This window comes from Apilactobacillus sp. EABW-1NA (assembly GCF_030398685.1).
Taxonomy (GTDB): Bacteria; Bacillota; Bacilli; order Lactobacillales; family Lactobacillaceae; genus Apilactobacillus; species Apilactobacillus waqarii.
On the sequence record NZ_JAPDKO010000002.1, the window covers coordinates 1 to 57,671 of the forward strand.

59 protein-coding genes, 1 tRNA gene and 1 other annotated feature (1 of these 61 running past the window's edge) are annotated in these 57,671 nt (G+C 35.4%); of the genes, 52 read left to right on the forward strand and 8 right to left on the reverse strand.

Translation table 11 applies throughout. The features are described from left to right. The first annotated feature begins 9 nt into the window (after positions 1 to 9). From OEZ61_RS08125 to OEZ61_RS00520, 26 genes are all read left to right on the forward strand, one after another. Positions 10 to 102, forward strand: a complete 93-nt coding sequence (locus OEZ61_RS08125) for an IS3 family transposase (RefSeq protein WP_080719905.1) — start codon at positions 10 to 12, stop codon at positions 100 to 102. A 91-nt stretch (positions 103 to 193) separates the two neighbouring features. Then, entirely contained in the window at positions 194 to 706 is a 513-nt protein-coding gene (locus OEZ61_RS00400; RefSeq protein WP_034531056.1) for a hypothetical protein, read from the forward strand. Between the two features lie 75 nt (positions 707 to 781). After that, a tRNA-Arg gene (locus OEZ61_RS00405) sits at positions 782 to 855 on the forward strand. Between the two features lie 98 nt (positions 856 to 953). Next, positions 954 to 1,030 (forward strand) — a sequence feature (ribosomal protein L21 leader region). A gap of 18 nt (positions 1,031 to 1,048) precedes the next feature. After that, positions 1,049 to 1,357, forward strand: coding sequence for a 50S ribosomal protein L21 (gene rplU, locus OEZ61_RS00410; protein ID WP_034531057.1), 309 nt, complete (start codon positions 1,049 to 1,051; stop codon positions 1,355 to 1,357). 14 nt (positions 1,358 to 1,371) lie between these two features. Next, a complete protein-coding gene (locus tag OEZ61_RS00415) occupies positions 1,372 to 1,716 on the forward strand; it encodes a ribosomal-processing cysteine protease Prp (protein ID WP_034531058.1) in 345 nt (114 codons plus the stop codon). Positions 1,717 to 1,737: 21 nt separating this feature from the next. Further along, positions 1,738 to 2,034, forward strand: coding sequence for a 50S ribosomal protein L27 (rpmA, locus tag OEZ61_RS00420; RefSeq protein ID WP_034531059.1), 297 nt, complete (start codon positions 1,738 to 1,740; stop codon positions 2,032 to 2,034). 172 nt (positions 2,035 to 2,206) lie between these two features. Next, positions 2,207 to 2,770, forward strand: a complete 564-nt coding sequence (gene efp, locus OEZ61_RS00425; protein WP_034531060.1) for an elongation factor P — start codon at positions 2,207 to 2,209, stop codon at positions 2,768 to 2,770. A 45-nt stretch (positions 2,771 to 2,815) separates the two neighbouring features. Further along, positions 2,816 to 3,253, forward strand: coding sequence for an Asp23/Gls24 family envelope stress response protein (locus OEZ61_RS00430; RefSeq protein WP_034531061.1), 438 nt, complete (start codon positions 2,816 to 2,818; stop codon positions 3,251 to 3,253). Next, on the forward strand, positions 3,253 to 3,654 hold the full coding sequence (nusB, locus tag OEZ61_RS00435; protein ID WP_034531062.1) for a transcription antitermination factor NusB: 402 nt from the start codon (positions 3,253 to 3,255) through the stop codon (positions 3,652 to 3,654). Before OEZ61_RS00430 ends, nusB begins: the two co-directional genes overlap by 1 nt. A 101-nt stretch (positions 3,655 to 3,755) precedes the next feature. Next, entirely contained in the window at positions 3,756 to 4,613 is an 858-nt protein-coding gene (locus tag OEZ61_RS00440) for a tetrahydrofolate dehydrogenase/cyclohydrolase catalytic domain-containing protein (protein ID WP_034531063.1), read from the forward strand. After that, positions 4,606 to 5,946 carry an exodeoxyribonuclease VII large subunit gene (gene xseA, locus OEZ61_RS00445; protein WP_034531064.1) on the forward strand — a complete coding sequence of 447 codons (1,341 nt, stop codon included), beginning with the start codon at positions 4,606 to 4,608 and terminating at the stop codon, positions 5,944 to 5,946. Before OEZ61_RS00440 ends, xseA begins: the two co-directional genes overlap by 8 nt. Then, positions 5,946 to 6,176, forward strand: a complete 231-nt coding sequence (locus OEZ61_RS00450) for an exodeoxyribonuclease VII small subunit (protein WP_034531065.1) — start codon at positions 5,946 to 5,948, stop codon at positions 6,174 to 6,176. The genes xseA and OEZ61_RS00450 overlap by 1 nt, the downstream gene beginning before the upstream one ends. Then, entirely contained in the window at positions 6,176 to 7,069 is an 894-nt protein-coding gene (locus OEZ61_RS00455) for a polyprenyl synthetase family protein (protein ID WP_034531066.1), read from the forward strand. Before OEZ61_RS00450 ends, OEZ61_RS00455 begins: the two co-directional genes overlap by 1 nt. Before the next feature lie 11 nt (positions 7,070 to 7,080). Beyond that, on the forward strand, positions 7,081 to 7,887 hold the full coding sequence (locus OEZ61_RS00460) for a TlyA family RNA methyltransferase (protein WP_141000023.1): 807 nt from the start codon (positions 7,081 to 7,083) through the stop codon (positions 7,885 to 7,887). Positions 7,888 to 7,905: 18 nt separating this feature from the next. Further along, positions 7,906 to 9,597 (forward strand): DNA repair protein RecN, encoded by a 1,692-nt coding sequence (gene recN / locus OEZ61_RS00465; protein ID WP_034531068.1) that lies wholly within the window; start codon positions 7,906 to 7,908, stop codon positions 9,595 to 9,597. Between the two features lie 63 nt (positions 9,598 to 9,660). Beyond that, entirely contained in the window at positions 9,661 to 10,278 is a 618-nt protein-coding gene (gmk, locus tag OEZ61_RS00470; RefSeq protein ID WP_034531069.1) for a guanylate kinase, read from the forward strand. Then, a complete protein-coding gene (rpoZ, locus tag OEZ61_RS00475; RefSeq protein ID WP_034531070.1) occupies positions 10,278 to 10,481 on the forward strand; it encodes a DNA-directed RNA polymerase subunit omega in 204 nt (67 codons plus the stop codon). Before gmk ends, rpoZ begins: the two co-directional genes overlap by 1 nt. Positions 10,482 to 10,578: 97 nt before the next feature. Then, on the forward strand, positions 10,579 to 11,769 hold the full coding sequence (gene coaBC / locus OEZ61_RS00480; RefSeq protein WP_034531071.1) for a bifunctional phosphopantothenoylcysteine decarboxylase/phosphopantothenate--cysteine ligase CoaBC: 1,191 nt from the start codon (positions 10,579 to 10,581) through the stop codon (positions 11,767 to 11,769). 18 nt (positions 11,770 to 11,787) lie between these two features. After that, positions 11,788 to 14,202 (forward strand): primosomal protein N', encoded by a 2,415-nt coding sequence (gene priA, locus OEZ61_RS00485; protein ID WP_290046581.1) that lies wholly within the window; start codon positions 11,788 to 11,790, stop codon positions 14,200 to 14,202. Between the two features lie 13 nt (positions 14,203 to 14,215). Next, entirely contained in the window at positions 14,216 to 15,172 is a 957-nt protein-coding gene (gene fmt / locus OEZ61_RS00490; RefSeq protein WP_057197856.1) for a methionyl-tRNA formyltransferase, read from the forward strand. Next, the gene (rsmB, locus tag OEZ61_RS00495) at positions 15,162 to 16,499 is read left to right on the forward strand and encodes a 16S rRNA (cytosine(967)-C(5))-methyltransferase RsmB (RefSeq protein WP_290046582.1); all 1,338 of its coding nucleotides are present in this window, start codon (positions 15,162 to 15,164) and stop codon (positions 16,497 to 16,499) included. The genes fmt and rsmB overlap by 11 nt, the downstream gene beginning before the upstream one ends. 2 nt (positions 16,500 to 16,501) lie before the next feature. Continuing rightward, on the forward strand, positions 16,502 to 17,233 hold the full coding sequence (locus tag OEZ61_RS00500; RefSeq protein WP_057197853.1) for a Stp1/IreP family PP2C-type Ser/Thr phosphatase: 732 nt from the start codon (positions 16,502 to 16,504) through the stop codon (positions 17,231 to 17,233). A 12-nt stretch (positions 17,234 to 17,245) separates the two neighbouring features. Next, positions 17,246 to 19,141, forward strand: coding sequence for a Stk1 family PASTA domain-containing Ser/Thr kinase (gene pknB / locus OEZ61_RS00505; RefSeq protein ID WP_290046583.1), 1,896 nt, complete (start codon positions 17,246 to 17,248; stop codon positions 19,139 to 19,141). Between the two features lie 45 nt (positions 19,142 to 19,186). Beyond that, positions 19,187 to 20,086, forward strand: a complete 900-nt coding sequence (rsgA, locus tag OEZ61_RS00510) for a ribosome small subunit-dependent GTPase A (protein ID WP_041152290.1) — start codon at positions 19,187 to 19,189, stop codon at positions 20,084 to 20,086. A gap of 10 nt (positions 20,087 to 20,096) precedes the next feature. Then, complete coding sequence (rpe, locus tag OEZ61_RS00515; RefSeq protein ID WP_290046587.1) at positions 20,097 to 20,747, forward strand: ribulose-phosphate 3-epimerase; 651 nt, start codon at positions 20,097 to 20,099, stop codon at positions 20,745 to 20,747. Positions 20,748 to 20,749: 2 nt separating this feature from the next. Next, positions 20,750 to 21,397: a thiamine diphosphokinase gene (locus OEZ61_RS00520; protein ID WP_057197847.1), complete on the forward strand. Its 648-nt coding sequence runs from the start codon at positions 20,750 to 20,752 to the stop codon at positions 21,395 to 21,397. 87 nt (positions 21,398 to 21,484) lie between these two features. On the opposite strand, the gene rpmB is transcribed toward OEZ61_RS00520, so the two are convergent. Further along, positions 21,485 to 21,670 (reverse strand): 50S ribosomal protein L28, encoded by a 186-nt coding sequence (gene rpmB / locus OEZ61_RS00525; RefSeq protein WP_034531080.1) that lies wholly within the window; start codon positions 21,668 to 21,670, stop codon positions 21,485 to 21,487. A 227-nt stretch (positions 21,671 to 21,897) separates the two neighbouring features. On the opposite strand from rpmB, the gene OEZ61_RS00530 reads away from it, so the two are divergent. From OEZ61_RS00530 to rplS, 18 genes are all read left to right on the forward strand, one after another. Then, positions 21,898 to 22,257 (forward strand): Asp23/Gls24 family envelope stress response protein, encoded by a 360-nt coding sequence (locus OEZ61_RS00530; protein ID WP_034531081.1) that lies wholly within the window; start codon positions 21,898 to 21,900, stop codon positions 22,255 to 22,257. 55 nt (positions 22,258 to 22,312) lie between these two features. Continuing rightward, the gene (locus OEZ61_RS00535) at positions 22,313 to 23,950 is read left to right on the forward strand and encodes a DAK2 domain-containing protein (protein WP_080695494.1); all 1,638 of its coding nucleotides are present in this window, start codon (positions 22,313 to 22,315) and stop codon (positions 23,948 to 23,950) included. Between the two features lie 51 nt (positions 23,951 to 24,001). After that, complete coding sequence (gene recG / locus OEZ61_RS00540) at positions 24,002 to 26,035, forward strand: ATP-dependent DNA helicase RecG (protein WP_034533525.1); 2,034 nt, start codon at positions 24,002 to 24,004, stop codon at positions 26,033 to 26,035. Positions 26,036 to 26,048: 13 nt separating this feature from the next. Continuing rightward, positions 26,049 to 27,089, forward strand: coding sequence for a phosphate acyltransferase PlsX (plsX, locus tag OEZ61_RS00545; RefSeq protein ID WP_034533528.1), 1,041 nt, complete (start codon positions 26,049 to 26,051; stop codon positions 27,087 to 27,089). A 49-nt stretch (positions 27,090 to 27,138) separates the two neighbouring features. After that, positions 27,139 to 27,387, forward strand: a complete 249-nt coding sequence (gene acpP, locus OEZ61_RS00550) for an acyl carrier protein (RefSeq protein WP_034531085.1) — start codon at positions 27,139 to 27,141, stop codon at positions 27,385 to 27,387. A gap of 62 nt (positions 27,388 to 27,449) precedes the next feature. After that, the gene (rnc, locus tag OEZ61_RS00555; protein ID WP_034531086.1) at positions 27,450 to 28,142 is read left to right on the forward strand and encodes a ribonuclease III; all 693 of its coding nucleotides are present in this window, start codon (positions 27,450 to 27,452) and stop codon (positions 28,140 to 28,142) included. A gap of 21 nt (positions 28,143 to 28,163) precedes the next feature. Continuing rightward, on the forward strand, positions 28,164 to 31,715 hold the full coding sequence (gene smc / locus OEZ61_RS00560; RefSeq protein ID WP_034533531.1) for a chromosome segregation protein SMC: 3,552 nt from the start codon (positions 28,164 to 28,166) through the stop codon (positions 31,713 to 31,715). 3 nt (positions 31,716 to 31,718) lie between these two features. Beyond that, entirely contained in the window at positions 31,719 to 32,942 is a 1,224-nt protein-coding gene (ftsY, locus tag OEZ61_RS00565; RefSeq protein ID WP_034533534.1) for a signal recognition particle-docking protein FtsY, read from the forward strand. Between the two features lie 25 nt (positions 32,943 to 32,967). Further along, positions 32,968 to 33,309 (forward strand): putative DNA-binding protein, encoded by a 342-nt coding sequence (locus tag OEZ61_RS00570; RefSeq protein ID WP_034533537.1) that lies wholly within the window; start codon positions 32,968 to 32,970, stop codon positions 33,307 to 33,309. A 14-nt stretch (positions 33,310 to 33,323) separates the two neighbouring features. After that, positions 33,324 to 34,802 carry a signal recognition particle protein gene (ffh, locus tag OEZ61_RS00575; RefSeq protein WP_034533538.1) on the forward strand — a complete coding sequence of 493 codons (1,479 nt, stop codon included), beginning with the start codon at positions 33,324 to 33,326 and terminating at the stop codon, positions 34,800 to 34,802. 53 nt (positions 34,803 to 34,855) lie between these two features. Continuing rightward, on the forward strand, positions 34,856 to 35,956 hold the full coding sequence (locus OEZ61_RS00580; protein WP_034533539.1) for a hypothetical protein: 1,101 nt from the start codon (positions 34,856 to 34,858) through the stop codon (positions 35,954 to 35,956). A gap of 5 nt (positions 35,957 to 35,961) precedes the next feature. Further along, on the forward strand, positions 35,962 to 37,191 hold the full coding sequence (locus tag OEZ61_RS00585) for a VWA-like domain-containing protein (RefSeq protein WP_034533541.1): 1,230 nt from the start codon (positions 35,962 to 35,964) through the stop codon (positions 37,189 to 37,191). 4 nt (positions 37,192 to 37,195) lie between these two features. Then, entirely contained in the window at positions 37,196 to 37,483 is a 288-nt protein-coding gene (locus OEZ61_RS00590; protein WP_034533543.1) for a hypothetical protein, read from the forward strand. A gap of 92 nt (positions 37,484 to 37,575) precedes the next feature. After that, positions 37,576 to 37,851: a 30S ribosomal protein S16 gene (gene rpsP / locus OEZ61_RS00595; protein ID WP_034531094.1), complete on the forward strand. Its 276-nt coding sequence runs from the start codon at positions 37,576 to 37,578 to the stop codon at positions 37,849 to 37,851. 13 nt (positions 37,852 to 37,864) lie between these two features. Further along, positions 37,865 to 38,122, forward strand: a complete 258-nt coding sequence (locus OEZ61_RS00600; RefSeq protein WP_034531095.1) for a KH domain-containing protein — start codon at positions 37,865 to 37,867, stop codon at positions 38,120 to 38,122. A 55-nt stretch (positions 38,123 to 38,177) separates the two neighbouring features. Next, complete coding sequence (gene rimM, locus OEZ61_RS00605; protein WP_034533544.1) at positions 38,178 to 38,702, forward strand: ribosome maturation factor RimM; 525 nt, start codon at positions 38,178 to 38,180, stop codon at positions 38,700 to 38,702. After that, positions 38,692 to 39,438 (forward strand): tRNA (guanosine(37)-N1)-methyltransferase TrmD, encoded by a 747-nt coding sequence (trmD, locus tag OEZ61_RS00610; protein WP_034533545.1) that lies wholly within the window; start codon positions 38,692 to 38,694, stop codon positions 39,436 to 39,438. Before rimM ends, trmD begins: the two co-directional genes overlap by 11 nt. 126 nt (positions 39,439 to 39,564) lie before the next feature. Further along, on the forward strand, positions 39,565 to 39,921 hold the full coding sequence (gene rplS / locus OEZ61_RS00615; RefSeq protein ID WP_034531098.1) for a 50S ribosomal protein L19: 357 nt from the start codon (positions 39,565 to 39,567) through the stop codon (positions 39,919 to 39,921). Between the two features lie 91 nt (positions 39,922 to 40,012). On the opposite strand, the gene OEZ61_RS00620 is transcribed toward rplS, so the two are convergent. Further along, positions 40,013 to 41,443 (reverse strand): C69 family dipeptidase, encoded by a 1,431-nt coding sequence (locus tag OEZ61_RS00620; protein ID WP_034533546.1) that lies wholly within the window; start codon positions 41,441 to 41,443, stop codon positions 40,013 to 40,015. 117 nt (positions 41,444 to 41,560) lie between these two features. Between OEZ61_RS00620 and OEZ61_RS00625 the strand changes: the two genes are divergently transcribed. Both OEZ61_RS00625 and glpK read left to right on the forward strand, forming a co-directional pair. Continuing rightward, positions 41,561 to 41,749 (forward strand): 2-hydroxymuconate tautomerase, encoded by a 189-nt coding sequence (locus OEZ61_RS00625; RefSeq protein ID WP_034531102.1) that lies wholly within the window; start codon positions 41,561 to 41,563, stop codon positions 41,747 to 41,749. 16 nt (positions 41,750 to 41,765) lie between these two features. Next, a complete protein-coding gene (gene glpK, locus OEZ61_RS00630; protein ID WP_034533548.1) occupies positions 41,766 to 43,271 on the forward strand; it encodes a glycerol kinase GlpK in 1,506 nt (501 codons plus the stop codon). A gap of 37 nt (positions 43,272 to 43,308) precedes the next feature. On the opposite strand, the gene OEZ61_RS00635 is transcribed toward glpK, so the two are convergent. After that, entirely contained in the window at positions 43,309 to 44,115 is an 807-nt protein-coding gene (locus tag OEZ61_RS00635) for a Cof-type HAD-IIB family hydrolase (RefSeq protein ID WP_290046601.1), read from the reverse strand. A gap of 86 nt (positions 44,116 to 44,201) precedes the next feature. Here OEZ61_RS00635 and OEZ61_RS00640 point away from each other — a divergent pair, with 86 nt between their 5' ends. The 3 genes from OEZ61_RS00640 (at position 44,202) to OEZ61_RS00650 (ending at position 48,034) form a co-directional block, all read left to right on the forward strand. After that, positions 44,202 to 45,545, forward strand: a complete 1,344-nt coding sequence (locus tag OEZ61_RS00640; RefSeq protein WP_290046603.1) for an RsmB/NOP family class I SAM-dependent RNA methyltransferase — start codon at positions 44,202 to 44,204, stop codon at positions 45,543 to 45,545. 150 nt (positions 45,546 to 45,695) lie between these two features. Next, on the forward strand, positions 45,696 to 46,490 hold the full coding sequence (locus OEZ61_RS00645) for a zinc ribbon domain-containing protein (RefSeq protein WP_057197819.1): 795 nt from the start codon (positions 45,696 to 45,698) through the stop codon (positions 46,488 to 46,490). Positions 46,491 to 46,513: 23 nt separating this feature from the next. Next, positions 46,514 to 48,034: a zinc ribbon domain-containing protein gene (locus OEZ61_RS00650; protein ID WP_290046607.1), complete on the forward strand. Its 1,521-nt coding sequence runs from the start codon at positions 46,514 to 46,516 to the stop codon at positions 48,032 to 48,034. Positions 48,035 to 48,181: 147 nt separating this feature from the next. On the opposite strand, the gene fni is transcribed toward OEZ61_RS00650, so the two are convergent. The 4 genes from fni to mvk are packed head-to-tail and all read right to left on the reverse strand — an operon-like array spanning position 48,182 to position 52,228. Then, positions 48,182 to 49,219: a type 2 isopentenyl-diphosphate Delta-isomerase gene (gene fni / locus OEZ61_RS00655; RefSeq protein WP_290046610.1), complete on the reverse strand. Its 1,038-nt coding sequence runs from the start codon at positions 49,217 to 49,219 to the stop codon at positions 48,182 to 48,184. A gap of 3 nt (positions 49,220 to 49,222) precedes the next feature. After that, positions 49,223 to 50,287: a phosphomevalonate kinase gene (locus OEZ61_RS00660; RefSeq protein ID WP_217303902.1), complete on the reverse strand. Its 1,065-nt coding sequence runs from the start codon at positions 50,285 to 50,287 to the stop codon at positions 49,223 to 49,225. A gap of 20 nt (positions 50,288 to 50,307) precedes the next feature. Further along, a complete protein-coding gene (mvaD, locus tag OEZ61_RS00665) occupies positions 50,308 to 51,276 on the reverse strand; it encodes a diphosphomevalonate decarboxylase (RefSeq protein WP_041152268.1) in 969 nt (322 codons plus the stop codon). A gap of 22 nt (positions 51,277 to 51,298) precedes the next feature. Then, positions 51,299 to 52,228, reverse strand: a complete 930-nt coding sequence (gene mvk / locus OEZ61_RS00670) for a mevalonate kinase (RefSeq protein ID WP_041152267.1) — start codon at positions 52,226 to 52,228, stop codon at positions 51,299 to 51,301. 159 nt (positions 52,229 to 52,387) lie between these two features. On the opposite strand from mvk, the gene OEZ61_RS00675 reads away from it, so the two are divergent. From OEZ61_RS00675 to OEZ61_RS00685, 3 genes are read left to right on the forward strand one after another with little or no spacing between them, the layout of a single operon-like run. Continuing rightward, positions 52,388 to 55,096, forward strand: a complete 2,709-nt coding sequence (locus OEZ61_RS00675) for an exonuclease domain-containing protein (protein WP_290046614.1) — start codon at positions 52,388 to 52,390, stop codon at positions 55,094 to 55,096. A 12-nt stretch (positions 55,097 to 55,108) separates the two neighbouring features. Continuing rightward, positions 55,109 to 55,612, forward strand: coding sequence for a DUF5590 domain-containing protein (locus OEZ61_RS00680; RefSeq protein ID WP_290046616.1), 504 nt, complete (start codon positions 55,109 to 55,111; stop codon positions 55,610 to 55,612). 18 nt (positions 55,613 to 55,630) lie between these two features. After that, complete coding sequence (locus OEZ61_RS00685; RefSeq protein ID WP_041152264.1) at positions 55,631 to 56,365, forward strand: DnaD domain protein; 735 nt, start codon at positions 55,631 to 55,633, stop codon at positions 56,363 to 56,365. A 57-nt stretch (positions 56,366 to 56,422) separates the two neighbouring features. Here the strand turns inward: OEZ61_RS00685 and OEZ61_RS00690 are convergent, their stop codons facing one another. Beyond that, on the reverse strand, positions 56,423 to 57,671 hold the 3' portion of the coding sequence (locus OEZ61_RS00690; protein ID WP_290046618.1) for a PBP1A family penicillin-binding protein. It continues 1,070 nt past the right edge of the window; 1,249 of the gene's 2,319 nt are visible here — the last part of the coding sequence; the start codon falls outside the window, past its right edge; it ends in the stop codon at positions 56,423 to 56,425.

The following is a 57,671-nucleotide window of genomic DNA, read 5'->3' on the forward strand; positions in this document are numbered from 1 at the left end:
AAGGAATATATATCTTATTACAACAATTATCGTATAAAACAAAAACTGGGAGGAATGTCACCGGTTGAATACCGGATCAATTCCTCCCAGAAAATAGCATAACCATCTTCCAATTTTAGGGGTTCAGGTCAGGCTCTTTTTTATTTTTCAAACGTTTGTCATAATGATAAAATGGAATGTGAGGTGTTTTAGATTGCTAAAATTTGACGAAATGATTCAACAAGCTGTTGCCAAGTTCAATAACATGGGGCAAAAGCAACAATTGCTCTTAAATGGCAATAATAAGCAACAAAAGCTATTTATCCAATTGGATTTATCTTTAGCTCAATTAGCAGAGGATTCAAAACGTTTCTCTGTTTATAAAAAAGATCAAGAAAATATTGATGTAAAAAACTATAAGGAAATGATTACTAAAGACGTTGCCAACGTGATGAAATATTACTTGTTGTTTGCTAGCGTTCATAACTGGTTAGACGTAATCGTTATTGATGAAGAAGATTACAACAAAATCACAAGCATTGATGCTGATCGTGATTTTAATCAGGTATATTTATCAATTAAACGAATGATGTTTAACGGTTTTTATAATCATTCTAAAAAAGATTTCCAATTTTCCTGGAAAATGTTCCTAAAATTTGGTATAGTAGACCTTGGCGTTGATGATAAATCATTGTCAGCTCAATTTAGTGAAATTAATTCATTATAAAAATTTTAATTGATTTAAAAATGATATTGACACCATGTCGATTATCCGATATAATGTTTTTTGTTGAGTTTTGATGTCGCGATAGCTCAGCTGGATAGAGCAACGGTCTTCTAAACCGTAGGTCGAGAGTTCGAATCTCTCTCGCGACATTTGAATAAATTGTTGAAGCATATCACTTATGATATGCTTTTTTTCTTGACTAAATTATTCAAAATATGTATACTTACCTTGTTGTATTTGTGGACTTTCACAGCTACAACCGCACGGACTGAGTATTAAGTCTTCTTATTGAAGCGCTTATGTTCGGCGAGTCTAAGCATATTATTCAAGGAGGTGCACATTATGTACGCAATTATCGTAACAGGCGGAAAGCAATACAAAGTTGCTGAAGGTGAAGCAATCTACGTTGAAAAGCTAAACGCAAACGAAGGTGAAAAGGTTACTTTTGATCAAGTAGTTTTCGTTGGTGGTGACTCAGCTAAGGTTGGTACTCCACTTGTAGACGGTGCTTCAGTTGAAGGTACTGTTGAAAAGCAAGGCCGTGGTAAGAAGATTACTATTCTTCGTTACAAGCCTAAGAAGGGTTCTCGTTCTAAGAAGGGTCATAGACAACCATACACTAAGGTTATGATTGACTCAATCAAGGCTTAATTAGAGGATAAAAAATGATATTAGCAAATATTATTCATGATAAGCAAAGTGATCGAATTACTAGTTTTAGTTTATCCGGTCATGCTGATTCAGGTGAGTATGGTAAGGACATTGTATGCGCTGCGGTTTCTGTTTTATCCATTTCTACTGTAAATGGGTTAACCGAAGTTGCTAACCTAGAACCTAAAGTTGTCAGTGATGACATCGAAGGTGGTTTTATGGAAGTTACAGTTCCTCAAGCTAATTCTTCCGAAGATGAGATTGCTGCTCAAGCGATTTTATCAACATTCCAAAATGGAATGCGGGATATTTCTCAAAGTTATGCTGATTATATTAAATTAGATATTACAATAGATTAAATTGTACGGAGGTGTAATCCAATGTTAGAAATGAATTTACAATTCTTCTCTCACCATAAAGGGGGAGGTTCAACAGCCAATGGTCGTGACTCTGCAGGTCGTCGTCTAGGTACAAAGGCTGCTGATGGATCAAAAGTTACTACTGGTTCAATCATTTACCGTCAACGTGGTACTCACATTTACCCAGGTAAAAACGTTAAGCGTGCCGGTGATGATACTTTATTTGCTTTAGTTGATGGTGTTGTACGTTTCGAACGTATGGGCCGCAGCAAGCGCCAAGTTTCAGTATACCCAGTATCTGAAGCAGTTGCTAAGTAATTAGTGAATAATGTAGAAAAAGCCTGATTTATTTTCAGGCTTTTTTTATTACCAAAGACTTATTTAAATAAAGCTAACATGATACAATGTTAGTAACGATTACGATTGCAATCGCTGCACTAACATTGCTATCATATAAAACATATTAGTAATACTAGGAGGAGTTTTAATCATGGCAACAATTTCAACTGCCCAATTTAAAACAGGATTAACTATTGAAGTAGATAACGCAATTTGGCGTATCATTAACTTCCAACACGTAAAGCCAGGTAAGGGTGGTGCGTTCGTACGTACTAAACTTAAGAACTTAAGAACAGGTGCTGTTCAAGACAAGACTTTCCGTGCCGGTGCTAAGATGGAACAAGCACAAATTGACACTAGAAACATGCAATACCTATACGAAGATGGTGCAGGTTACGTATTCATGGATATGGATTCATACGAACAAATTACTGTACCTGGTGACAAGATCAAGGATGCTTTAAACTACTTACAAGAAAACATGGACGTAAGTATCGTTCAATACGAAAACGAAGTTATCGGTATCGAAGTACCAAACACTGTTACTCTAGAAGTTGCAGAAACTGAACCAAGTATCAAAGGTAACACTGCTTCAGGTGGAAGCAAGCCAGCTACTATGACTACTGGTTTAATTGTACAAGTACCATTCTTTGTTAACGCTGGTGACAAGCTAGTTATTAACACCAATGATGCAACATACATCTCAAGAGCTTAATTAATAAATAATTGATGCTTTTATTTTGATTGGAGGGTAATTTTTATGGCAGAACAAACAAATATTTCTTTACCAAAGGCTAGTTCAAAGTTTGGGGATATTCAAATCTCCCCAAACGTATTGGAAGTAATCGCAAGCATTGCCTCTGTCCAAGTAAAGGGCGTAAAGCGCATGCGTGGATCATTGGCAACAAGTGTTAATGAACTATTCGGTCGTAAAGAAATGGGTAAGGGCATTAGACTTAATTTTAAAGATGAAAAATTAATTGTTGATGTTTACGTATATCTAAATTACGGGGTTTCTGTTCCTAAAGTTGCTCTAGAAATTCAAGAACAAGTAAAACAACAACTTCTATTCATGACTGAACTTGATTTAGGTGAAGTTAATGTTCACGTAGAAGGTGTCGTTCATGAAAAACAAGATAAAAGAGCTAATTCAAAAAGTTTATTAAACGGCAATAGTAGCGATAAGGGTGAAAAATAGTGGAATTTACTAGACATAAAATAAGAGAGTATGCATTTCAAACATTGTTTGCTATCAATGCAAATGATACAACCGATAAAGAACTATTTTTTCATGCTATCTCAAGAACCGATGAAGAAACAGAAATTCCATCATACTACAACACTTTAGTAGATGGAGTTATCGAAAATAAGGATAGCTTAGACGATAGTATAATCTCATATCTTGTTTCCGGTTGGTCCATTAACAGAATTGCCAAGACAGACCTTGCAATTCTAAGACTTGCGTTTTTTGAAATTAAATACGTTGACGATGTCCCTACAAAGGTGGCAATCAATGAAGCGTTAGAATTAACAAAAAAATACAGTGATGATCACTCAAGAAAATTTGTTAATGGAGTTTTATCAAACACAATTGCTTAAGAAAAAATGATTCGCGTAAAAGCGAGTCTTTTTTTATTACATAAACATTTTTTTATATGCTAAAATAAAAGAGAATTAAATAATCCTTTGGAGGTTTTACGATGAGCAATATTATTGATGGGAGATCTTTAGCAAAGAAAGTTAATCAAGAGACTGCAGATATGGTCTCAGAATTAAACGAACAAGGTAAGAACCCTTGTCTAGCTGTGATTATCGTCGGGGATGATCAAGCTAGCCACCGCTATGTGAGAAGCAAGCATAAGAAAGCTCAACAATTAGGAATTAAGTCAATCGTTAAGGCTCTTCCTACAGAAACCACTGAAGACGAATTATTGAACATATTGAACGACTACAATCATGACGATGACATTGATGCAATTTTGATTCAATCACCACTACCAAAACACATCAACGAAAAATACGTTATGAGTCAAATTAACCCAGATAAAGACGTGGATGGATTCCAAGTGATTAATTCTGGTAAGTTATTCTTAAACGAACAAAGTAACTATCCTGTTGCATGTACACCAAAGGGTGTTATGACTATGTTTGAAGAATATGGTATTGATTTAAAGGGTAAAAAAGCAGTCGTAATTGGTAGAAGTACTATCGTGGGTAGACCAATGGCAGCTTTGTTAATCAATGCTGGTGCAGAAGTAACAGTGTTAAACCATTATGCAAATATTAAAGAATACACATTAGACGCCGATATTATCGTATCTGCTACTGGTAAGGTTAATACAGTAACAGAAAGTGATGTAAAAGATGGCGTAGTTGTAATTGACGTTGGTCAAAACGTGAATGACGAAGGTAAATTAGTTGGAGACGTTGATTATGATGGTATTGCTAAGAAAGCCTCATACATAACTCCTGTACCTGGTGGTGTTGGTCCAATGACCATCGCTACATTGATGAGACAAACCGTAGAACTATCAAAGTGGAGTGATATTAATGGGTAATGATTACCTAAGTGTTAGCGATTTAACAAGCTATATTAAGAAAAAATTTGATCGTGATCCCTATCTAGATAAGGTTTATTTAACTGGTGAAATTTCTAACTTTAGATTGAGACCAGCACATCAATACTTTAGTTTGAAGGATGATAACGCCAAGATTAGCGCTATCATGTTTAAATCCGCTTTCGATAAGGTTAAGTTTAAACCCGAAGAAGGAATGAAAGTATTAGTTACTGGTAGAATTTCAGTCTATGAAGCAACCGGTAACTATCAAATTTATATTGATCACATGGAACCAGATGGTGTTGGTGCCTTGTATCAAGCATATGAACAATTAAAGAAAAAACTATCTGCTGAAGGATTATTTAACGCCCCTAAAAAGCCCTTGGAAAAGTATCCAAAGAGAATCGCGGTAGTTACTTCACCTAGTGGAGCTGTTATTAGAGATATTATTACAACTACTAGAAGAAGATATCCAATTGCTCAAATCGTTTTATATCCTGCTGTCGTCCAAGGGGATGCAGCCGCTTCTGATATCGTACGTCAAATCAATCGTGTTAATGAACGCGGTGATTTTGATACATTGATTATCGGACGTGGTGGAGGTTCGATTGAAGACCTTTGGCCATTTAACGAAGAAATCGTTGCCAGAGCAATCTTTGACAGTAAGATTCCAGTGATTTCTTCAGTTGGACACGAAACTGATACAACAATTGCTGATTTAGTTGCGGATGTAAGAGCGGCGACACCAACTGCTGCTGCCGAATTAGCAGTACCAGTATTGACTGATGTTATGACCGACATTAAGAATGACCAAGTACGAATTTTTAATGCCTTTAGAAACAAGTTAAATCAATTACAACAACGTTTAGCAAAAATTCAACAATCATACATTTTCAAACAACCTGAACGTTTGTATGATTCATATGTTCAAAAGATTGATATGCTAAACGAAAGGTTGATGAACGCTCTAAAGGAAACAATCAACCAGTCCGATAGAAAGCTAAATGATTTAGTATATAATCTAAAAATCAATTCACCAAAGAACTTAATCAAAGAACAACAACAAGTTTTACAAGTTAAAGATGATCAATTAAAGAGAAACATTATGTTGTTGATTCAAAGTAAACAAAATCAACTAACACAAAGAGTTGATGCTTTAGATCATCTAAGCCCATTAAAGGTGATGTCTCGTGGATTTAGTTTTACAACTAACAGCGATGGCAAGGTCGTAAAGAAAGTTGACGACATTAAGAAAAATGATGATATTGAACTAAAATTAATTGATGGATATGCGAAAGCAACTGTTAACGAAGTCAAAAAGGAGAGTAAATAATGGCTGAAAAAGCAAGTTTTGAAGATAACATGAACAAACTAGAACAAATCGTTTCCGAATTAGAACAAGGTGACATTCCTTTGGAAAAAGCCCTAAGTGAATTCCAAAAAGGTGTTAAGCTAAGTGGCGAACTACAAAGTACTTTGAAGAATGCTGAAAAGACATTGGCTAAAGAAATGACAGATGATGATTCTGAAGTTGCATTCGAAAAAGAAAGCGAAGATAAGTAATGAGTCAATCTGTAGTTTTATCTGATTTTATTGATGAATATAAACCACAAATTGAAAGCCAATTAGCTAATCAAGTAAAAAAAGATGTTAGCAATGATCCACTTGCTGATTCAATGAGCTATTCATTGATGGCTGGTGGGAAAAGACTAAGACCACTAATGAGCATTGCAACCTTAAAGACGTTAAATCATGAAATGACAGACGATGATTTAAAGGCGATTAGTGCACTTGAATTACTGCACACTTATTCATTAATCCATGATGATTTACCAGCTATGGATGATGATGATTTAAGACGTGGTAAAGAGACTAATCATGTGATTTATGGTGCCGGTTTAGCCACATTAGCTGGTGATGGATTATTAACATTGGCCTTTCAATGGTTAACTGATAATGATCTAGATGACCATAAGAAGGCTCAATTAGTTTATTACCTATCTAAATTTGCTGGCCCCTCAGGGATGGTTGCCGGTCAGTCAATGGATATTTTAAATGAAAACAAACAACTTTCCTTGGATGAAATTAAGAAATTACACGAAGGAAAAACAGGGGCATTGATTAGATATGCCATGATTGCTGGTGGTATCTTAGCAGATGCTAGTCATGATGTGATTGATAAGTTAGATCAATTTGGTGCAGACTATGGTTTGGCCTTTCAAATTTATGATGACATCTTAGATGTTGTTTCCAGTCAAGAAGAACTTGGAAAACCAGTGCATCAAGATGGCGTCAAAAACACTTATACTAATCATTTGGGATTAGATAAGGCATATTCTTACTTAGAAGACACAATTAGCCATAGCCGCCAAATTTTAGACGAATTAAAAGACGAAAATGATGTGGATACAGGATTGTTATCATCATTTTTAGATTACTTTAAAATAGAAAAATAGGAGTAGTTCGCATGAAAAAAGAAAGAGTAGACGTGCTACTTGTTCAACAGGGTATTTTTGATACAAGAGAAAAAGCCAAAAGAGCCGTAATGGCCGGCGAAGTTTTAGGTAAAAATGAAGAACGTTTGGATAAACCAGGTGTTAAGATTCCTGAAGACACAAAGTTGCATTTAAAAGGAAAACCAATGCCATACGTTAGTCGAGGTGGCCTAAAGCTTGAAAAAGCCTTGAAGGTATTTAATCTTGATGTTAAAGATAAGACTGTTTTAGATATCGGTTCATCCACTGGTGGATTTACTGATGTGATGTTACAAAATGGTGCTAAAAAAAGTTACGCTTTGGATGTTGGTAGTAACCAACTAGTATGGAAGCTTCGTGAAGATCCAAGAGTTGTTGTGATGGAACACACCAACTTTAGATACTCAAAGCTAGATGATTTTACAGAAGGTCAACCAGAATTTGCTTCAATTGACGTTTCCTTCATTTCACTTCACTTGATTTTGCCACCACTAAAAGATATTCTTGTTAAAAATGGCCACGTTGCGGCGTTAATTAAGCCACAATTTGAAGCCGGAAGAGATAAAATCGGTAAGCACGGTATTGTCAGAGACCACGCCGTTCATGCCGAAGTTTTAGAAGACATTATAAAATTTGCCGTTAGCGCTGGTTACTCAGTTGAAGGATTAGACTTCTCACCAATTAAGGGTGGCGAAGGAAACATTGAATTCCTAGTATACTTAAAGTCTGTTGACAATCCTTCAATTAATCCAGATATTTCGATTGAAGATACTATCAAACGAGCTGACGAACTAAAGTAATGAAAGGGAGTCTTTTGATTGCTTGAAAACCTATCAATTAGCGATTTTGCGATTATCGACCATTTGGAAATCGATTTTTCCAATGGTATGACTGTTTTAACTGGTGAAACTGGTGCTGGTAAGTCAATTATTATCGATGCCGTTGGCCTATTAGCCGGTGGCAGAGGTTCACAAAACTTTATCAGAACGGGCAGTAATAAGTTATTAATTCAAGGTTTATTTGTGTTCCCAGAAGATGGTCTAACATACAAAGTGTTGGATGATATGGGAATCGATCATAGTGATAATAGCGTCATTTTACAAAGAGAAATCTATAGAAATGGTCGCAATATTTGTCGTGTCAATGGGATGCTTGTAAATACCACAATGCTAAAGAAAATTGGTGAGACAATCGTTGATATCCATGGTCAAAATGAACATCAAGAATTAATGCAACCAGAAAGACACGTCCATTTACTTGATGAATTTGGTCATAAACAAATTGGTGATACTTTATCTAATTACCAGGAAACTTTTGATCATTACCAACAATTAAAAGCATCAATTAAAGAAAAACGTGGTAATGAAAAAGAATGGTCACAACGACTTGATATGTTGGAATTTCAGGAAAATGAAATTAGCAATGCTCATCTAGAAGTTGGCGAAGAAGAAGAATTGGTTAGTCAAAGAGACCATTTGCTTAACTATCAAAAAATTGTTGATGCCCTAAACATGAGTTTTAGTGCCATTAATGGTGATGAAACATTCAATCCTTTAGATGTAATTGGTGAAGCCAAGAATTCAATGGAATCAATTGAAGAAGTTGACCCTCAATTTAGAGAAATTTCTGACAACATCAAGAATGCTTTTTACTTACTACAAGATGCTTCTGACAACATTTCTGATCAAATGGATTTACAAGAATTTGACCAAGGTCGTTTAGAAGAAATCGAAGAAAGATTGAATGTCATCTACGGTTTAAAACGTAAGTATGGTGATTCAATTGAACAAATCCTAAAGCATTACGATAATGTTGTTAAGGAACTTTCAACCATGCAAGCTGATCAAACTACTGGTGAAGATTTAAATGAACAATACGAATCAACCGTAAATAAGTTGAGTGATTTAGCTGATGAATTAAACACGAAGCGTCATGCTGTCGCAACCAAGCTTGAAAAAGCAGTGCACGATCAACTATCTGATTTATACATGGCTAAGACCGAATTCAAAGTTAACTTTGAAAAGTTACCAATCGGTGAATTCCACAGATATGGAACAGAACGTGTTGAATTCTATATGAGAACTAACCCAGGGGAAGCAATGTTGCCACTATCAAAGATTGCTTCCGGTGGTGAACTATCTAGAATTATGTTGGCACTAAAGACTTTATTCACTAATATGCAAGGTGTCACTTCAATTATTTTCGATGAAGTAGATACTGGTGTTTCCGGTAGAGTTGCTCAAGCAATCGCCGAAAAAATCAGTAAAATTGCGCAAAAATCTCAAGTTCTATGTATTACGCATTTACCACAGGTTGCTGCAATGTCTGATCATCATTACTTCATTGAAAAGAAGATTGATAAGAATCGTACCAAGACAAGTATCATCAAGTTATCAGTTCAAAAACGTGTTGATGAACTTGCTAGAATGTTATCTGGTACAACGATCACTGATTTAACACTTCAACATGCTAACGAATTATTAAAGTTAGCAGATGAAACCAAAAAATAAATTTGAAAAAATCAGTAAAATAGGCCATAATGGTAGTATTATAAAATTTTGAGGGGTTTTAAAATGGCAAAAAGAGGAATGCTAATTGTTCTTTCAGGACCTTCTGGTGTTGGTAAAGGTACTGTTAGAAAGGCATTGTTTAACGAACCAGACGTTGATTTCAAGTACTCAATTTCAATGACTACTAGAAGTCCTCGTGAAGGTGAAGTAAACGGTAAAGACTATTTCTTTGTTAGTAAAGAAGAATTCGAAGACCATATCAAAAATGGTGAAATGCTAGAATATGCAAAGTACGTTGACAATTACTATGGAACTCCATTGAACTATGTTAATAAGACTTTGGATGAAGGTCATGACGTATTCTTAGAAATCGAAGTTAATGGTGCAATGCAGGTTAGAGCTAATTGCCCAGAAGCAGTATTTGTATTTCTAACCCCACCTGATTTAGTTGTGCTAAAGAATCGTTTAATTGGTCGTGGAACTGATGACATGGACGTTATCGACAAGCGTATCAAGACAGCTGTTTCTGAAATCAAGATGATGAGAAACTATGACTATGCTGTATTAAACGACAAAGTTGAAAATGCTGTAGATAGAATTAAGACTATCGTTAACAGCGAAAGACTAAAAGTTAACCGCGTAATGCCGGATTATCTATCAATGTTAGGAGAAGAAGACTAATGCTATTATATCCATCTGTTGACAAACTACTTGAAAGAGTTGATTCAAGATACTCATTAATCATGCTAGCAAGTAAGAGAGCTCATGATATTGATGCTGGATCACCATTATTATTAGACTCATACAAATCTAGAAAATCTGTTGGTAAGGCTTTCGAAGAAATCGTTGCCGGCAAGGTTGAACTAACTAGAGGTAACAAATAATAAATAAATTAACCCTTTGCAGCAATGCAAGGGTTTTTATTTTGATTTTTTGATACAATATAGGTAATAAGTTCTTAAGATATGGGAGGTTTGATTAGTGAATAATAAAAAAATAGCACTATATGTTACCGGTAGTATTGCCGCATATAAGTCATTAACCTTAGCGCGATTATTAGTTAAAAATGGAAACGATGTCAGAGTCGTTATGAGCGGTGGTGCACAACAATTCGTTACACCATTGGCTTTTCAAACTTTGACTAAAAACTTTGTTTTCACTGATACTTTTGACGAAAAGGATGCTAATGAAATCACCCATATTGATATTGCAACATGGGCTGATATTTCAATTGTTGCTCCATCCACAGCAAACACGATTGCTAAGTTGGCTAATGGGATTGGTGACGAAGCAGTTACTACGACACTGCTTGCAACACCTTCTACAAAAGTGATTGTTCCAGCAATGAACAATAATATGTGGGATAATCCTGCAACACAAAGAAATATTCAACGAATCGAGGCTGATGGTTGTAAAATTATCTATCCAACATCAGGATTCTTAGCTGAAGGATACGAAGCCAAGGGTAGAATGATTGAACCAGAAGAGATTATCGAAAGACTAGAATTAATGGTTGAACAAGATAATCGATTAGCTGGTAAGAAGATGATTGTCACAGCTGGTGGAACTAGAGAAGCCATTGATCCGGTTAGATACATTAGTAATAATTCATCAGGTAAGATGGGATATGCGATTGCCAGAGCGGCCATGAATGCTGGCGCCGATGTGACTTTAATTTCATCTTCAGAAACTCAACATATCAACGGTAATGTGAACGTTATCAATGTTAGTTCAGCCAGTGAAATGAAGAGTGCGATTGAAGATAACTTCAATGATGCTGATGTTTTAGTAATGGCCGCAGCTGTTTCTGACTACACACCAGCGAAATATTCAGAACAAAAAATCAAGAAAAATGGTGATGAATTAGACATTCATTTGGTAAAAACACCTGATATTTTAAAGGAATTATCAAAGATAAAGGATGATCAATTTGTCGTCGGTTTTGCTGCAGAAACCCAAAACCTATTGGATAACGCCAAACAAAAACTAGCCAAGAAAAAGTTAAACTTATTGTTAGCAAATGATGTTAGCAACAAGGCAATTGGATTTAACAGCGATAATAACCAAGTTTCATTTATCGATGAAACCGGGGTATTTAAGAAAAGCGATGTAGAAAGTAAGGATAAAATTGCTAATGAATTGATTGATATCATTAGTGAAAGAATCGATTAAATTAAAGGGGGAGTTAGATTGAATTTAGCAAAAGTAATTGTTGATGTGCCAACAATGCAAACTAACGAACCATATACTTACTTAGTGCCAGATGAGCTAAACGATAAACTTCAAAAAGGGATGCGTGTCATTGTTCCGTTTGGAAATGGTGGCCGTAAAATTCAGGGAATCGTTTGGGATATCGACAATAATGGAACTTTTGACGGTGAATTAAAGGAAATTTCAGGACTATTGGATTTGGATTCGGTATTGAATACTGAATTACTGGACATGTCTAAATGGATGGCAGAAAAGACCTATTCCTTTCAAATTAGTTGTATTTTAACAATGCTCCCAAGCGTAATGAGAGCGAAGTATCAAAAACAACTAGTATTAAATGATTCAAGTGAAATCGACGACGATATTTTAGCCATTTTTGGTGATGATACTGTCGTTGATTTTGACGTGGATGAATACCCAGCAGCAGTATTAAAGAAGATTATTCAATATCGTAAAGAAAACAAACTTTCTGTTGAATACAAGGTTTCAGATGGTGCCAAGGCTAAAAAGATTTATGCCATTAAACCGAACTTAACAACTGAGCAAGCAAAAGAAGAGTTAACTCATGTCCGTAAGAACTCAAAGAACCTGATTAAAATTCTAGATTTTATCATCAACCATAATGATAAAGAGATTGCTCAACGTAAGTTGGTTCATGACTTTGATATTCCTGAAGCTGCGATTAAAAGTGCGGTGGATAAGGGATGGTTTACTAGGTTCTTACAAGAGGAATACCGTAACCCATACCAAGGTAAAGTTGGCACAAACAAACCATTACAGTTAAACGACGATCAACAAAGTGCCGTCGATAGAATTAGTGCAGCAACCAAGCACAATCAGGATACTGTCTTTTTATTAGAGGGTGTTACGGGTTCTGGAAAGACTGAAGTATATCTTCAATCAATCCAAAAAGCACTTGAGTTAGGCAAGACTGCTTTAATGTTGGTCCCTGAAATTTCGTTAACTCCTCAGATGGTAAAAAGAGTTAAGGGTCGATTTGGGAATCGAGTAGCGATGTTACATAGTGGTTTGTCAAATGGTGAAAAGTACGATGAATGGCGCAGAGTTAACAATGGTGAAGCTGACGTGGTCGTTGGAGCACGTTCTGCCATCTTTGCTCCGCTAGATAATATCGGTATCATCATCATGGATGAAGAACATGAAGCTAGTTATAAGCAAGATGATTCGCCTCGATACCATACAAGAGACGTTGCTAAGTGGCGAGCAAGTTTTCACAACTGTCCGTTAGTTTTAGGTAGTGCCACTCCTTCATTGGAATCAAGAGCAAGAGCTACTAAGGGCGTATATCAACTAATCAAACTTCCACACAGAATCAATAACCAATCCTTACCTGAGGTTAGGGTTATTGACATGAAGGAAGAGGTTAAAAATAGCGGTCAAGAAGATTTTTCATCTGAATTGCTATCAGCGATTAACAATCGTTTACAAAAACACGAACAGATTGTGTTGATGTTAAACCGCAGGGGATACTCATCATTTGTGATGTGTCGTAGTTGTGGTTTCGTATTGCATTGTCCAAACTGTGATATCTCACTTACGCTACACATGGATTCAAGAACGATGAAGTGTCACTACTGTGGTCACGAGGAACCAATTCCTAACAAGTGTAAAAACTGTGGTAGTAAAAAGATCAGATACTACGGTACTGGAACTCAAAAGGTCCAAGAAAAGCTTCAATCATTGGTACCAAACGCTCGTATCCTAAGAATGGACGTTGATACCACGAGAAGAAAAGGTTCACACGAACGAATCTTACAAAAATTTGGTAATGATGAAGCCGACATCTTGCTTGGAACTCAAATGATTGCGAAGGGATTGGATTTCCCAAACGTCACACTTGTCGGTGTTTTGAATGCTGATACCTCCCTTGACTTACCTGATTTTCGTTCTAGCGAAAGAACATTTAACTTGTTAACTCAGGTTAGTGGACGTGCTGGTCGTGCAGAGAAAAAGGGATTGGTTTATATTCAAACCTTTAATCCCGATCACTATGCGATTAGACTAGCACAAAGACAGGACTATGAATTGTTCTATCGTAAGGAAATGAATGTTAGACATCAAACTAACTATCCGCCTTACTATTTCACTGTTAAGATATCAGCTTCCGATGTCAACGAAGCTAAGGCAGCTGCTAAGATGTACGAAATTGCGAAGATTTTAAAGGCGAAGCTAAGTGACCAAGCAATAATGTTAGGACCATCGCCTAGTTCAATCTTAAAATTAAAGAATAAGTACTATTATCAAATTATTATTAAGTATAAAAACGAACCAAATATGAAACCATGTTTGGAATATATATTGAATCATTATCAAAAGGATGCTCAAAAGGGACTATACGTAAACATAGACCCAGATCCTTTGAACTTTATGTAAGGATGTAGATAAAATGAAAAAAGTTGTATTTATGGGAACTCCATCATTTGCAGTTCCTGTATTAAAAGGATTAGTGGATAGTGATGACTACGATGTACAAGCAGTCGTTACTCAACCAGATCGACCTTTCGGAAGAAAAAGAGTATTAAAACCATCACCGGTAAAGGAAGCGGCACTAGAATTATCAATTCCAGTGTTACAACCTGAAAAAATTAGTGGTAGTGATGAAATGGCTAAGATTATAGAAATTAATCCTGATTTCATTATCACCGCTGCTTTTGGTCAATTCTTACCTGGAAAGCTATTGAATGCTGCAAAGATTGCCGCAGTTAACGTTCACGGTTCATTGTTACCAAAATACCGCGGTGGTGCACCCGTTCAATATTCATTGATTAATGGTGATAAACAAACAGGAATTTCAATCATGTACATGGTTAAGAAGATGGATGCTGGGGATGTCTTATCTCAACAAGCATTGGAAATTCAACCAGATGATGATACCCAATCATTATTTGACAAGTTAAGTATCATTGGTCGTGATTTACTTCTTGAAACTTTACCTAAGGTGGCTACTGGGGATGTTAACCCAATTCCACAAGATGAAGACAAGGTGGTATTTTCACCAAACATCACAAGAGAACAAGAAGAATTAGACTTCACAAAGCCAGCCTTTCTAGTCGATAGAAAGATTAGAGCACTACGTCCATCACCAAATGCATTTGCTATGATGTTAGGTAAACGTACTAAGTTCTGGAGTGCTAAACCTTTAGATGAAACCACTGACTTAAAACCTGGCCAAGTGGTTGAAAAGACAAAGAAAGATTTGAAGATTGCCTGTGGAGACGGAACTGTCCTACAACTTTTGGAAATCCAACCTTCAGGTAAACCAAAGCAACTAATCAACGCCTTCTTAAATGGTGCTGGTCAATCAATTCAACAAGGAGATATGGTGATAGAAGATGTCAAGTAACCCTAGATTACTGGCTGTAAAGACGCTTAGTAAAATTTCAAACGGAGCATACTCCAACCTACAACTAAACCAAGTCATTGAAAATAGTGACTTAAGCAGTCGTGATATCGCATTGCTTACCAACATTGTTTACGGTGTTATTCAACATCGTTTAACATTGGAATACCAATTAAATCACTTCCTAAAGAATGCCAGTAAGGTTGATGATTGGGTCAAGGAATTGTTGTATTCTGCGATTTATCAAATGGAATACTTGGACAAAATTCCTACCAGAGCCGTTTTTAATGAAACCATCAAGATTGCTAAGAAAATGGGTCATGACGGAATTAGAAGACTAGTTACTGGTGTTCTCCACCAAATTGAAAGAAAAGGATTACCTGACTTTTCTGATATCGATGATCCAATTAAAAAACTTTCAATTGAATACAGTATTTCTGAATGGATGATTGAAGAGTTGAATAAACAAGTGGGTGAAGAAAAGACACTTTCCATCCTAAAGAGTATTAATCAACCTTCAAAGCAATCAGTGCGTTTTAATTCTAAGTTAATTAGTAAGCAATCATTATCAGATAAATTAAAAGCAGATGGCTATGGTGTGCAAAACAGTAAACTGATTGAATCAGGATTAATCTTAACCAAGAAGTCTGCTAGTTACAGTGATACTTTTAAGAATGGTCAAATGACAATTCAAGACGAAAGTGCAATGTTACCAGTTGAATCCATGGATATTAAAGAATCTGATGTAATCCTAGATGCCTGTTCAGCACCTGGTGGAAAGACCACTCAAATTGCAGAACACCTATCCAAAGAAGCTGGTGGCCATGTTGAAGCATTGGACTTGCACAATAATCGCTTGAAACAAGTGCAAAAGAATGCCAAACGACTAGGCGTTAGTGATGTTTTATCCACTCAAGCTTGTGATGCTAGAAATCTTGATGATTTATATGATGATGAAACATTCAACCAAATTTTAATTGATGCACCATGTTCAGGAATTGGTTTGATTAGAAGAAAACCAGAAATTAGATACGAAAAGAAGATGGAAGATGTTAAAAAATTAGCATCCATTCAATTGGACATCTTAACTTCTGCTGCCAAAAAACTTAAAAAAGGTGGTAAGCTAGTTTACAGTACTTGTACCATCTTAAATCAAGAAAATTCTGACGTAATTGCTGAATTCTTAAAACAAAATCCTGATTTTAAACGTGTTGATCCAGTTTCCAAAATGGGTATTCAGCTAAATGATGGTTACATTCGAATCTATCCAGATGACTACGATTCAGATGGATTCTTCGTATGTAATTTAATAAAAAACGGTGGTGAATAGAAATGGAAGTTGCTGCTAATTCTGTTATTGGTAAACAAAGAATTAGTAATGAAGATTATGTTGGCTATTTTAAAAATCAACAAGGCGCTCTAATTGCAATCCTGGCCGATGGAGTCGGTGGAAGCAATGGTGGTGAAATTGCTGCTTCAACAGCGGTTGATTTTATTGGACAAGCTTTTCAAAATCATCATATTAGTTCAATTATCGATACTAAAGCATGGCTATCTCAAACGATTAGCGATGTAAATAATAAGATTGTTGAAATGGGAATTAAGGATGAAAGTTTAAGTAAAATGGCAACTACTGTTGTTGTCGCATTGTTCTTTGGAAATCAATATCTACTAACCCATCTGGGTGATAGTCGTTGTTATCTATTAAGAAGTAGTCAACTTAAGCAACTTACCGTTGATCATTCATACATCAATTTTTTAATTGAAAAAGGCGAAGTTAAAAATGGAGAAAACATCGATTCCAATTTACAAAACGTAATTGTAAAGGGATTGGGCGTTTCTTCAGATGCAGATGTCGATATCTCAAACATTCAATTTAGACCAGGTGATCAACTATTATTATGTAGTGATGGTCTAACCAAAATGGTTAGTGATGAGACAATCTCGAAAATTTTAAACATGCGATTAAGTGGAAGACAAAAGGTTGATCGTCTAATTGATACTGCCAATGATAATGGTGGAAAAGATAACATTTCTGCTATTTTAATCGATGATTTAGGTTAGGAGTGATCGTTTATGGAAAAAGGGTGCGTTTTAAATGACCGCTACAAAATCATTGATAAGATTGGTGAAGGTGGGATGGTTAATGTTTATCTTTCATATGATATGAAGGAAAACCGTCTTGTCACAATTAAGATTATTCGAATTGATTTTCAAGGTAGTCAAAAAGCTAAACGTCATTTTAAGTATGAAAAGCTAGCGATTAATAAATTAAAGAGCAAGCATATTGCCCAGGTATATGACTTAAATCAATCAGGTGATTTACAATATCTAGTAACCGAATACGTTGATGGACAGGACTTAAAGAATTATATTCAAAAGTACTATCCAATCAGTATTGATAAAGTTATTGCAATCATGACACAACTAATTGATGCTGTATATGAAGCTCATAGTCATGGAATTATTCACCGTGATTTAAAGCCACAAAACGTGTTGATTGATAAAAAAGGTGTCGTTAAAGTAACAGACTTTGGAATTGCTTTAATTGAAAATCAAAATGCTTTAACTCAAACCAATGCGGTTGTTGGTTCAATCCACTATATTTCGCCAGAACAAGCATTGGGAAAGAAGGTTACTACCCAATCAGATGTTTATTCATTGGGAATTATCCTATACGAACTGCTTACAGGTAAGGTTCCTTTTGATGGTGATTCACCAGTAAACATTGCGATGAAGCATACTAAGGAAAACTTGCCTTCGATAATTGAACAAAATAGTCTAGTTACTCAAGCATTGGAAAATGTTGTGATTAAGGCAACCGCTAAGAAATTATCTGATCGCTATAGTTCTGTTTTGGATATGAAGGAAGACCTCCTTACTTCAATGAACGAAGAAAGAATGGATGAAGCTAAATTACACTTCATGATTCCGAAAACTGAAATCGATGATGGTGAAACCAAAGTATTGGAACTAAAGGATTTAAACAAATATCATGATCATCATGTAGGCGATGAACATGAATACAAGGATAAATACCGAATCTTTAAATTGCTAACATTAATTGTGATACTATTTGCCTTTATTTCAGGAATATTCTTATTTTTTAACTTTACTTTCTTCACACGAGTAACGGTACCAAACGTTTCCAACATGTCGATTAGTAAAGCTAAGAAGGTTTTAAAGAAGTCCCATTTAATTGTCAGCAAGGTGAAGTACACTTATAACACTGACGTTGCTGTTAATAAGGTAATTGGTACTAATCCAGCCAAGGGAACCAAGATGATCAACCATTCTGGAATTGTTTTGAAGGTTTCAGGTGGTTATAAGAAGGTCAAGATGGATAATTACTTAGGCGATTCAGTCGATTCTGCTGAGCATTCATTGACAACAATGGGATTCACGGTTAAGAAGTCATACAGTTATGACACTTCATTTAAGTCGGATACCATTCTTAGCCAAAGTATTCGTCCTGGAACCTTGGTGGAACCACATAACACTACAATTAACTTGGTAGTAGCGGTTAATACTAGAAATTTTAAGATGGTGAATTTAATTGGTAAAACCGAAGAACAGGCGAGAAACTATGCTAAGGAAAATCATTTAAACGTTAAGGCTTTCTACGAAAATTCTAAGAGTCAATCTGCTGGAAAAGTCTACCAACAAAGTCCATCAACTGGTTTATTGTTAAGTTACGGCGATGAGGTAGAACTTTGGGTATCAAAGGGAAACTCTGATAACAAAAATCTAAGAAGAAGCGTTAACGTATCGGTAAAATTAACTTATAAAAAGGTTGATAATAGTGGCCTGAATAAGATTACAATCTATTCTAATAAGGATGGCGGTAACGAAAAATTCTATCGGACCATCTATATAAATAAAGATACAACCATCAGCATTCCTTACAGTTTGAAGAAAAATCAAAAACCACAATATCGAATTTATCGAAATGGTGATTTGATAATGAAGTAATGCAAGGTATAATAAAAATAGTAAATAAATTAACGAGGTGATACATTGGCTGAAGGAAAAATTTTCCAATCCCTAAGTGGATTCTATGATATTATTAGTGACGGAAAGATATACCGAACAAGAGCTAGAGGTAACTTTAGAAAAAGAAAAATAACTCCTTTAGTTGGTGATGACGTCGAGTTTGAATCCAGTTCACAAAAAGAAGGATACTTACTAAAGATTTTTGATCGTAAAAATTCGTTGGTGAGACCTCCAATTGCAAACATTGATCAAGCCGTCGTTGTTACTTCCGCTGTTCAGCCAGATTTTTCATATAACTTGTTAGACCGTCAATTGGTTGCGGTTGAAATTAACAAAATTACACCAATTATCTACTTTACTAAGACTGATTTATTAGATGATAAACAATTTGAGTACTTTAAAGGTGTTAAGAGAGTATATGAACAAGCTGGATATAAGGTTATCCTTCCTAGTAACAGCGAGGATAAAGCTGAATCAGTTAATGAAATTAAATCATTGTTTGAAAATAAAGAAACTGTCTTTATGGGTCAAACAGGGGCAGGTAAATCAACATTGTTGAATCAAATCTCTCCTGATTTAAACTTAGCAACTGGTGAAATTTCCATGGCATTAAACCGTGGTAAACATACAACTAGAAAAGTCAGCTTTATTCAAATTAATAATGGATTAGTAGCTGATACACCTGGTTTCTCATCTTACGAAGCTTTTGATATCAGACCTGAAGAACTAAGGGATTACTTCCCTGAATTCAGAGCAAATGCTGATAGATGTAAATTCAGGGGATGTGTTCACATTAACGAACCTGGTTGTGCAATCAAGGCAATGTTAGATGAAGATGAACTATCACATGAACGCTATCATGATTATGTTCAGTTATATGATCTATTAAAGAATAAAAAGCCAATTTACAATAAAAAGAAATGAGGAATTAATAATGATTAAAGTAGCACCATCAATCTTAAGTGCAGATTACTTAAACCTACAAAGTGATATTGAAAAAGTCGAAAAGGACGCAGAACTATTACATATCGATGTAATGGACGGCTCATTTGTCCCAGCAATTTCATACGGTCCAAACTGGGTTCCACAAATCAAAAAGATCTCTAACTTAGTATTAGATGTTCACTTGATGGTAGTTAACCCTGAAAGATTCGTTGACGAATTTGCAGACAAGGGTGCTGATATTATCGGTGTACACGTTGAAGCAACTCCACACATTCACCGTGCTTTACAAATGATTAAGAACAAGGGTGTTAAGGCTGAAGTAGTAATCAACCCAGGTACTCCTGTAGAAGCTATCAAACCAGTACTATACATGGTTGACCAAGTTCTAGTAATGACTGTTAACCCAGGTTTTGGTGGTCAAAGGTTCCTAGATGAAACTGTTAAGAAAATCAAGCAATTAGACGATATCAAGAAGGATGAAGGATACGACTTTGACATCGAAATTGATGGTGGAGTTAACAACGAAACTGTTCAAGCTGCTGCTAAAGCTGGTGCAACTGTTGCAGTTGCCGGTTCATACGTATTCGGTGCTGAAAATCCTGCTGAAAGAATTCAAGCAATTAAGGACGCTACTAAATAATTATGAAAACGATCAATTTATTAGTCGGTGGGCCAACTGATTTGTGGCCTGATAGTTTAAGACAAGGCGAAATCGATGGCGATTGGATTGGAGTCGATCGAGGAAATGTTTGGTTAGTTCAAATGGGAATTAAGCCACTAATTTCAATTGGTGATTTTGATTCAATGGATCAATCCGAATTTGAAATTATTTCAAACAATGTTTCTGATATTCGAACTTATAATCCTGATAAAGACTATACTGATACCCAACTAGCATTAAAGATTGCATCTGACGAACTAAAGGCGGATGTTATTAATATCTTTGGTGCCACTGGTGGTAGAATTGATCACTTTATTTCTAACTACTTATTGGCGACTGAACCTAAATTTAGGGATATCGTTGAAAAAATTAGAATTATTGATAAACAAAATGTAATCCAATACTTTACTCCAGGAGAACATGAAATTACAAAGATTGATATGATGCGTTACTTAGCATTTATTCCAATGAATGCGATGCATTTATCAATTCATGATGCGGTATACAAATTGGATAACTACTATGTTGAAAGACCGTTTGCTTATTCCAGTAATCAATTCGATGGTGATAAATGTCACTTCGATTTTGATAATGGGGTATTATGTGTGATTCAAAGTAAAGATGCATAGAAAAAAGAGAACTGATTATATCAGTTCTCTTTTTTGTTATTTAGGGTATAAAAAAAGTCTGACATTAAGAGTCAGACTTAAATATTGTTAGGCACGAGTAACTTTACCTGATTTTAGAGTACGGGCACTAACCCAAACTTTCTTAGGCTTTCCATCTACAAGGATACGAACCTTTTGTAGATTTGGCTTCCAGCTACGACGTGAAGAATTCAAAGCATGGGAACGTTTGTTACCATAATGAGTTCTTTTACCATTAATAAAATCTTTAGCCATTGGTAAATTCCTCCTTTAATTGATTTCTAGTCAAAAGCGTTGCTTTTATTACATCTCACTCTAATAATTTAGCATATTGAAGCCTGTTTTGCAATGCTTTTCTTTCAAGTGAATATACTTGACAGCCTTCGCTATTCATTATATCAATACTTTAGCTTTTTTTAAACATGTGGTAGTATTATATTACGAATATATTAAGAAATCTATCTTTTAAGGAGGCTATTGTGATGGCCGTAAAAATGAGAACTGATTATGGATTAATTGATATTGATAACAATGTAATTGCCACCGTAGTTGGTGGAGCTGCTACTGATAACTACGGAGTTGTTGGTATGGCAAGTAAAAATCAAATTCGAGACAATGTAAACGATATTTTGAAAAAAGATAACTATTCTCGTGGGGTTGTGGTAACACAACAAGACAATGATGTTGCAATTGAAGTAAATATCATTGTTAGCTACGGTACTAAAATTTCAGAAGTATGTAAAAATGTTCAAAGCAAGGTTAAGTACAATTTGGAATCTATGCTTGGCATTAGTGCAAGTTCTGTTAATGTCGTTGTTCAAGGTGTAAGAGTTCTAGACTAAAAGGAGGTTCATTTTTGTGTCTATTTCAAATATAGATAGATCAAAATTTGATCAAATGGTGCAAGCCGCTGCTACTACCCTTAATAATAATGCAGAATTTATAAACTCACTTAATGTTTTCCCAGTTCCAGATGGTGATACTGGTACTAATATGAGTATGTCTTTCCAAAGTGGGGCTGATTACGTTAGTCGTGATACTAGCGAATCTGTTGGAGAATTAGCTCAATCATTAGCTAAAGGGCTATTGATGGGAGCAAGAGGTAACTCTGGAGTTATCTTGTCACAAATCTTTAGAGGTTTCTCAAAGTCTGTTGCTGAAAAGGATAACCTTTCTGCTCAAGACATCGTAGAAGCTTTTAAAAACAGTGAAAAAACAGCGTATGGTTCAGTTATGAAGCCAACTGAAGGAACAATTCTAACTGTTATTAGAGGGATTTCTGAAGCAGGTCAAAGTGCAACCACAAACGACCTAGCTGAATTATTTGATATTTTAGCTGATGCTGCTGAACAAGCTCTTCAATCAACACCTGATTTGTTACCAGTATTGAAACAAGTTGGTGTTGTTGATTCAGGTGGACAAGGTTTAGTTTTCGTTGTTAAAGCATTTAGTGATGTTTTAAATGGACGAGAAATTGAAGCTAGTCATCAACCAAATACTGGTGAAATGGATCAAATGATTGATGCAAGTCATGAACAAAGTCATGAAAGTGCACAAGGTAAGTTAAACCCAGACGACATTAAGTTTGGATACTGTACCCAAATCATGGTTAGAATTGGTCGCGGTAAGGAAGTTGAATACGACTTTGACTACGATAAGTTCTATGATCATTTAGCCGGTTTAGGTGACTCATTATTAGTTGTTAATGATGATGAAATTGTTAAAGTCCATGTTCATACTGAACAACCTGGTGAAGTTATTTCATGGGGCCAAAAGTTCGGTGACTTAGCCAACGTTAAGATTGATAATATGCGTCTACAACAAGAAACAATTATTGAAAAAGACGATGAATCTAAGAAAGAAACCAAATCAGAACCAAAAGAAACAGCAATTATTGCAGTCGCTTCTGGTGACGGAATTGGTGAACTATTTACCAGTCTAGGTGTTACTGATGTTATCAAGGGTGGTCAAACCATGAACCCAAGCACTCAAGACATTCTAGATTCTATTAACAATAGTAATGCTAAGAAAGCAATTATTCTTCCAAATAACGGTAATATCTTCATGGCCGCTCAACAAGCTGCTGATGTTGCCGAAATCCCAGTTGAAATTGTTCACGCAAAGACAATTCAACAAGGTTTAACAACAATGCTTTCTTTCAATCCTGATGCTAGTCTAGACGATAACGTATCTGAAATGGAAGATATGTTAGACACTGTAGTTAGTGGAGATGTTACTAACGCTGTTAGAGACACCGAAATTGATGGTGTTAAAATCAAGAAAGACGATTACATGGGAATTATCGATGGTAAGATTAAGGTTGTTAAAGACGACTTAAACGAAACTACTATCGATATGATTAAGGAAATGCTTGATGAAGATAGTGAAGTTGTAACCATTATCTATGGTGAAGGCATGACACAAGATCAAGCTGATGAACTAGCTGAACAAGTTGAATCAATTGATGATGACTTAGAAGTTGAAGTTCATCCGGGAGGACAACCAGTCTACCCATACTTAATTTCTGTTGAATAAAATGTCGGAGGTTTCTCCGATTTTTTTATTACATAAGTAAAATGAGGTGATATGTTGAAAGATTTAAACGATAGTGTGTCCGTTTTAAAGGGTGTTGGTCCTAAAAAGGTCGAAGCTTTGGATGAATTGGGTATCGATACTATATATGATTTATTGACATATTACCCATTTAGATACGATGATTTTCAAGTCAAAGACTTATCGCAAATTGAAGACCAAGAAAAGGTTACGATTAAGGGTAAGATTGCGGCTGATCCAGTGGTTGCACACTTCGGACGGAAAAGAAATCTATTGAACATAAGACTATTGGTTGATAACGACGTCGTCAAAGTGACATTTTTTAATCAACCATGGTTAAAGAAACAGCTTCCGGTTGGAAAGGAAGTTATTATATACGGTCGTTTTGATAAGGCCAAGGCGTCATTATCTGGAATCAAGATTTTATCATCGGTTGATGGTAATGAAATGAATCCAATTTATCCCGCTAACAAGCATATTCGTCAAAAGACAATCAGTGATTTGGTGAAGTTAGCGTTTGATGAATACAAGGATGTAATTGATGATGTCATTCCAGAAGATATTATTGCAAAATATAAGTTGGAATCACAAAAACAAGTTATTCAGGATATGCATTTCCCCAATGATACAAAGGATGCATACCTAGCTAGAAGAACTGCGAAGTTTAATGAATTTTTCTTATTTCAAATGCGTTTGCAAGCATTAAAGAGTGAAGAACAAAAGGATGCTGGTTTAGCCATTAAGTTTAACCAAGCTGATATGGATGCTTTTATTAACCAACTTCCATTTTCATTAACAAATGCACAACAGCGTGTGGTAAATGAAATTCAAAACGATTTATCATCGACTCGTCAGATGAACCGTTTGCTTCAAGGGGATGTGGGTTCTGGTAAAACAATTGTGGCTGCTTTAGCAATTTTGGCATGTATTGATGGCGGATATCAAGCGGCCTTAATGGCACCGACCGAAATATTGGCTGAACAACATGCTAATAAACTAGCAACACTCTTTAAAGATACAAAAGTGAATGTTGCATTGTTAACTGGTGATACGAAACCGGCTGCCAGAAAAGAACTTTTACCAAGAATTAAGTCTGGTGAAATTAACTTGGTTATTGGAACCCATGCCTTGATTCAAGATAACGTTGAATACAAGAATTTAGGTTTAGCCATTATCGATGAACAACATCGTTTTGGTGTAAACCAACGTGCTAAGTTAAGACAGAAAAACGATGGAACTAACGTTTTAGCGATGACGGCAACGCCAATCCCTAGAACTTTAGCCATTACTTCATATGGCGAAATGGATGTTTCAATTATTGACGAACTACCTAATGGTCGCCAACCGGTTAAAACGGCGTGGATCAAGGAAGGGCAATTTAAGAATTCTGTTGGTTTTATCAAAGAAAGATTGAATGCCGGAGAACAGATATACGTTGTAACACCATTGGTTGAGGAATCGGAAGCTGTCGATATGAAGAATGCCATCAATATCTATGACAATTTTAAGAATATGTTTGAACCAGAATTCAAAGTTGGTCTACTTCATGGTAGAATGAAAGATGAAGATAAAAATTTGGTGATGACAGAATTTAAAAACAATGAGTTTCAAATTTTGGTCTCTACGACAGTTATTGAAGTAGGTGTGGACGTTAGTAATGCCACTATGATGATCGTATTTAATGCTGATCATTTTGGATTGGCTCAGTTACATCAATTACGAGGTCGAGTTGGAAGAGGAAGTAGTCAGTCATACTGTTTATTAGTATCTGATCCCAAAACTGAGACAGGTGTTAAACGAATGAATGTCATGGTTGAAAGTAACGATGGTTTCGTTATATCGCAAAAGGACCTAGAACTTAGAGGACCTGGTGATATCATGGGGAAAGCACAATCTGGTCTTCCTGATTTTAAGGTAGGAGATCCGGTTGCAGATTTAACGATGCTAAGTGTTGCTCAACAAGAGGCAATTCAGATTGTAAGTACAAATGATTGGCAAAACAATCCAATGTATAGTAAATTATATAGTTACGTTCACCAAAAAAATAATAAGAAAATGTTTGATTAAAGGAGTTTTATAAATGAAAATCGCAATTGATGCCATGGGTGGAGACAACGCCCCATTAGAAGTTGTTAAAGGGGTAGAAATGGCAAGAGACCAATATCCTGATATTGAATTCAAGTTATTCGGTCAAATCGATAAGGTTAAACCATTAATTCAAAACGAAGAAAGAATTGAACTAGTTCAATCTGACGAAATTATCGAAATGGGTGAAGAACCTGTTAAGGCTGTTATGAAGAAGAAAAACTCAAGTCTAGACATGGCTGCTCAAGCTGTTAAGGACAAAGAAGCAGACGCTTTCTTCTCAGCTGGTAACACCGGTGCTATCCTAGCTGCTGGTCTATTCATTATTGGTAGAATTAAGGGAATTGATCGTCCAGGTCTTGCAACTACTTTACCAATCGTAAATGATGAAGATCATGATAACTTCGTTATGCTAGATGTTGGTGCTAACGCTGAATCAAAACTATTCAACCTATACCAATACGCATTCATGGGTAAGTACTATGCTGAAACTGTTAGACATATTGAAAACCCACGTATCGGTCTATTAAACAACGGGACTGAAGCAGATAAAGGTGACTCATTACATAAGGCAGCTAACGAAATGCTATCTAAGGATGAAAACCTAAACTTCATTGGTAACGTTGAATCACGTGAATTATTAAATGGTGCTGCTGATGTTGTTGTTACTGATGGTTTCACTGGTAACGCTGCATTAAAGGCAATCGAAGGAACTGCACTTTCATTACTTACTCTAATCAAGGGTGAAATCATGTCTGGTGGCGTTAAGTCAAAAGTTGGTGCTTTAATGCTTAAGCCAACATTCAAGAAGATTGCTAAGGAAATGGATTACTCACAATATGGTGGTGCCGTATTAATGGGTACTAAGGCTCCTGTTGTTAAGGCTCACGGTAGTAGTGAAGCTGTTACAATCAAGAACACTATTTTCCAAATTAAGACAATGATTGATAATAAGACTATTGATGACGTTGTCGAATACTTTGATAAGCATGCTGATGATATGCAACAAATCAAACAAAACGCCAAAAATAACTAAAAATCTGTTATAATTAGAATTATCAATTACGATTTTAAGGAGATAGATTATGACAAAAGAAGAAGTATTTAACAAAATTGCTGATATGGTTGCTGATCAATTCAGTATTGATAGAGATACCATTAAAGGTGATTTAAACTTTCAAAACGATTTAGACGCTGATTCAATTGATTTTGTTGAGTTTGTATTATCTCTAGAAAGTACTTTTGGTACTGATATCTCAGATGAAGATGCAGAAAACATTAAGACTATTGATGAAGCTGTAGACTACGTTATGTCTAACGCTGATAACAAATAATTAAAAAGGCGATTACTCAATAGTAATCGTCTTTTGTTGTATTATTCACTGGAGGGAAAGACTTGGAAAAAGAATTTGATGATTTATTAGAAAAACGATTTAACATTAAGTTCAAGGATGAATCATTATTAGATGAAGCCTTTACTCAAGCTTCATACGTTAATGAACATCCAGGTAAGAATTTGAAATTTTATGAACGAATTGAATTTTTGGGTGATGCTGTTTACGAACTAGTAGTATCAGAATACATTTACAAGCGTTATCCAAATTTGCCACAAGGCCGTTTAACTAGATTAAGAGCCGCAATGGTAAATGAACACAGCTTTAGCAGTTTTGCTAGAGAATGTGAATTTGATAAGTACATTCGTTTAGGTAAGGGTGAAGAAAAAGCTCAAGCTAGAACTAGAGATTCACTATTATGTGATATTTTTGAATCATTCATTGGTGCGGTATACCTTGACCAAGGAATGGAACCTGTAGTTAAGTTTTGTCATCAAGTAATTTTCCCTAAATTAGACGAGGGATGGTTTGACGAATTCTTTGATCACAAAACTGAATTACAAGAATTAGCACAATCAAATGGACCAGTCGATATTGAATATCACTTATTAGACGAAAATGGTCCGGAAAACGACCGTCGTTTTAAGGTATCCGTTACCATCGATGGTGTTGAAAAAGGTGTTGGCCTAGGTCACTCCAAGAAGAATGCAGAACAAGGTGCTGCTAAGAAGGCAATTAAAAACCTTACAGAATAAAAACAGGATGGGGAAATCACTTTGAAGTTAAAATCATTAGAGATTGCTGGATTTAAATCCTTTGCAAACAAAACAACCATTAACTTTACAGATGGTTTAACTGCGATTGTTGGTCCTAATGGTAGTGGTAAAAGTAATGTTATCGAAGCTATCAGATGGGTACTCGGGGAACAATCTTCTAAGACTTTACGTGGTTCAAAGATGTCCGACGTTATTTTTTCTGGTTCTAGTACTCATAAACCGGTCAATCGTGCCGAAGTTAAGTTAACCTTGGACAATACCGACCAATACATTAATAGTTCATATTCAGAAATTATCATTACAAGACGTTTGTATCGTAGTGGTGAAAGCCAATACTTAATTAATAATTCTGAATGTCGATTAAAGGATATCAATAATTTATTTATGGACACAGGGATGGGAATTGGTTCATTTTCAATCATTTCTCAAGGTAGTGTTGAAGATATATTTAACAGTAAACCTGAAGATCGTCGTTCTATTATTGAAACAGCAGCCGGTGTTTTCAAGTACAAACAACAAAAACATGATGCCAACTTAAAGCTTCAACAAACTCATGAAAATCTTGATCGAGTTGAAGATATTATTTTCGAACTTAAAGATCGAAATGACCAATTAAAAGAGCAAAGTGAAACAGCAATTAAGTATTTAGATTTGAAAAAAGAATTGAAAAAATACGATGTTTCAAGAATTGCGCTTGAATTAAATCAAGTTGGGACTGACTGGAATAATACCAAGGCGATTATTGCTGAAGAAAAGCAAAACGCTGAAGATATTAACAAACACTTAAATGAGCTTACCAGTCAAAAGAAGTCATTAAATGAACAACTTGAGGTGCTTCTAACCAAGAAGGAAGAACAACAAGATAATCTTTTGAACTACTCTAAAAAGATTGAACAGTTATCCGGTCAACAAAATCTTTCCAAGCAAGAAATTGAATTTAAAAAGACTAGTTTGAAAGAACATAAGGCCAACCTAGAAAAGTTAAATTCACAAGTTGCTGATTTACAAACGAAAGAAAAAGAAATTAACTCTGAAATCGACAAGTTAAATCAAGAAATTGATAAGCATAAACAATATCTTGAAGAAATCGATGAAGATAAGATTGACCAAATGATTGCTGATAAAAAGGCAGAGTATGAAGATGTTCGTGGTGAATATCTAGCCATTATGCAAAAGATTGCTAATGTTAACAATGAATCTACCTACTTAGAAAAGACCCAAAAGCAAGCTGATGTTCAAAATGATTCCAATCGTCAAAAGATTTCTGGAGTAAACGATGAAATTAATCAATTAGAACAATCAGTCGAAGAGTTGAATCAGGCTTATAACAAGAAGAACGAAGAAGTTCAAAAGGTGCAAAGCGATTTTAACGACTATCAAGCTCAGGTGAACGGTCTAAAAAAACAAGTAGATGATCAACAAGCTATTTGGTACAAGCAATTAGAGGATACGCAAAACCTAAAAATTAAATACAATAGTTTGAATAATTTGCAAAACGACCACAGTAATTTTTATCGTGGTGCCCAAAGTGTCTTAAACAATAAAGATCATCTTAATGGTGTATTGGGCTCAGTATCTGACTTTATCAAAGTACCTGCTGAATATACCACAGCAATTGAAACTGCTTTAGGTAATCAATTACAACAAATTGTGGTCACTAACAATGCTTCAGCTAGACAAGCGGTTAAGTTTTTAAATGATAATCGTTTGGGAAGAGCTACTTTCTTGCCCGTTAATGAAATTTCACAACGCAGCGTTAACAATAACGTTTTAAGTACCTGTCAAAATAGCGATGGATTCATTGGTGTAGCCAACGAATTGGTCCAAATTAATGACAAACTTAAATCTGTTACTAGTCATTTGCTAGGTAATGTTTTAATCGTTAAGGATTTACATACTGCTACCGATATTAGTAACAAGATTAGACATTCTAACCGAATTGTGACCCTAAGTGGTGAAATCGTTAATGCTGGTGGTTCAATCACCGGTGGTTCTAACAAGCGTCAATATGATGGTGTTTTGACCCAAAAGAATAGGTTAGAAGAGTTAGAAAAGCAATTTAAGGAAAGCCAAGAGGTTGCCAAGCAAACTGAGGCTAAGTTGGTTGAATTACAAGATCAACTAAAAGAGTTAAATGCTAAATCAGATTCTTTCTATGACAACAAGCGTCAATACGATGGTCAACTAGATTCAATCAATAACAAATTGACCTTTGCTAAGGAATCCCTAGTTAGAAAGCAACGTGAACTAAAGGCAATCAGAATGTCTAATGGTGGATTGTTTGATGATGATATTGATGAAAAACAACGTCAAAACAAGAAACTAAAAGAACAATTGAATGTTGATTTGGTCAATAATCAAACTAAATCAAAAGATATTCAAGAAAAGATTGAAACTTTGGAATCAATGAAGGATAATAACTCTTCAAAGGTACAATCAACTCGTGAAAAGTTAATTGTATTGAAGGAAAAATTATCCAATTTCCGTGACCAAAAGGCAAACCTAATTGAAGACTTTGATCGATTAGATGCTGACATTGATGACGAAAAAGACAACATTGATGAGTTAAACGAAGCAATTAGTAATAATATGCTTTCAGTAAACCAAGATGACGAAATTAAGTTAGTTAACCAACAAATCCAATCAATCCAAAGTAATCTACAAGAATGCAAAGAATCCATTGATAAACACCAAGCTGAAATCAAGCAAGTCGAAGACCAAATTGATAAGCAAACAATGGACTCTGTTAACCAACAAAATTATCTAAATAAACAAACTAATAAGTTTGATCAATTGGAAAAGCAACTTGCTAGTCTAAAACAACAACTAATTGGTAAGTATGAGGTTAACCTAAATGAAATTGATGATATCGTTGTTGATGATACCATCGATAACATTAAGGCTCATATTGACGACTTACGTCGTTCAATCGACCATCTAGGGGTTGTCAATGTATCCGCAATTGATGAGTACAAGGAAGTATCAAAACGATACAAATTCCTAGTACAACAATCAGATGATTTGAAGAATTCTAGCCAACAACTAACTGATACCATGAACAAGATTGATGTTACTGTTGAAAAGAAATTCAAGGATACTTTCGATGCAATCGCTACCCAATTCTCAAAAGTTTATAACGAAATTTTTGGTGGTGGAAAAGCGAAGTTATTACTTACAGATCCAAATGATTTGTTAACTACTGGAATTGAAATTATGGCACAACCACCTGGTAAGAAGTACCGTCATATGTCTCTATTATCAGGAGGAGAAAAAGCATTAACAGCCATTGCATTACTTTTCGCCGTGTTAAAAGTTAAGCCAGTACCTTTCAGTATCTTGGATGAAGCTGAATCCGCATTGGATGCAGAAAACGTCGATAGATATGCTCGATACATGACTAAACTAGACGATGGAACCCAATTCATCGTTATCACGCATAGAAAAGAAACAATGGTTTATGCCGATACATTGTATGGAGTTACCATGCAAAATTCCGGAGTTTCTAAAGTGGTTACAGCTAACCTAAACAAATTTAATGCCGCGGAGGAATAAGCTATGGGATTATTTGATATTTTTAAAAAGCGTAATAACGAAGAACAAAACAACAATAGTAAAGTTGAAGAAGTAAAAAACGATGAAACTGATGCTGCTGTTGATGATGAACAAAAAGCAGATGATAAAGTTGACCAAGCTAGTGAACAAAAAACTGTAACTAGTGAAGAAGAACAACAACCATCTGACCAAGAAGAAGCTTCAAAAGAATCAGACGTTGATGACAACACTGACGAAGAAAAAGTTGAAGAACAAACTGATGAGAAACAACCTGCTGCTGAAAAGCCTGTTGAAGATGATCAAACTAAGTTTACTGAAGGACTAGAAAAATCCAGAAGTACATTTGGGGAACGTTTGAATCGTTTGTTTGCTAACTTCAGAAGTGTTGATGAAGATTTCTTCGAAGACCTAGAAGATACTCTAATCGAATCAGACGTTGGTTTTGATATGGCTGTTAACTTAACAGACCAATTAAGGGATGAAGTTAAGTTACAAAATGCCAAGAGTAAAGACGACGTGCAAAACGTTATCATTCAAAAGATGATCGATATCTATGATCAAAATGGTAATGATGAAAACACCGAAATTCATTTTGCTGATCAAGGACCAACTGTTATTTTATTCGTTGGGGTTAATGGTGTTGGTAAGACTACTACCATCGGTAAGATGGCTAATATGTACAAGCAACAAGGCAAGAAAGTATTATTAGCTGCCGCAGATACATTTAGAGCCGGTGCTATCCAACAATTAGATGAATGGGCCAAACGTGATGGTGTTGATATCGTCAAGAAGCCTGAACAAAGTGACCCATCTGCAGTTGTTTATGAAGCAGTTCATAAGGCTAAGGATGAAAACTATGATATTTTATTCGTAGATACTGCTGGTAGACTTCAAAACAAGGTTAACTTGATGAATGAACTTGCTAAGATGAAGAAGGTCTTAACTAGAGAAATTCCAGACGCTCCTCATGAAGTTTTATTAGTTCTAGATTCAACCACAGGTCAAAATGCCTTAAACCAAGCTAAGCTATTCAAGGAAACCACCAATGTTTCTGGTATCGTATTAACTAAGTTAGACGGTACTGCTAAGGGTGGAATTGTTTTAGCAATTAGAAATGAACTTCACGTTCCAGTTAAGTACGTTGGTTTAGGTGAAAAGGTAGAAGATTTAAGAGAATTTAACGCAAATGATTTTGTATATGGATTATTTAAGGGTCTAATTAAATAGTCTGAACTGAAAGGACTTGATTTAATTGGAAATGGAAAAAAATTATCGAATTAACTCTTTATTCGAATTTTATCGTCCATTATTAACAAATAAGCAAGATAGTTATATTCAACTTTATTATGCTGATGATTACTCATTGGGAGAAATTTCTGAAGAGTTTAATGTCAGTAGACAGGCTGTGTATGATAACATAAGAAGAACAGAAGTAATTCTGGAAAAATATGAAGAACAACTTCACTTGTATGCAGATTTTGTGAAACGAAATGATCAAACTGATGCAATTAGAAATTACGTTAAGGTTAACTATCCAAACGACGATAAACTAAATCAATTAGTTGATGATTTAGAAATAACCGAAGAAAAATGAAAGTGGTGAAATAAATGGCATTTGAAGGATTAACAGAACGTCTTCAAAAAGCAATGCGTAATTTACGTGGTAAAGGTAAAGTTTCTGAAGCTGACTTAAGAGAAACAATGCGTGAAATTAGACTTGCTTTACTTGAAGCCGATGTTAACTTCACAGTTGTAAGAAATTTTGTTAAGCGTGTCCAAGAACGTTCTCGTGGAGCGGAAGTATTGGAAGGATTGAATCCAGCTCAACAAATCGTAAAGATTGTTAATGAAGAATTAACAAAGACAATGGGTGAAGAAGCAGTCCCATTGAACAAATCTGAAAAGATTCCAACTGTTATCATGATGGCTGGTTTACAAGGGGCAGGTAAAACTACCACTGTTGGTAAATTAGCTTTAAAACTTAAAAAAGAAGAAAATGCTCGTCCATTACTAATCGCAGCCGACGTTTACCGTCCAGCTGCCATCGACCAATTGGAAACAGTTGGTAAACAAATTGATGTTCCTGTTTTCCAACAAGGAACTGATGTCGATCCAGTTGAAATTGTTAGAAATGGGATGGCTAAAGCCAAAGAAGACCATAATGACTACGTATTAATCGATACTGCCGGTCGTCTACAAATCGATGAAGCCTTAATGGACGAATTAAAGAACATTAAGGAATTGACTCATCCCGACGAAATCCTATTGGTTGTTGATGCAATGACTGGTCAAAATGCTGTTAATACCGCCGAAGGTTTTAACGATGCACTAGACATTACCGGTGTTGTTTTAACTAAGTTAGATGGTGACACTCGTGGTGGGGCTGCCCTTTCAATTCGTGAAGTAACCCAAAAACCAATTAAGTTTGTGGGTCAAGGTGAAAAAATGGAAGCTCTTGATGTCTTCCATCCAGACCGTATGGCTTCTCGTATTCTTGGAATGGGTGACATTCTATCATTAATCGAAAAGACTCAAAATGATTATGATGAAAAGCAAGCCAAAGAATTAGCTGAAAAGATGCAAAACAACACCTTTGGATTTGAAGACTTCCTAGACCAATTGGAACAAATTCAAAAGATGGGTCCTTTGGATGAAATCATGAAGATGATTCCAGGAATGGCGAATAACCCTGCCTTGAAGAACGTAAACATGGATCCTAAGGATTTGGAACACATCAAGGCAATTATCTACTCAATGACCTATGAAGAACGTAATAACCCTGATTTATTAAATCCATCAAGAAGACGTCGTATCTCACGTGGATGTGGACGTCCAATTCAAGAAGTTAACCGTATGATTAAGCAATTTAATCAAATGAAGGACATGATGAATAAGATGTCTAAGGGTAACATGTCTGGTATGGAACAAATGATGGGTAACATGGGCATGGACGGAATGCCTTCAATGCCAGGAATGGGTGGCGGCCTAGGTGGCAAGATCTCACAAATGGCAATGAAACGCATGAGCAGAAAAATTAGTAAGAAAATGAATAAAAACAAGCGCAAACGTAACAAGAAGCGTAAATAATGGAAAAGGCATGATTACCCTGGGTAGTTGTGTCTTTTTTAGGAGGGATGTTTATGGCATTAGGTTTTACTAAAACAATGCAAGCGGTAGATTTGATTGAAAAAAGTGGCGCGGTAGCCAATATCGTTGGTCTTGCTGGAATTGGTAAGTCGGCACTAGTAAATCAATTAGCTGAGCAAAATCACGCCAAATTATTTACTACGGTCGTGAGTTTATCCGAGAAAGGTGACCTATCCATCCCTGTGCCACCACTAACAGACAAATCATTTATTGAAACTGACAAGTATGGCACCCTGGCTGATGTTAAATTTGGTTACTCGCACACCATTATTGAAATTATAAAATATTCTGAGGCCAATCCAGATACACCAATCTATTGGTTTTTAGATGAATTTAATCGTGGGACATCTGATGTGCAAAGTGAGTTAATGAATCTAGTTTTACAACGCCGCATTAACTCGGTGGTATTGCCAAAGCAAGTCCACATCATCATTGCTGAAAATCCCGATGACATGAATTCTAATTATGATGTCTATGCTAGTGATGACGCCATTACCGATAGAACTGTCCGCGTGAACATGCAAACTGATGCAAACGATTGGCTAAAGTGGGCAAAAGATAACCATGTTAACCAACAAGTCATTAATTTTATTAGTGACAATCCAGAGTTTTTAGACCGTGGTAACGATGAGATTAAGCCAACCCCTAGATCCTGGCACCGTGTTTCAAATATTATTAATCAATACAATGACGATTATGATGAAGACATTTTAATAGAGGTCATCTCGGGAAATGTAGGTCCATCCATTGCAGAAATCTTTATTAAATTCACGCATCAATCGATTGATGACAAGATTGATTTAAACGGTGACTTACAAGATACCATTGATAAACTAGCATCTAAAGATGAGGTTACTAAGCAATCATTGGTCAGTGAGTACGTAAAGTCATTATCAACGTTGAGTGATGACGTTTGCCATCGTTTAGCAACGTTTATCGACTTATTAAGTTCAGATGGTCAATACGCGATTGCGAGAACGTTGATTAACGATAGTGGGTTAATTGATGATATCTACAATATGGCCGAAACAAGTTTAGTTGCTAAACAGTTATATGATAAGTTAACCGAAATCAGTTTTAATGCATACAGGTGATTAATATGACACTCAATAGTGATATTTACGACCTAATTAATACGAATTCACAGCAAAATAGTCGAACTGAGGTAGATGGAATCATTGCTAAAGGTATTTTATCCTTAATTCGTAATAAGAGCTTCTATGGCGAAATTTTGCTCCATTTAAACAGGGATGCAGATGATACGATTGATTCATTTCTAGCATTGAAATGGAATGATAATCAATTGGAACTGGCATATAATCCCATTCATTTAAATGATGACGTTTCAGATGCGAATGATATGATTGCAATCCTAGAACATTTAGCCATGCATATTGTGTGGTTGCATCCTCTCAGATACGTTAATCACAGTCTATTGAACGACGTGGCCTCCGATATTGCCGTTAACCAATACGTCTCAGATGTTTATTCCAAGGGATGGACGCTAGATAAGGTTAACTTTCAATACAGTCTTGATATGAAACCCAATTCGGATTCGAGTCAGTACGCTAAGCAGCTTTATGATTTGTTTAGTCAGGATAAACAAGATGGTGTTGGTAAATTAGATAATGATAACCTACGAATTGTCGATGATCATCGCTACTTCGATGATGAGGGCAATATCAGTAATCAAGACTATGATCAAAGAAAAGAAACAATTGATAGGCTATTAAGGGATGCTTATAGCCAATATCGCGGTGAACTTTCAATGGCAGTTGAAAAGCAGATTAAGTCTGTTGAGATGCCTAGAATCAATTTACGGCAAATTGTAAGTAGAATTACCGGAAATAGGAGTAATCGACCAAAGAAAACCTATAACCGGTTTAACCGCAGACAGCCATATCGCATGGATATTGCAGGAAGCATTAGACGTCAGAGTGAACATGTGAACGTCTTTATCGATAGTTCTGGTTCAATCAGTGATGATCAATATGCCAACATGGTTGGTGTCGTTGAAGCAATTCAATCGATGCCAAACATCGAGGTTAATTGCTATACGTTTGATGCGGAGGTTCATGCAATTAGCGATAGTCTGTTATCCAATAAACGGTTATTACAGGGTGGTACCAAGTACCAAAGCATTGTTGACTATGTTAACGAGCATAAATTGGCTAAGCAGGGATGCATCGTTTTCACTGACGGTAAGGGTGAAGAATATTTGAACCAATCAAACCTGAATATTACCTGGGTGCTATTGGACTACTACGACGATTTATCAGTACGCAATCAAAAAGCCAACGTTTTATACTTAGACCAGATTAGGATGTGATAAAATGTTAAAACCAGATATATTAAAAATGGCGATTAATAATAACGTCAATATTAAAAGAGCTAAGGCATTACTATCTAATTCTTGGGATGAGATTTATGAAGATTCACCATTTGTGGCAAAGATGTCAGTTAATGATGTTAATCTAGCCAAGGAGTTAGTTAAAAATCAGTTATTTGAGAATGTTAAAGTCGATTTTAACAACTATCAAAGCGTCCATAATTTTGTTATTTATAACGAAAAATACATGGATCAACTAGCAAAAAGTGTTCTTTTAGCTGATTTTCAATAAAAAAATCATGGTGTAAAGAAAAAAACCTTTACAAGCATCTAAATAACTGTTATATTTAATATCGTTAAAAGAAATACAGGAGGTGTTTATTAATGTCTGTTAAAATTCGTTTGAAGAGAATGGGTTCAAAGAAGCGTCCTTTCTACCGTGTTGTAGTTGCTGATTCACGTAGCCCTCGTGATGGTCGTTTCATCCAAACTGTTGGTACTTACAACCCATTAACTCAACCAAGTACTGTTAAACTAGAAGAAGAAGATATCTTCGAATGGTTAAACAAGGGTGCACAACCTTCAGATACTGTACGTAACTTACTATCTGATGCTGGTATCATGAAGAAATATCATGAAGCTAAATACTCTAAGAAATAAGTGATATCGAGTTATGACTAATTTTGATGAGCTGATTAAAAAAATCGTAAAACCACTGGTGGAATACCCAGAGGATGTTGCTATCGATCATAGTGAATCGGATCGTTTCTATGAATATCATCTAGTTACCAATCCTGCCGATGTTGGTAGAATTATTGGTAAAAAGGGCCATGTAGCGCAAACAATTCGTACGATTGTTTACAGTGCTCGTGTTTCTGGTGATAAGCGCGTAAGACTGATTATTGATGATAGTAAGAATAAAAACTCTTAAATGAAACCTTGGTGTTTTGTTTAAGAGTTTTTTAACATAAAAGGGGAAATGAATAATGAACTTTTATAATATTGGAAAGATTGTAAATACTCAGGGACTTCGTGGTGAAGTTCGTGTAATGTCTATTACCGATTTCCCTGAAAAACGTTTTAAAGTTGGTAATGAAGTTTATGCGTTTTTAAATGATACTAAGAGCGAAAAGTTAGTGATCGATGGTGTTAGAACTCATAAGAACTTCATCTTGCTACACTTTAAAGACAAGCCAACTATCAATGATGTTGAATACTTAAAACCTTCAGAATTAAAAATTGCTGAAGATCAACTTGATAGTGATGACTTACAACCTGGCGAATACTACTATCACCAAATCATTGGTTTAGATGTTTTAGATACTGATGGACAAAAGATTGGTTCCGTTAAGGAAATTCTTTCACCAGGTGCCAATGATGTTTGGGTTGTCTCACGTGATAACAAGTCCGATTTATTATTACCTAAGATTGATTCAGTTATCTTAGATGTTAATTTAGACGATGAAGTAATTACTGTGGATGTTCCTAGGGGGCTCGACGATGAAGATTGATATCTTAAGCTTATTTCCAGACATGTTTGATGGCCCTTTGGGTGATTCAATCCTTGGAAAAGCAAAGGATAAAGGATTATTAGATATTAATATTACTAACTTTAGAGACTTTTCGACTAATAAGCACGGTAACGTTGATGACTACCCATTTGGTGGTGGTGCAGGAATGTTATTACAAGCTCAACCAATTTTTGATGCACTTGCTCACACCCAAGAAGAAGCTGCTAAGGAAGGCATTTCTAAAGGACGTGTAATTCTGTTGGATCCGGCAGGAAAGAAGTTCGATCAAAAAGAGGCCGAAAAGTTATCTAAGGAAGACCATTTAACATTCATTTGTGGTCACTATGAAGGATATGACGAAAGAATTAAGACATTAGTTACCGATGAATACTCATTGGGTGACTTTGTCTTAACCGGTGGAGAACTACCAGCAATGGTGATGATTGATGCAACCGCTCGATTATTATCTGATGTTTTGGGTAACGATGAATCTGCACCAGGTGATTCTTTCTCAAGTGGATTACTAGAATATCCGCAATACACTAGACCAGCAGATTTCAGGGGCATGACAGTACCCGATGTGTTGACTAGTGGTAACCACCAAAAGATTGAAGAATGGAGAGAAAAAGAGGCGCTAAGAAAGACTTACCTTAGACGCCCAGACTTAATTGATTACAGTCAATTAACTGATTTACAAAAGAAATTATTAGCGGAAGTAAAAATAGAAGAAGAATAAAATAATCTTTACAAGTAATTGTGGTTATGTTAGTATTTTAGTTGACTATTTTTATAGTTAAATAAAAACGGTATTCCGCTGTTGCAACAAGTAAAGACAAGAATGCTAGTTGGAGGATGTTATATTATGCGTCAAAACGAATTAATCTCAAAGATTAACGCGGAACAACTAAAGAGTGATGTTCCAGAATTTAGAGCCGGAGATACTGTTAAAGTATCTGTAAAGGTTGTTGAAGGTAGCAACGAACGTATCCAAGTATTCGAAGGTGTTGTTATCAAACGCCACGGTACAGGTATTCAAGCTACTTACACTGTTCGTAAGATCACTTCAGGTGTAGGTGTTGAACGTATCTTCCCACTACACTCACCACGTGTTGCTAAGTTAGAAGTAACTCGTCGTGGTGCCGTACGTCGTGCTAAGCTATACTACTTACGCGAACGTCATGGTAAGGCTGCTCGTATTAAAGAAGCACGTCGTCGTTAAGATAAAATTTATATCTAAAATGAAGAGTAACGCTTATGCGTTGCTCTTTTTTTGTACAATAAAAGGATGACAATTAAGCCATCCTTTTATTTTATAGGTTTTCGTCTGTATTATAGTTTAACTTTGAAAAGTCCGTTGATTTGGAGATCATTTCGTATGATAGATGTTTGTAACTATCCATTGCATATTCAGCACATTCACTACTAATCTTTGTGACAAAATCAGATACTTCTTGAGGTGCTAAATCATTAGCCTTGATATCAGCTTCATTAATCTTTTGTTGGAAGTAGATATTAAGTTTTTCTTGGACATCACCGACAACATCAACAAATGTGTTGTAGTGTGGGTCTAATAACACTCCAGCCAGTTTGAAAATCCAATAAGCTGACTTTGGTTCATAGGTTAACTTACCAATCTTGTATTCCAGTGGGGTATCTTTGATTCCGGCAAAGAATGGAACAAAGACGCTTTGTGCAGCAACACCCATTGATAACCAGTGAATACCACCAACTTCGATTGGTAGGTTAGGACGAATTTGTAAGACATGAGATTCTTGGGCCTTTGCCAAACTGATTGGACGGTATCTGGTCTTGTCCTCGTGACTACCTTTACCAACTGGATCAAATGGAGTTCCTTGGTAGTGTGATGCTAGGAAATCCTTAGCATCTTGCACGGAGATTAAACGACTTGGTTTTCTGACGAATGGTAAGTCATATGATTCTGGATCCTGTTTAATTTCTGGGTTAAACATGCGTTGACCATACCAAACACGTGGGTTGTTGTAGTATAGGTCAGATTCATTTCTAGTTCCAAAGATTTCTCTAAAGTTAAAACTACCATTATTAGAGTTATTTAAGTGGTTCTTTCTGACGAAATCAATGATATCTTCTGACCACATAAAGTTGTCAGGGTCATCGAAGTCGATGTTTTGAATGGCTAGGCGGTTTGATACAACAGCGTAGCAATCGTCTGGAATGCGCATTGCTACCCATTGATGGCCGGAACCAATTTCAAAGTACCAAACTTCTTCTTGATCTGAGAATAAGATACCATTGCTTTCACTTGAACCATACTTGGAGACGATTTCACCGAGGCGTTTAACACCCTTACGTGCTGTTTTCACGTATGGTAGAACAACAGTGACAACAGAAGCTTCGCTGATACCATCTTCAACTAGTGGGTCAAATCCTAATACATAACTATTTGAGTAGGCACTTTCGGTAGCACTCATAGCAACACCGTATTCATTAATACCTTCTTCTTCAAATAATCCCTCTTTATTAGTCCATTCTGGAGTAGCAGTGTATTTACCCCTAACAGTAGGTAATTCCATTGTAAAGGCGTTTTCTTGCGCTTTAAACACTGGTTTTTCCTTATACTCCTTATGAGGATGAACAACAAAATGTTTTGGCCAGGTTGCTTTGCAATCTTCGTTACGACCGATCATGGTAGAACCATCAACAGATGCCTTCTTACCGACTAAGATACTAGTACATGCATCGTATTCTGGAAACTTTGGCATGTTAAACACTCCCTCGTTAGTTTCATTTCTATAATTGTACATTAAACTTTTAAAAAATTGAAATATATAAGTATCTAAAGTATAATCAGAATAAAATTATAGGTTAGGAGAATGATTATGCCATTAGTACATATTGATTTAATCGAAGGAAGAAACGAAGAACAATTGAAGGGACTTGTTGCTGACGTTACCAGCGCAATCGTAAAAAACACTGGTGCACCAGCTGAACACGTTCACATCGTTTTAAACGAAATGAAGAAGAGTAACTACAGTGTTGCAGGTAAACTAAAGAGCGACGAAAAATAATAACTGAGGAAATAACATGCAAAACGAACAGTATATAATGTCAATTGATGAGGGAACTACCAGTGTTCGTGCCATGATTTTTAATCATAGTGGTGAAGTGGTAAGTAAGTCACAAAAGGAAATTACGCAGTTTTTCCCTCAATCAGGATGGGTTGAACACGATGCTAATGAAATATGGGACGCTGTGCAAACCGTTATCTCAGAAGCATTAATTCACTCCAAGATACCGCCTTATAAGGTTCGTGGAATTGGGATTACCAACCAAAGAGAAACCACCGTTATGTGGGACAGAATTACCGGTGAACCAGTTCATAATGCAATTGTATGGCAATCAAAACAAACTAGTGACATTGCAAATGATTTAAAAGCCGCTGGTTATACCGAGATGATCCATGAAAAGACCGGTTTGGTTATCGACTCATACTTCTCAGCCACCAAAATTAAATGGTTGTTAGATAATGTCGATGGGATTAGAGAAAAGGCAGAAAATGGTGACATCTTATTTGGAACCATTGATACCTGGATTCTATGGAAACTAACCGGTGGTCATGTTCATGCGACTGATTATTCCAATGCAAGTAGAACGATGTTGTATAACATTCACACGCTAAGTTGGGATGATGAAATCCTAAAAGCGTTGGATATTCCAAAACAAATATTGCCAAGTGTTAAATCATCATCTGAAATCTATGGTTACACTGCTGGTTACGCTTTTTACGGTGTGCAAATTCCGGTATCTGGAATTGCGGGTGACCAACAAGCAGCGTTATTCGGTCAATTAGGACTAGAAGCAGGCAGTATTAAGAATACGTACGGAACTGGTTCATTTATTGTTATGAACACCGGAAATAAACCGGTATTGTCTGATCGTGGGTTACTAACAACGATTGCTTATGGAATTGACGGCAAGGTTAACTATGCCCTTGAAGGAAGTGTTTTTGTCGCAGGTTCCGCCATTCAATGGTTAAGAGATGGTCTGAGAATGATCAACGATGCTAAAGAAACCCAGGAATTAGCATTTAATTCTGCCAACGACCACGATGTTTACGTCGTTCCGGCATTTACTGGGTTAGGAGCCCCATATTGGGACCAAGACAGTCGAGGAGCAATCTTTGGGTTAACTAGAGCTACTTCCAAGGAAGACTTTGTTAAGGCTACTTTGGACTCACTAGCATATCAAACCAAGGATGTTGTTAACACCATGGTTGATGATACTCAATTGGACTTGAAACATCTAAAGGTTGACGGTGGGGCTGCACAAAATGATTATTTGATGCAATTCCAATCAGATATCTTAAATACTCCAATTGAAAGATCATCCATATCAGAAACCACAGCATTAGGTGCTGCTTACTTAGCAGGGTTAGCAGTCGGCTTTTGGAAAGATATCGATGAGATTAAGCAAATTAAACCAAAACAAGACGAGTTTTATCCTAAGATGGATGAAGATAAACGTAACCACTACTATGAAGGTTGGCAATTAGCGGTTAAGAGTACGCAAATGTTTCATCCGAATAAATAAGCAAAAGAAAAAAGACTTGAGTTAATCTCAAGTCTTTTTATAGTTCAAAGTATTCGTCTAGGTATCGAGCTAAACCGTCATTATCGTTATCGTACTTAGTAACGTCATCGGCTAGTTGTTTAATCTTAGGTTGACCATTCTTCATAGCAACCCCTAAGCCAGCGTACTTCAACATGGTTTCATCGTTAAATTCATCACCGAAAGCAATGATGTTAGATTGGTCAATATTGTAGTAGTCAGATAGTACTTCTAGACCAGTTTCCTTACTAACGTCCTTAGATGCTAATTCAACGATTGAATCAGGACCTCCCCATGGTGAAATTTGTAGGGTATCACCATAGTTACGATCTACATAGTTAATGAATTTATCCATCTTGTTGTGTTGAATTTGTAGTGTTAGACAAATTGGGTTTTCGTTTAAGTTCTCTTTAGTAATGAATTCAGAAGGTTCAAGACTAGTTGGGAAGAAACCAACTTCATCGTTTGCTTCACGGTTAGCCAAGAATAGTTCTTTACCTTCAACGGCCATTAGGTTAATCCCTAAGTCTTTATCTTGTTTTAAGACATCAAAGACGATATTCCGATTGATATTGTATTCGTAAGCCTTATTCCAATCAGTTAGTGGATTGTATCCTAAGCTACCGTTAAAACTAATTAAAGGATTGTCTAAACCAATTTGGTTATAGATGTCTGTAATCAAACGTGGTGGACGACCTGATACAATATTGACAACGTGACCTAAATCAATTACTTTATTTAAAGTATTAATAGTTTTTTGTGAAACCTTTGACTCACTATTTAGTGTAGTTCCATCAAGGTCAATTGCGATAAGTTTCTTATCCATGTAGTTGTTTCACCTCTTTTAAAAAAATATAATAGTAATATGTTAACTAATTAAAAAATGTAAGTCAATGCAAAAGGAGTAATCTCGTGCAATTACCAAACGATTTTAAAACGAAATATCAAAAACTACTGGGGGATGATGCAGAGTCATTCTTTGCCAGTTTAGATAAGGATACCAACCCTGGATTTAGAATTAATCCATTAAAGGAACACATGCCAGCAGAACCAGATAATGAATCAATTGAATACTGTCAATATGGATACTATGGTGATGTGAACGGTAAGAGTGTTGAACATCAAAGCGGTGCGATTTACTCACAAGAACCTAGTGCGATGTTTGTAGGAGAAGTAGCAGATATTAAACCAGGAGATTACGTATTAGACTTATGTGCTGCTCCCGGTGGGAAGACAACCCATGTTGCTAGTTACATGGATAACCAAGGACTACTAGTAACCAATGAAATCGATCATAAGCGTGCTAAGGTCCTAGTAGAAAACGTCGAAAGATTTGGAATCAGAAACGCACTAATTTTAAATGAAAATCCAAATAACTTAGCCAAGCACTTCCCACGTTTCTTCGATAAGATTCTAATTGATGCTCCATGCTCTGGTGAAGGGATGTTTAGAAAGAATAACGATGCTATCCAATATTGGAACGCAGACTATCCAAGTCAATGTGCTACTCGTCAAAAAGAAATCATCGAACAAGCAGTTAAGATGTTAAAACCAGGTGGTAAGATTATCTACTCAACATGTACATTTGCTCCAGAAGAGGATGAACAAATTGTTGAATGGATGAAAGACACTTATGACTTCTCCATCGATCCAATTAAGAAATACGAAGGAATGTTAAGTGGTAAACCACAATGGGCAGACGGTAATGAAGAATTATCCAATACCGTTAGACTATTCCCTAATCACTTTAAAGGTGAAGGTCACTTTGTTTCTAAACTATCTAGTAACGATGAAGGTAATGCTAAGAAGATTAAGCATCGCCTTCAAAGTAATCTATCAATTGATGATAAGAAACTATGGAACGAGTTTAAGGAAGCAAACCTAAATAACTTTGATCCAAAACATTTAATTTTATTCGGAGATCAATTATACACCTTTGATAATACACTTCCTGATTTGAAGGGATTAAAGGTGATGCGTCCAGGACTACATCTAGGAACAATTAAGAAGAAACGTTTTGAACCAAGTTATGCATTGGCATTAGCTTTGCATAGTGATGAAGTCGTTAATCGTTTAGAAATATCTGAAGACGACTGGAAACAATATGTCCATGGGGATGTTATCAACTGTGAGAAGGATGTTAAGAAGGGATGGTACCAACTAATCTGTAAGAACCAGCCTGTTGGTTTTGGTAAGGCTGTAAATGGTACGATTAAAAACTTCTTCCCAAAAGGACTAAGATTTAACGTAGATTAATAAATAAAAAGAGTTGCATTAAATAGCAACTCTTTTTTTATACGTTTGTTCAAATAAAAGTTTATTGAATGATAAGATAATTAAATAAAAATGTGTTATGATTAATATTGGTATAATATTTTTTATTACATATTTCTGGAGGTATTTTATATGAGTGCAAAATTTTGCCCAAAATGTGGTAACGAATTAAAGGAAGGAGCAAAGTTCTGTCCTAAGTGTGGAGCCCAAATTGTACAAAATGTACAACCAAACGGTGCTAACACTAACGGTGTTCAAAACCAAAACATTGTTCCTAACCAAAGTGCAGAACAAGCTAAGAACTATGCTAAGGATTTCTTCAAGTGGTTCTGGAGTAGTGTTAAACATCCTTCACTAAGTGGAAAGGCTTCAAACAAATACTTTGGATTAACTTCATTTGTTGCCAGCGCAGTATTTGCTATTTTATCTATTATGTTAATCACTTCAAAGATTAATGGCGCAATTGACCTAGCTTCAAGTGGTCTTGGTGGCGATACAGCTTCATCACTCGCTAGCATATTCCAAAACCTAGTAAGTGATGGTGCAGGTAAAGTTGAATTATTCTCAGTATTAATGATTGTTGCTTTCGTTGCATTAGCATACGGTTTTAGAGCTTTCGCAGTTGCTGGTACAGGTGAAAAAACTGATTTCTTCGAATTCATTAATAAATTAGCTGCATACACTAACATTTCAGTTATGTTATCAGCTATCATGTTTTTATTTCTACTAATTGGTGGACTTATCGCATTACCATTAAACATGTTTATCTTCCTATTTGTCGTAATTAACGACCTAATTGGCTTTACTTACGCAATTATCGATGGTCAAAACTCAAACAAGTTTGATAAGTTATATGTTCTATTATTAGCTCACTTATCATTAATTATTGTATTCTTTATTGTTTTCATTAAGTCACTAACAGCTTAATTTCGATTAGGGGGTTATAAATTATGGGGGAATCAAGATTCTGTCAAAATTGTGGTGCCAAGGTTGATGCTGACGAACAATTTTGTCACAACTGTGGTGCACAATTAGACAACGAATTAACTGATCAAACAAATCAATCTAGTCAATCAAATGTTGATAATACAGTTAACGATTACCAACAACCTCAAAGCAATAACAATAATGCTCTCCAACAACCACAAATTAATAACGGTAATAACGTTTCTCAAGAACCATCAAACAATGGAAACGTTAGGGCAACCAGAAATGGTTTTAAGAAGAGTAAAAAACATCAAACTAGAAACCTAATTATCGGAATCGTGGTTGCAGTTGTTGTTGTATTCGGTTTTATCGGATACCTTTTCGGAAACCACTACTACTCAAAGAGTGCGGTATTAGATCGTGCAATGACTTCATTAACTAGTGACAAGAATACCGATTCATACTTTGAATCAACCGATAGTCGCGTTACTTTAAATGACAGTACAATGGCACCATTATCTAAGCACATGAACAAGAACAATGACGAATTACAATCATTAAAAGGCCAACTAAGTGATTCAGGTACTTCAAAAGATGGTAACTTTGAATATGTTCAAGACGGCCGTAAATGGTTATTATTCCCTAACTACCAAGTTAAGGTAAAACCAGTTGTTCCAACAATTACAACTAGTGAAAAGTCCGCAGATGTTACTTTAAACAATAATAAGATTGGTCAAACATCTGACTCAGATTCAGAATTTAGTTTAGGTCGCATCCTACCAGGTGACTATGACATTACTGTTTCAAAGACTTTATCAGGTAAAAAAGTTACTAACGCACAAACTACTTATCTTGATAACAATGACAACATCTACATGCCATTAAAGACTATTAAGTTCACTGTTAAAGCTGGTCCAAATGCTGATATTTACATCAACGATAAGAAAGTTGGTACAAGTAATGGCGATGGAGACTACAAGGTCTCAGATATGCCATTCTCATCTGCAATTTACATCTATGGTGTAATGCATTCAGATGGTAAGTCAGTTACCTCAGATAAGTATCATTTGAGTGAAAGTGACGATGGACAAGAAGTAAGTCTAAACTACCCAGGGGCAGTTGATAAAGACGATGCATCAAATCTAATCAGTGATTTCTCAAATGATCTTAGTTCTGCTGTTAATGACAACAATGATTTTGATCCAAGTGATTACTTCGTTGATGGTTCAAATAACAGTGATGCACAAGGTTTCATTACTTGGGCAAAACAACAAGCTGATCAAGTTAACGATAACAAATATGATAGCGTAAGCATTGATTCATCAGTGGATTCTGTTGTTCCTGCAGGGGACCACTCAGTTGTTTCTGGTACTTTGAAATATACATTCGACGTTCCAGACGATGACGGTGACGACCACGATCATATTCAAATCTTCAAGTTTACTTCTAACATGAAGAAGGTAGATGGTTCACTTAAGCTACAAACACTTAAGGCACCAGATAAACTTAAAGATTACGATAAAAACGATGACGATGATGACTAAATCATAAAAAATAAGGCTTCTACTTAAATGTAGAGGTCTTTTTTTATTGGTAAAATTAGTTAAATTAATTTACTTTGGTTAAAAGTATAAAGTTACTTTAACTTATAAGGATAAAAGAAAAAAGCAAGCAAAAACCGCTTGCTTAAACTAATAGGAAAGTCCTCGTTGGGAAACATAAGATAGGAGATCTGCATTCAATATTAATTTTTTATTTTGTAGCTCAGATAAGTTCTTAGCACCAAGCATTGTCATTGTTGATTTCATTCCATAAATAAAGTCATTAATGAATTCAATGGTTTCTTCTTCACCGTTCTTGATTAGTGAATATAGGATAGGTGCTGCAATTCCAACGGAGGTAGCACCAAGTGCGATTGCCTTAACAGCATCAAGTGGTGTTCTGATACCGCCAGAAGCAATAATATTAACTTTATCTTTAAATGGTTGAGCTTCTAGAAGCGATTCAACAGTTGTTTGTCCCCAATCTTCTAGGTAATCCATTTCTTGTTTCTTTCGACGGTAGTTTTCAATCTTGCTGAAATTAGTACCACCTTTACCACTGATATTAATATTTTTAACACCAGCATTAACTAGTTGTTGAATGGTTTGTTTAGACATACCGAAACCGACTTCTTTTACGATAACGGGGCAGTCTAGTTCTTCTTGGATTGATTTAATATTTTCAATCCAGTTAAATTCACGATCACCTTCAGGCATAATCATTTCTTGCGGAGTATTAATATGAATTTCAATCGCATTAGAATTCATCATTTTTACCGCTGCTTTAGCTCTTGAAGCATCAGCTGAAGCGCCTAAATTGGAGAATACAATTCCATTTGGATTGGTTTCTCTCACGATTTCAAAAGAAGAAGCAACAGAATCGTCTTTTAAAGCGACACTTTGAGAACCAGTGGCCATAGCAATCCCAGTACTCTTTGCGATTCTAGCTAGCTTTTGATTTAACTTCTTTGTATATTCGCTTCCACCGGTCATGGCTTCGATATAGATTGGAAAGTCCATTTTGATATTTTCAATTGTTGTTGATGTATCGATATCATCCAAACTGATTTCTGGAATCCCTTGATGGACAAATCTTAGTTGCTCAAAACCAGCGTGACTGGTTTTGTTGTAGAACTTAATAGCTAATGAAACGTGTTCATCTTTTCGATGAGATTGGATACTGACCATTGATTATGCCTCCTGTTCTGAGTAGATATTTAGGTGAAGTGGAATAATGCCATTTTCTGTCCATTTTGATTCGATGTCTTTAATAGGGGATTGTTTTTCAACAATGGCAATTCCACAATCTCCACCTCCGGCACCAGATGATTTTCCCGAACCGTTATATTCTTCAGCGATTTCACATAGTTGTTTTAGTTTGCTTGTTTCGATGTCGATGCCAGTGAAACTGGCCAATTCGACGATGATATTTCTGTTCTCTTTAATTTGATTTTTAATAACAGCGATATCTTTATTTTTAAAACCATTGATCATCTTATTGATACAGCGCTTACTCTTAACTAAGAATTGCTTGTATCTATCAACGTTTGATGATGATTCAACGCTCTTAAGTAAATTGGAAGTTGAAGCAGGAGTTCCTGTCCAGCCAATAAGTAATTCGAGGTCAGAAGGTGGGGTAAGTGGTTCAATCATTAGATGAGGCCAACTTTGTTCCATCACGTCTTTTAGATTGATTTGATTTGCTAACCAATCTTTATCAAATGAACTATAAGCAATCCAACCACCAAAGCTACTAGCAGCAACGTCGCCCAATGAACCGTTACCTTGAATGCTTAAATGAGCAATGGCAGCTAGCTTGAATATTTGTAGTTTGCTTAAGTTTAAACCATATAGTTCGTTTAAAGCTTTGATTGTTGCGACTGTGACAGCGGCTGAGGAACCTAATCCATATTTTTTACCGTCTTCACTGTTTAAATTACTATCAATATCAATGTTATATAATTTATGTTTTATGTTTAATTCTTCGACATATTTCTCGAATGTTTTCATTGCTGAAATTACGTAGTTGAAAGAACTATTATCGTTTAGAGGTTTAATTTGATTATTATCGAAAACCCATTCAATTTTTTCATTTTCATACTGTTTTGAATGAATAACACCAACATTATTTTCGGATTCACTAATATTAGCTGTAATATATTGATCAATTGCAACAATGATAGCTGGATAGCCGTTTTCAACCACAGCATATTCACCGGCAATATATAGTTTTCCGGGTGCTTTTACAGAAATCATTTTAAATTAGTCCTTTCAATTTATAGATACTTTATTCCTTCACCTGGTCCAGATACTTTGATTTGGTCATTAGAAAATTTATCTGACAACTTATCAGTAATTGCACTGATTTTGTCACTTTGACAAATGATTTTGACATTTGGACCTGCATCCATTGTGTAATAGCATTCAATGCCATTTCCTCTTAGTTCCTTAACCATGTTAATTACTTCAAGACTATCGGCATTTATGTATAAGTATGAAGGATCAGAACTTAATGTTAGTGAGTGCATTCTCATCGCATTTAATTCTGCTGTTTTACCTAAAGTGGTAAAGTCATTTTCCTTTATTGCAGCTTCAATTGTTTGAAAATCATCTGTCGTTTGTTGAATCCAGCTTTGATAGTAGGGTGAAGTTTCAATAGAAATCTTCATTCCTTTTCTACTACTAATTTTCTTAGGTTGATTATCAAGAATGATTGCAATCATATTAACGTCCATTTTTACCGGGTCTTCAATGCTGTAACCATATGAGGATTCATCATCAGTTCCTTTATTCCAAGCAGCGAAACCACCGAATATTGAACGTGTTGCGGAACCAGAACCACGTCTTGCCAAACGAGATAGGTCTTTTTGACTTAGATTAAGTCCGTAAGCCTTACTACCAGCTGCAGCTAAAGCAGCATATGCAGAAGCAGAAGATGCCAGTCCGGCTGAAGTAGGGACATGATTGGTTGATTCAATGCGCGCAAATGTATGGATGTTTGCTTTTTGACGAATGATATCCATAAATTTGGTGATTTTTTTATCATCAACAACCTTATCGTTTAAGGTAACCTCATCGGAACTAAGAGACTCATCAAATTGAACACTTGTGTCAGTATAAAATTCATCAAGTGTTAGCGATAGGCTACTATTAGCAGGGATAATTAACTCTTCATTTTCTTTTCCCCAATATTTAACCAAGGCAATATTTGTGTGTGCTCTCGCGGTAATTTTTTCACCTAACATTTTGTATAATTTCCTCCGAGTTTTAGTTAAAAGGTTGAATCCAGGTATCTAAGGCACCGGCTTTTAGTAGCGCATTTTCAATGCTTTGGGCTTCATGAATGTTTCTTGCTAAAGCAATGATACATCCTCCAAGTCCGCTACCTGTTAGCTTGGTACCTAATGAACCATTTCGATTAGCGATTTCAACTAGTTCATCAATCTTATCGTTACTTACTTTTAATTTTTTTAATTCTTTTTGATTTTCAGTCATTAATTTACCAAGTTCAATTGGATTATCGTTTTCGATATCGAACTTAGCACGAGTGACCAGTTCACCAATATGTTTAATTGATTTCATGGTGTCTTCTTTATTGTTATTTAGTTGTTGTTTAACGTAGTTAATTGCGATGTCGGTTCTTCCTTTGATACCAGAATCGGCAATTACTAGTACAGCATTTAAGTTGAAGTTAATTTCGTTTAACGTTTCATTTCGGATAAACCATACTGGATTATCTGATCCAGCGGTTGCTGTATCCAAACCTGAAGGGTTACCGTGTGTGATTGTTTCTTCAACATTACTTAAATCAAGCAATAAATCTTTATCAAAACTAACATTAAAGTAGTGAAATAATGCTTTGACGATGGCAACTGATGTTGCAGCTGAAGAGCCCATTCCACGTTCAGATGGAATTGAACTATCAATAATCATCTCAAAAGAGGCATCCTCTTTGTGCAGTTTAGCAAGGGTGCTATCAATTAAGTTTTTAATTCCTAATAGGTCATTTGGGACATTATTTAAGTTACCAATGAAGTACTTACTATTGATGTAAATACCATTTTGTTTTTCCATTATTCTAACGTTTAAGTCAATTTTTGGAACGGGTAGTGCAATGGCCGGTTGACCATATACAACACTGTGCTCGCCCATAAGTATTATTTTGGCATGACTATGTCCAATTGCTTGATTTGTCAATGTTATCGCTCACTTTCTCTTAATGTTAATATTATCATAAAATCATCATAATAAAAATAACTTAAATATTTATATTTGTGTCCTGAAATAATAGATAAACACCTAATAAATGTAGTATTATTAAATTAAGTATTTTTTGAAAGATTGGTGAACGAAATCATGAGTAATACCATTTTTTCAGTGGTGGACATTGAGACTACTGGTAGTAGTCAGTCCAACTATACTAATCGAATCATCCAATTTAGTTGTACTTTTGTACAAAACAACAAGATTATTGGATCATTTAATTCATTTATTAATCCTGAAATTAGTATTCCAACTGAAATTACAAAATTAACTGGAATATCAAACCAAACAGTCGTTAATGCACCAACATTTGCCGAAGTAGCAGATAAGATTTATCAGTTACTGGATAAGACAATTTTTGTTGCGCATAACGTCAATTTTGATTTCCCATTTTTAAATTTTGAATTTAAAAGGGTGAATCATAAAGAACTAACTAACAAAGCAATTGATACTGTTACATTAAGTCAATTGCTATTACCAACTGAACCAAGTTACAAACTTACAGATTTAAGTAAAAGCCTAAATATTGTTCATGATCATCCACATTCATCAAGCAGTGACGCATTAGCAACTGCTAAAATCTTAATTATCCTGTTACATCAATTGGATAATTTACCAAAGAAGACCGTTAAACAGATTTTAGATATTAATCCATCCCTTCCGATGGATACTTTAATCATGTTTACACGTGCTTATCATTTAAAACACAAAGATGATAACCCTAAGATTATGAATATTAAGAATCTAAAGGTTAGAAAAATTAAATATCATACTGATAGTGACTTTGTTGAATTGAAGTACCCCAATAATAAACGTAAGAAGTCAAAGATGTTTAAGGGAGTTACTCAGTTTAATAATACTGAAAATAAACTGATGAATTCAATTTATGGTAATTATCATTCAGCATCGAACAGCAATAATTTATTGATTGAGGAAAATAGGGAGTTTAACTATGATTTTAGTTATTTATTCCCACTTAGTTATTTACTTAAGAAGAATCAAAAAATTGTTATCGCTGGCGATGAAGATTTTAACTCTGAATCAGCATTGGTCAACCAAGTGAAGAATATCAATAAAATCACTTCTGACCGTCTTAGATGTTTAATTGTTCGACCAGTAACTGATTATATCGATTTGGATAAGTTTTCAGATAGTCTAAACGTCGTTAGTAACTCTAAGAATACTGAGTTTCTAAAGTGTAAGATTTTGGTCTGGTTAACATTCACAAAAACCGGTGATATTAACGAATTAAAACTGGATAAGGATAATAACCAAAACTACTTCTTAAACGTCGTTAGTGATGAACAAAATAGAGGATACTACATTAAGAAGTTAGCTCATGATTACCAAAGCGCTAACGTTATCTTGGTATCTCATGACTATTTATTACAAAATGTCCAAAAGTTACATCAAAACGACCCATACTTAGTGATTAAAGATTCTAGGAGGCTAAGTGATAATGCACTTGATAACTACCGAATCCAATTCAAGCTAAGTGAAAACAAGATAATTTGTAATCATATTACTAACTTGATGTATCAAACTCATAACAGAAACGTGTTTGATATCTTTACTAATGCTAAAAAGTTAGCTGGCATGGCTAAGAAGATTGAAAACCTATTAGCTAAGAACACTGATCAGTTCGAAATAATTAAGGATGACTTCCTTAATGCTTTTTATTCCAAGAGCAAGCTTAATAGAACTGTTGATGGATACATTGTTAAACCAGATGTTGATAGATTTAAGACATTTGTCTTGAACAAGAAATCATTATTTAACTCAATCTCTAGAAACCAACAAACCATTTTGGACATTGTTGATGACATGAAGAGATCAATTAATCATTTTAATGGTCACGACAAAGCCATCTTATATGCGTTCTTCGATAAGTTAGAAGAATATTGTTCATTTATCGAGAATAACTTAGTCCGTTTGTTTAAACTAAACAAATTAGATAAACAACTAGTATTCGCTTTTAACGTTAATGAAGATAAGGATGTTGAAAATGGATTATTGTATGGTGGATTAGTCAGAAATGAAAACATTTTGCCAAATGAACTATACCGATACTTTAAGGGGATTATTTTCTTAGATAGTGCCATCTATTCGTCAAAACGTTCTCAATACTTCTACGACAAATTGGAATTAAAACGTCAAAATACACGAATGATTAAGTTCGAAGATGAAAATGATTTAAACGGACAGGTTAATTTGATCATGGATGAAGCCTTACAAATCCCGATGCCACTTGAAAAAGTGATGAAGTATAATAAGGGCAATTCATTTATTCTTACACGTTCAAAACAACGAGTAAAAGAAATTGCTAAGTCCTTGTATGAATCTGACGTAAACGAACACAACGTAATTTTAAGTCAGGATTTCAGCGGAAACGATGATAAGATTGTTAAGAAGATTATTGTTGATTCACAGAACATAATTGTTGGAAATAATAATTTGTTAAAATCATTACGCAACAAGAATAAACCAATCAATACACTAATCATTGATTCAATGGCTATCGATTCTTTTGATGATATCTACTTACAAGCTCAATATGATTTAATTAACAGTGAGCATGGTAATCCAAATGACGGATTGTCCATCCCTTTAAGCATCCTAAATATTAAAGATGCGATTAAAGATGTGATAGAATTATCTGGTTCAAAGGGATTAATTTATCTGAGGGATAAAGAGGTCATCGAGGGGCCATATGGTAGTAACCTAATTGACTTAATTCCAAGTCATATCAAGCCACAGTTACTTGATAAAAGAAAGATTATCGAAAAACTAAAAAAGGTGTAAGGGAGTCAGAAGATGAATGTTTCATTTTTAAAGAAGATTAACTATTTCAGAATCTTTAAATGGATAATCGGAATCATTATCGTTTTAATTTTAATAATCATGGGTCTGTTCCTATGGGCTAGACAACCACTTTCATCTGCTAAGCACCAAGCTACTACATTGGCAGAAAAGAAAGTGGGTATTAAATCAGTTGATCATTTCTACATGTCTGATTTAAATAGAACTTATTACACTATTGAAGGTCCTAATAAAGACAACCAAAAACAATACGTAATAATTGAAAAGAAGACAGGTAGCATTAACGTTGTCAACGTCAAAGACGGAATTTCAGCAAATGAAGCTAAAAGTGTCGCTAACCAAAAGAAAAGAATTGCGAAGTTGATTAGTGTTGCTCCAACAATCTTTAACGAAAAACCTGCCTGGGCAGTCAGTTACTTTAATTCTAAAAATGAATTAAACTATGCTGTCATTGACTTCAAGTCAGGTAAAGTACTTAGATTTATTGCTAACGTATAGATAAAGGGGTATGTTTTAATGGATAAATTTGCAAAGACGATACTTCAATCAGGTCAAACTACCATTTCTAATTATCTATTAAAGAATTATCCTAAATTAGGAATGACTAGTGACCAACTGGTGATTTATCTTCAAATTAAAAGAAATATCGATATAGGTAATTATTTCCCTGATATCAACGAAATCACAAACGCAACTGGTTTTTCAAATGCAAAGGCTTACCAAGTTTTGCATGAACTGGTAGAGAAAAAATTAATGAGAATTAAGACGCTATCAAATGCAAAGGGACAAGCCTTTGATGTATATGATTTCTCTTTAATGTACGAAAAATTATCAGAATTAAATCAAGAAACTTCGGAAGATGAAAATACAAATGAAGTTTCTGAAGGCAACATGGCTTCCAATGAGATTACAGAGTCTGATCGTAAAAAGGTATTTAATTCCATCGAATCAGAATTTGGTCGACCATTATCACCAATCGAAATTGAAACAATCAACCAATGGATTAATGATGATGAATACGATCCACAAATGATTAAGTTGGCACTTAGAGAATCTGTTTTAAATCAAGTATACAGTTTGAAATATATGGATAGAATTTTAGTCAACTGGGAAAAAGCCAATATCAAGACGCCAGCTGATGTTGAACGTAATCGTCGAAACCATGAACAAAAGTTTAACAAGAGCGCTAAATTTAGCGATAAGGGAACACAAAATAAACCAGATATTCCTTTATTTAAAATTGATAAATAAGAATGCAAATAAAAAAGCACCTAGAATTTTTCTAGGTGCTTTTTTCATAGCTATAAATTAATGGTTGTTGTTATTGCCATTGTTGTTATTTTGTTGATTTTTGTTATTGGCATTATTTGTGTCGTTACCATTATTGTTGTTCTGGTTTTGGTTATTTTGTTGATTTTTGTTTGAATCGTTATTGTTGTTACCGTTTGAACCAGAACTCTTCTTAGCTTCGTTTTTATCTTTTTGGGAATCCTTGTCGTCATCATCATCTGATGATTTGTTTGACTTAGTATCCTTGGTTTGTTTCTTGGTACTATCTAGTACTGATGAAAGCGATCCACCAGCATAACCGGTTGTCTTATCACCTTGAATAGATGAGTAACCGTCTTTGTAGTACTCAGTTTGCCCACCAGACTTAACAGCAGTTACATTGCTTGGTTTTACCCAATCGCTATTAGTTTGGTTTTGAGAAATGTATTGCATTTCGTACTTGTAAATTCTTTGAGCGATATCAGTTTGAGCGGCCGTTAGATAATTACCCGTTTGATAAGGGTGATCATATCCGGTCCAAACAGATAGGGCGTAGTTTTGAGTGTAACCAGTGAACCATGAATCCATTGCTGCATATGCAGGTAGGTAACCGTTGTAAGTGTTGTCAGGGTATTGAGTAGTACCAGTCTTACCAGCTTGGTATAAACCAGGAATGTAAGCGGCAGTACCAGAACCGTTTGATTGGTTCATAACACCCTTTAGCATTGATGTCATCATAAATGCAGTAGCAGGACTCATTACTTGAGAACCTTCAGAACTGAAGTCATGTGATTCGTTATCAGGAGTAACGACCTTACTAATTAAGTATGGTTTGTGATATACACCATTGTTAGCGAATGCTGAGTATGCGGCAGCTTCTTGTTCAGTTGAGATGTATAAACCAATACCATTTTGTAATGATAGTGGATCACTGAATGACATACCTAATGAACTTAAGAAGTCAGTTGCCTTACTTACACCAACATTTTCAAGAGTTCTGATGGCCGGAATATTTCTAGATTCAACCAATGCCTTGTGCATTGAAATTGTACCTTCATATCTACCATCAAAATCTTTTAGAGTTGTGCTTGTTCCAGCATAAGTGTAAGGAGTATCGTGAACTAATTGATAAGTAGGGTAGTTTAGATATTCAATTGCTGGACCGTAATCCATTAATGGCTTGGCAGTAGAACCACTTGATCTATCAGTTTGTACGGCTCTATTTAAACCTAATTGAATATCAGTTTTTCTATTACCAATCATAGCGTTAACAGCACCAGTCTTTGGA

Coding starts and splice junctions, on each gene's coding strand:
- OEZ61_RS00580 (WP_034533539.1), top strand. CDS start 34,856: ATGGCATTAGGTTTTACTAAAACAATGCAAGCGGTAGATTTGATTGAA.
- rpmB (WP_034531080.1), bottom strand. CDS start 21,670: ATGGCTAAAGATTTTATTAATGGTAAAAGAACTCATTATGGTAACAAA.
- OEZ61_RS00535 (WP_080695494.1), top strand. CDS start 22,313: ATGGTGCAAGCCGCTGCTACTACCCTTAATAATAATGCAGAATTTATA.
- gmk (WP_034531069.1), top strand. CDS start 9,661: ATGGCAAAAAGAGGAATGCTAATTGTTCTTTCAGGACCTTCTGGTGTT.
- OEZ61_RS00460 (WP_141000023.1), top strand. CDS start 7,081: ATGAAAAAAGAAAGAGTAGACGTGCTACTTGTTCAACAGGGTATTTTT.
- OEZ61_RS00590 (WP_034533543.1), top strand. CDS start 37,196: ATGTTAAAACCAGATATATTAAAAATGGCGATTAATAATAACGTCAAT.
- OEZ61_RS00660 (WP_217303902.1), bottom strand. CDS start 50,287: ATGATTTCTGTAAAAGCACCCGGAAAACTATATATTGCCGGTGAATAT.
- recG (WP_034533525.1), top strand. CDS start 24,002: ATGTTGAAAGATTTAAACGATAGTGTGTCCGTTTTAAAGGGTGTTGGT.
- trmD (WP_034533545.1), top strand. CDS start 38,692: ATGAAGATTGATATCTTAAGCTTATTTCCAGACATGTTTGATGGCCCT.
- rsmB (WP_290046582.1), top strand. CDS start 15,162: ATGTCAAGTAACCCTAGATTACTGGCTGTAAAGACGCTTAGTAAAATT.
- OEZ61_RS00675 (WP_290046614.1), top strand. CDS start 52,388: ATGAGTAATACCATTTTTTCAGTGGTGGACATTGAGACTACTGGTAGT.
- OEZ61_RS00680 (WP_290046616.1), top strand. CDS start 55,109: ATGAATGTTTCATTTTTAAAGAAGATTAACTATTTCAGAATCTTTAAA.
- OEZ61_RS00450 (WP_034531065.1), top strand. CDS start 5,946: ATGGCTGAAAAAGCAAGTTTTGAAGATAACATGAACAAACTAGAACAA.
- OEZ61_RS00530 (WP_034531081.1), top strand. CDS start 21,898: ATGGCCGTAAAAATGAGAACTGATTATGGATTAATTGATATTGATAAC.
- fni (WP_290046610.1), bottom strand. CDS start 49,219: ATGGTCAGTATCCAATCTCATCGAAAAGATGAACACGTTTCATTAGCT.
- OEZ61_RS00430 (WP_034531061.1), top strand. CDS start 2,816: ATGGCAGAACAAACAAATATTTCTTTACCAAAGGCTAGTTCAAAGTTT.
- rimM (WP_034533544.1), top strand. CDS start 38,178: ATGAACTTTTATAATATTGGAAAGATTGTAAATACTCAGGGACTTCGT.
- OEZ61_RS00585 (WP_034533541.1), top strand. CDS start 35,962: ATGACACTCAATAGTGATATTTACGACCTAATTAATACGAATTCACAG.
- plsX (WP_034533528.1), top strand. CDS start 26,049: ATGAAAATCGCAATTGATGCCATGGGTGGAGACAACGCCCCATTAGAA.
- rpmA (WP_034531059.1), top strand. CDS start 1,738: ATGTTAGAAATGAATTTACAATTCTTCTCTCACCATAAAGGGGGAGGT.
- OEZ61_RS00625 (WP_034531102.1), top strand. CDS start 41,561: ATGCCATTAGTACATATTGATTTAATCGAAGGAAGAAACGAAGAACAA.
- ftsY (WP_034533534.1), top strand. CDS start 31,719: ATGGGATTATTTGATATTTTTAAAAAGCGTAATAACGAAGAACAAAAC.
- efp (WP_034531060.1), top strand. CDS start 2,207: ATGGCAACAATTTCAACTGCCCAATTTAAAACAGGATTAACTATTGAA.
- rplS (WP_034531098.1), top strand. CDS start 39,565: ATGCGTCAAAACGAATTAATCTCAAAGATTAACGCGGAACAACTAAAG.
- pknB (WP_290046583.1), top strand. CDS start 17,246: ATGGAAAAAGGGTGCGTTTTAAATGACCGCTACAAAATCATTGATAAG.
- OEZ61_RS00440 (WP_034531063.1), top strand. CDS start 3,756: ATGAGCAATATTATTGATGGGAGATCTTTAGCAAAGAAAGTTAATCAA.
- rpoZ (WP_034531070.1), top strand. CDS start 10,278: ATGCTATTATATCCATCTGTTGACAAACTACTTGAAAGAGTTGATTCA.
- OEZ61_RS00600 (WP_034531095.1), top strand. CDS start 37,865: ATGACTAATTTTGATGAGCTGATTAAAAAAATCGTAAAACCACTGGTG.
- OEZ61_RS00415 (WP_034531058.1), top strand. CDS start 1,372: ATGATATTAGCAAATATTATTCATGATAAGCAAAGTGATCGAATTACT.
- acpP (WP_034531085.1), top strand. CDS start 27,139: ATGACAAAAGAAGAAGTATTTAACAAAATTGCTGATATGGTTGCTGAT.
- OEZ61_RS00500 (WP_057197853.1), top strand. CDS start 16,502: ATGGAAGTTGCTGCTAATTCTGTTATTGGTAAACAAAGAATTAGTAAT.
- OEZ61_RS00685 (WP_041152264.1), top strand. CDS start 55,631: ATGGATAAATTTGCAAAGACGATACTTCAATCAGGTCAAACTACCATT.
- OEZ61_RS00520 (WP_057197847.1), top strand. CDS start 20,750: ATGAAAACGATCAATTTATTAGTCGGTGGGCCAACTGATTTGTGGCCT.
- OEZ61_RS00645 (WP_057197819.1), top strand. CDS start 45,696: ATGAGTGCAAAATTTTGCCCAAAATGTGGTAACGAATTAAAGGAAGGA.
- rpe (WP_290046587.1), top strand. CDS start 20,097: ATGATTAAAGTAGCACCATCAATCTTAAGTGCAGATTACTTAAACCTA.
- mvaD (WP_041152268.1), bottom strand. CDS start 51,276: ATGTTAGGTGAAAAAATTACCGCGAGAGCACACACAAATATTGCCTTG.
- OEZ61_RS00650 (WP_290046607.1), top strand. CDS start 46,514: ATGGGGGAATCAAGATTCTGTCAAAATTGTGGTGCCAAGGTTGATGCT.
- rplU (WP_034531057.1), top strand. CDS start 1,049: ATGTACGCAATTATCGTAACAGGCGGAAAGCAATACAAAGTTGCTGAA.
- ffh (WP_034533538.1), top strand. CDS start 33,324: ATGGCATTTGAAGGATTAACAGAACGTCTTCAAAAAGCAATGCGTAAT.
- OEZ61_RS00635 (WP_290046601.1), bottom strand. CDS start 44,115: ATGGATAAGAAACTTATCGCAATTGACCTTGATGGAACTACACTAAAT.
- glpK (WP_034533548.1), top strand. CDS start 41,766: ATGCAAAACGAACAGTATATAATGTCAATTGATGAGGGAACTACCAGT.
- rpsP (WP_034531094.1), top strand. CDS start 37,576: ATGTCTGTTAAAATTCGTTTGAAGAGAATGGGTTCAAAGAAGCGTCCT.
- fmt (WP_057197856.1), top strand. CDS start 14,216: ATGAAAAAAGTTGTATTTATGGGAACTCCATCATTTGCAGTTCCTGTA.
- OEZ61_RS00455 (WP_034531066.1), top strand. CDS start 6,176: ATGAGTCAATCTGTAGTTTTATCTGATTTTATTGATGAATATAAACCA.
- xseA (WP_034531064.1), top strand. CDS start 4,606: ATGGGTAATGATTACCTAAGTGTTAGCGATTTAACAAGCTATATTAAG.
- OEZ61_RS00620 (WP_034533546.1), bottom strand. CDS start 41,443: ATGCCAAAGTTTCCAGAATACGATGCATGTACTAGTATCTTAGTCGGT.